The sequence below is a fragment of the Mesorhizobium sp. BH1-1-4 genome (genome assembly GCF_020165665.1).
In the GTDB taxonomy this organism is placed as follows: Bacteria; Pseudomonadota; Alphaproteobacteria; order Rhizobiales; family Rhizobiaceae; genus Mesorhizobium.
Genome location: NZ_JAIUIN010000025.1, coordinates 1 through 56,944, shown reverse-complemented (window position 1 = coordinate 56,944; position 56,944 = coordinate 1). Strand labels below are relative to the sequence as shown.

Here is a 56,944-nt window from a genome sequence, read left to right as displayed (position 1 = left end):
GCGGAGCGGACCTGGCCGGAAAACAGCACCAGCTTGGGGTCCTCGTAAGTCAGGCCCTGCGACTTGAAGATGCCGGTCCAGGTGTCTTCGGTCTCGGCCAAGACGGTCGCCACGAACTGCTTCATCTCGTCATTGGCGGGTGTACCCGCGCCGCTATCCTGGCCGCCGCCGCTGTTGTCGGTAATCTGGCCACCGCCGCCCGGCAGCAGGCCGCCGTCGCCACCACCCAGGATCGCCGAGGGATCGAAGCCGAAATACCAGCCGGCCAGCACCACCAGGATGACGAGGAAGATGCTGCCGCCGCCACCGGTACGGCCGCCGATGGGGAGCCGGAACTGGCCGCCACCGCCGCCTATCCCGCCGCCGCCGTCGCTGCGGTCGTCCTCGATATTGTCACTCTGACGACGACCTCTCCAGAGCATGGCAACTCCTCGCGCTCCAAACTTCCCCATTGCTCCGGCCAGGCCGGCTCAATCCAACAAACAATTATCGTAATGGTTGCGCCAAGTCACAGCATTTTTCGACGGGGGCGGCAGTGCTGGCAGCGCGTTCACCGCACTGGCCGGCAACGCGCAAGGCCTGTAGCATCGCGGCAATGGAGGGGGGCGAGGCTTGAGGACGATTGCGGGTTTCCTGTCGCTGCTGGCCGCATTGCCGTGGCTTGGGCTGGCAAACGCCGGTGCGGTGACGCTCGATTCCAGCGTCGCCGTCACCGATACCGCCACCTTGCAGGCGCTGGAGCGCGGCGGCCTGTCGATCAGCCGCCTGCTCGGCCCCGCCCTTGGCCTCACACGCGACGTCGACAATCGCGGCCTGTTTTCGGTGCCGGCGCTGGCCAGCGTGCGCGACACAGTCAAGCGAGAGATATCGGACGAGCCGAAGACCAGCCCCGACCCCTATGTCGCGGCCATGGCCAGATCGAACGACACCAGCCAGAAATTCAATCCGAAATACATCGACGACGACGGCTCGACGCTGGACCTGACAGGCGTCGTCAACCGCATGGATCGCGGCTATCTCGGCCATACTCAATGCGGCGAAATCCGGCTGATCTACCGCTTCCACTATTCGGTCGAGGAGATGCCGGCCAAGGGCAAGCCAGTCGGAGGGAAGACTGCGCAGCGCATTTCCTCGCGCCTGCCGCTGACCATGAGCCTGGTGTTCAACGCCAGGCCCGGCAAGGCCGAGGCGCGCGGCTCGAAAGACCTGCCCAGCGCCACCGACGCCTCATGCGCCGAAATCGCCCGGCGCTGGCTGGCCGCCGGCAGAAAAGACCTGCCGCCCGAGCAATTGGCCGCCTGGCTGCGTTCCGACGAAGGCCCACTGTCCGGCGCCATGCTCAATGCCTCGCAGATCATGCGGCTCGAACTCAACATGCAGGTGCTCAGGCTGTCGGCCTCGACGCGGCGCGATTTCGGCGGCCATGCCGAATATCTCCTGAAGATCTTCAAATGGGACCCGGCCACTTCGAGCTTTTATGAAGCCAGGATGGAAAACCAGATCGATCGGCCAACGGTGCTGGCCGACGTCAAGGCCTTCGCCAGATGGTTGCTCACGGACCGCAACATCTACGATCTCGACCACGGCCGGCTGGTGATCGACGAGAAATTCCTGGCCAAGAGCGCCGTCTCCGTCGCGCCCGGTGGGCTCAGCCGTTCGCAAAACAACATCGCCTACGGGCTGGTCGACGACACCGACATCGACCAGGCGTTGAAGGACTATGTCGCCAGGGGCAACACGCTCGCCACCATAAAATCCGTCGCCGGCTTCAATCTGCGCCTCAACGAGATGAGCTGTACCGGCTGCCACCAGACGCATGGCATTGCCGGCTTCCACTACACCGGCGCCGACCCGGCGAGCGAGCCGCGCCGCAACGCCGTCTTCGTGCCGGGCTCGGCGGTGTTCTTCGCCGACCTGCCGCGCCGCCGCGCCATCGTCGAGGAGTTCGCGGCCGGCGGCCATCCCGATTTCACCAGGGGCTTCGCCGCCCGTCCGGACCAGAAATACGCCGAGGCACTGAAAGGCACCGATCTCTACAATGGCTGGGGCTCGATCTGCTATCGCGGAACGGATGAGAGCTTCAAGGACTGGACCTGCGGCGCCGGCCTGCGCTGCGCCGGCGTGCATGAAAGCGCCATCCATCCCGGCTTCGGCACCTGCGTCAGCGAAAAAGGCACAGCCGTGGGCGACCCCGTCGAGTTCGGCGAGATCAGGATGTCGGCTTGGGGCAACGACAAATATTGCCGACTGTCACCCGCCACCGCCAAGGATTGCGCCATCGATCCGGCGCGCGACAAGAAACCGGTGGTCAAGCTCGCCGGCTATGGTGCCGCGCGCCAGCGCTACGACAATCCCGAGCAGAAGACCGGCGGCTTTCCCGGCGGCATGCTGCGCAAGGCGAGCTGCGACAAGCTTCCCGACGAAGCGAGCTGCGGCCGCCTCGCCAAGACCGGTTTCAACGACTGCGTCGCGTCGGGCAAGGACCACAAATTCTGCACCCGGGAATTCACCAAGACCGCCGGCCTGCGCGCCTGCGACAAGGCGCATCCCTGCCGCGAGGACTATATCTGCACCGCCGGCTATGACGACCTGCCTCAGGCCAAGCCAGGCGAAGGCACCTGCATCCCGCCCTATTTCATCTTCCAGTTCCGCGTCGACGGCCACCCCAGAAGCTGGGTGCAGGATGTCCGTGAGTGAGCCATCCAGGGTTTGCAGAACGGCCCTCGAAGTAAACCTTCATTAACCATGTCAGGAATAAAAGCGTAGGCGATTCAAGGGGATCTTCTGCCATGGCTTTTGTGTCCGGGCGCCGTCTGGCGCAGCTGCTGGGTATTGTCGCCTTGGGCGCTTTGGCTGCCGGCTGCACGACGACGAAACCCGCGACCGACGCCAAGGGTGGCAAACTCGCCTATGCGGCCGAGCCGAAGGAGGCCGGTACCAGTGGCTTCTTCTCCTCGCATTCCTTCAGCGGCCTTGCCGGCCGCAGCGTTACCGTCAACAGCATCGCCGATCTCAGACTGCGCAACCACGAAGTGGTGCTGACCTTCGATGACGGCCCGATGCCCGGCCGCACCCAAAACATCCTGAAAGTGCTCGACAATGCCGGCGTCAAGGCGACCTTCATGATGGTCGGCCAGATGGCTCGCTCCTACCCTGCCCTGGTGCGCGAGGTCGCCGCGCACGGCCACACGATCGGCACCCATACGCAGAACCACGCCAATCTCACGCATATGAGCGCCGCGGGCGCGCAGGCGCAGATCGAAGGCGGCATCAAAAGCGTCTCGGCCGCGCTGGTGCCGTCCATGCACGGCGTCGCGCCGTTCTTCCGCTTCCCCTATCTCGCATCGACGGCGACGTTGCGCCGACAACTCGCCGCGCGCGGCATCGTCGTCATCGACGCCGACATCGATTCCAAGGATTACTTCCCGTCGAGCCCGGACCAGGTGCGCAAGCGCACCATGGCCCGCATCGAGCAGCGCGGCTCCGGCATCATCCTGATGCACGACATCCACCCGCGCACCGCCCAAATGCTGCCGCAACTCTTGGCCAACCTGAAGGCCAAGGGCTACAAGGTGGTGCGGCTGGTGCCAGGCCACCGCAGCCGCGAATTGCTGGTGTCATCCCTGACGACAGGCACGGCGACGACTGTCCAGCAGACGGCCCTGGCCTATAGCCGCTAGGCGACTGCTACTCTTTCTGCTTGGCGCCGGCGCTCTTGCCGTCGGAACTTTTCGAGCGTTCCTCGAAACGGTCGGCGCCCTTCTTCAGGGGATGGCCATTTCGGCCTCGGTCTTGCGTTCATCCGTGGCGGCCGCCTGCTTCAGTCCTGTGGCTGCCTGCTTGCCTTTCGCGGTCGGTGCCTGGTCGACGCCCATTGCTTCTCTCCCTGGCGCGCAACAAGCGCGCGATGAGAGGCAACGCGCATAAGCGGTGGCGGTTCCAGCGGCTAATACGGTTCGCGACCCCCACAAGCCGCCGCTCAACGCGCCGTCATCGCCTTGCGGAACGCGTCCAGCGTCTCGGCGCTGACATGGTGCTCGATGCCTTCGGCGTCGATGCGCGCCGTCTCGGCGCTGACGCCGAGCGAGCGCAGGAAGGCTTCCACCGTCTGGTGGCGAATGCGGCTTTCCTCGGCGACCTTGCGCCCGGCTTCGGTCAGGAACACGCCGCGATAGGGTTTTCGCGACACCAGCCCGTCGGCGCACAGACGCGTCAGCATCTTGGCCACGGTCGGCTGTGCGACGCCGAGTCGCGCGGCGATGTCGACCTGGCGCGCCTCGTTGCCGTCCTCGATCAAATCGGCGATCAGCTCGACATAATCCTCGACCAGCGCGCTGCGGCGCGCCTGGCGCTGCTGCCGGAACCCTTCCGAATGGACATCGGCATCGAGCAACGGTTCACGCGGGACCGGTCTGTTCTTCAGCGCCAATGCGCGCTCCTCCTCGGGAGTTTGGCCGTCGCTGCTTTTATAGCACGGGCTCTGATTCTTCAGGCCGTTTATTTGCATTCCGCGAGAGGCGCAACCGGCGTCTCCGGTTGCAAGCTTCCGGTGCCGGTGAAAAGCACCGACAATGAAATATAGCCTATTGCATAATGTTGAGCCATGGCATAGCTTATGGATATCTCGCGAAGTCCCGGAAAGCCTTTCCATGTCAGAAGCCGAAGCCACAGCCCCTCGATCCTCATGGCGGTTCGCCAGGAAGGAAGAGGACGACCAGCCCAGCCTGCGCGAGGTCAATTCCACCATCGCGGTGCCGAGTTCGGGCGTCTGGTTCCGGCGCCTGTTCGCCTTCATGGGCCCCGGCTACATGGTCTCGGTCGGCTATATGGACCCGGGCAATTGGGCCACCGACCTCGCTGGCGGCGCCCAGTTCGGCTACACGCTTTTATTCATCATCATGCTGTCCAACCTGATGGCGATCCTGCTGCAGGCGCTGGCCGCCCGCCTTGGCATCGCCACCGGCCGCGATCTCGCCCAGGCCTGCCGCGCCTATTATCCGCGTCCGGTCAATTTCGTGCTGTGGATCGCCTGCGAACTCGCCATCATCGCCTGTGACCTCGCCGAGGTGATCGGCACCGCGATCGCGCTGCAGCTCCTGTTCGGCATTCCGCTCATCGGCGGCGCCATGCTGACCGCGCTCGACGCTTTCCTCGTGCTGCTGTTGATGAACAAGGGGTTCCGCTACCTCGAAGCCTTCGTCATCGCGCTTTTGATCATCATCTTCAGCTGCTTTGCCATCCAGATCTTCGTCGCCGCTCCGCCGGCCGGCACGATCCTGCATGCGATGTTCGTGCCGTCCTCCGAAATCGTCACCAATCCGGCGATGCTCTACATCGCCATCGGCATCATCGGCGCCACGGTCATGCCGCATAATCTCTACCTGCATTCCTCGATCGTGCAGACCCGCGCCTATGAACGCACCGAGGCGGGAAAACGCGATGCCATCAAATGGGCGACGACCGACTCGACCATCGCCCTGATGCTGGCGCTGTTCGTCAACGCCGCCATCCTGATCGTCGCGGCCGTCGCTTTCCACGAAACCGGCCACCAGGATGTCGCCGAGATCGACCAGGCCTTCAAGCTCCTGTCGCCGCTGCTGGGTCTCGGCATCGCCTCGATCCTGTTCGCCGTGGCGCTGCTCGCCTCCGGCCTCAACTCGACGGTGACGGCAACGCTTGCCGGCCAGATCATCATGGAAGGTTTTCTGCGCCTGCGCATCCCCAACTGGGCACGGCGCCTGCTGACGCGCGGCCTCGCCATCATCCCGGTGGTGGTCGTCACCGCCCTCTATGGCGAGAAGGGCACCGGCCAACTGCTGGTCTTCAGCCAGGTGGTGCTGTCCATGCAGCTGCCTTTCGCCGTCATCCCGCTGGTGCAGTTCGTCTCCGACAAGAAGAAGATGGGCAATCTCGCCATCCCGCGCGGCGTGGCGGCATTGGCCTGGGTGGTGGCGGCCATCATCCTGGTGCTCAACTTCAAGCTGCTCTACGACACCATGTTCGGGGTTGGTTGAAGTTCGGCTCAATCCCGGGACAAATCGCCAGATCGCGCTATCTTTGCCGATGCCATGAACAACATCGAAGATATCAGGACATTCTACGCGCGGCTGATGGCGGCCAACGCCGACTCGTTGGACCCGCGCCTGGAAGAGGTGTTCGCCAGCGTGCCGCGCGAAGCCTTCCTCGGTCCCGGGCCATGGACGGTCATCGCCGGCAACGTCAGGCTTATGACACCAAGCGCCGATCCGGCCCATATCTACCAGAATGTGCTGGTGGCGCTCGATGCCGACAAGGGCATCAACAATGGCGAGCCCTTCCTGCATGCCATGTGGATCGGCAAGCTGGCACCCAAGCCGGGTGAAACCGTTACTCATATCGGCGCCGGCACCGGTTACTACACCGCTTTGCTCTCCAGGCTCGTCTCGCCGGGCGGCAGCGTCACCGCTTTCGAGCTGGACAAGAACCTTGCCGATCTGGCGCGCGAAAATCTCGAAGCCTATCGCAATACGACCGTCGTCCATGGCGATGCCGTGACCACGTCCCTGCCGCCATCCGACATCGTCTATGTCAACGCCGGCGTCGTGGCGCCTCCCGCGGGCTGGCTGAAAGCATTGCGGCCCGGTGGCCGCATGATCTTCCCTTGGCGCCCAGCCGAGCGCGTCCCGCTGGCGATGCTGGTGACCCGCACCGAAAAGGGCTTTGCCTGCGATCCGTTTATGCGTGCCTGGTTCATCCCATGCTTCGGCGCCTCGCTTGCAGATCTTGCAGCGAAGATCCCGACGCGCGAGGAAGCCACGCGCAGCCGCTCGATCTGGCTGACGAGCGACAAGGCGCCGGACCGCACCGCCACCGCGATCTTCGGCGATGTGTGGTTTTCGTCGAAAAACCTTGGCACCAAACCCGGCATCTGACGCGCGATAGCAGGGCTCACTCAAATTTTGCGGGCCCTGTCGGGATCGTCGCGGGACGGCCGTCCTTGGACCATGATCCAGCCGCGATGGCATGGACGGTGCAAAGGGAGAGTAGAATGAGAAAGATCATCGCCGCGACCTTCGTCAGCCTCGATGGCGTCATGCAGGCGCCGGGCGGGCCGGAAGAAGATCCGGTCGGCGGCTTCGAATTCGGCGGCTGGACCTTCCACTACTTTGAAGAAGTGGGAGGCGCGGCAATGGAAGAACTATTCTCCAAACCGTTCGCCTTGCTGCTCGGACGTAGAACCTACGACATCTTCGCCGCGTACTGGCCTTATCAGAAAGATCCGATCTCCGATGCGTTCAACCCCGCGACCAAATATGTGGCGACGCATCGGCCTGACACGCTCACCTGGCAGAACACGCACTCGCTTGGGCCTGATATCGTCGCGGCCTTGCATCGCCTCAAGCAGGAGGACGGACCCGACCTGCTCATCCAGGGATCTGGCAATCTGATCCAGACCTTGCTCGCCAACGGGCTGATCGACGAGATCCGGCTGATGATCTTTCCGCTGTTGCTGGGCAAGGGCAAGCGGCTGTTCGACGATGCCGCGATGCCGGCTGCCTTCAAGCTTGTCAAGTCGCAGACATCCAGCACCGGCGTCATCATGGCGACCTATGAGCGCGCGGGCGAAATCGAGGTCGGCTCCTTTGTCACGGGCGAGCCATCCGAGGCCGAACTCGAGCGGCGTAGGAACTGGAAATAGCGGACCCGGTCTTGGCACCTTTCCTCTCCCTCCGGAGGGGGGAGAGGTGGCGCTGCGAAGCAGCGACGGAGTGGGGGAAGCCATTCGCCAAACGCACCGCCGTAAGACAGGCAGAAAAGGCGGCAAGAAGACTGAGACCAGCGATAATCTGGCGGGAAAAAGATCGACCCCCACTCCGTCGAGCTTCGCTCGACACCTCTCCCCCGATCGACGGGGGAGAGGAAACCAAGTTCTGCTTGGTCTCAGGCCGCCTGCGCCCGCCTTGCCAGCCCCTCACGGATATGCCGCGCGAACTCCTGCGCCGCCGTACTCACGCCATGCCTCGGCAGATGCAGGTTGATGGCGAAATTCGGCAGCGGCGGCAGGCCAACATCGGGTGGCAAGATGTCGAGATCCGAGGGCACGGTGGAAGCGAGCCATGTGGTGACGGCGAGATCCGAGCGCACTGTCGCCGTCGTGGCATCGATGTTGCCGTTCTCGAACACGCTGCGCCATTCCAGCCCATGCGCGTTGAGCGCGGCCAACACCACCGGCCGGAAGGCGCAGGTGTCGGCGACGATCGAGACCGGCAATGGCCGCTTGGCCCGGGCCGCCCCGCCCCTTGCGCCGACCCAGACCAGCCGGTCGATGGCAAGGCACTCGCCCGATGTCGGACCGACACGCTCCTCGATCACCGCGAGGTCGATGGTTCCCGCCGCCAGTGCCGCCGCCAATTCCGGCGAGGAGGCGCAGAGCAGCGATATCTCGACCCGCGGATAGGCTTCAGCATAGGCTTTCAGGACGGGCGCCAGCAAGGTGCCGACAAGGTCATAGGGCACGCCGAGCCGCACCTGTCCGGCCACCGCGTTTCCCGCCATCTCGGTCCAGATCTCGTCATTGAGGCTGAGCATGCGCCTTGCCTTGTCCAACAGACGCTCACCGGAACGCGTCAGGCGCAGACCGCGCCGGTCGCGCTCGAACAGGCTGCAGCCGAGCGTCTCCTCCAGCCGCTTGACCTGCTGGCTGACCGCGCCCTGGGTCAGGTGCAGCGCGTTGGCGGCCGCCGTCATACTAGCCTTGTCGGCGACGGTGACGAAAGTACGAACCAGCGCCGTATCGAGATTGCGGATCATATCAGCATTATATCTGCTAATGCAGACCATCGCAAACATTGCGTTTACTGATGCAAGCTGGCGTCTACCATGGAGCCTCAAAGGACGCCCCATGATCGAACCCATCCTTCCGCTGATCCTGTTTGCCTTCGTGGCCACCGCCACGCCGGGCGTCGCCACCACCCTGTCCACCGCGTCGGGCGCTCGGTTCGGCTTCCGAAGATCGCTGCCGCTGATGATCGGCAGCGCCGCAGGTCTCGCGACCGTGACAGGGGCGGCCGCCGCCGGGCTCGCGGGTCTCTTGCTTGCCATGCCGTCGCTGCAGCTTGCCATGAAGATCGCCGGCTCGCTCTATCTCGTCTGGCTGGCGATCAAGATCGGCCGCGCCGGGCCGCCCAATCTCGATGTGACGATGGCCAGGCCGAACAGCTTCTTCGGCGGCGCCGGCATCCAGTGGATGAACCCGAAAGGCTGGGCGATGGGCCTTGGCGCGGCGGCTTCCTTCGCCGCCCTCGCCGACGGCCCTGGACAACTCGCCTTGCTTCTCGGCTCGACCTTCGGCCTCGCCGCCGCCATCTCATTGTCCATCTGGTGCGTGGCCGGCATGGTGCTGGCACGGCTGCTCAAGACCGAATGGCAATGGCGCGTGCTCAACGTGGTGTTGGCACTGGTGCTCGCCGCCTCGATCATTCCGATGTGGCGGACGCATTAGAAGCGCAGCCTTGCAAGACTTGGGTTCCTCGCCCCTGCTACGGCACGCACACATTTTCCAGGCGACTGTTCCTTGGCGATAGTGTGCATAACGCCTTGGCGCATGCATTGTCCTGTGCTGCGCTGATCGACCCCCACTCCGTCTCGGCTTCGCCGAGCCACCTTGCCGAGGCCAGCCACGGGTCTCGCCCGTCCTTCGGAGCCCCCGATCTACGGGGGAGAGGAAAGGCGCCAAGCTTCTTGCCGTCAACGCTCGCCCAGCAAAGCTCCTTCCTTTCCCTCCGGAGGGGGGAAAGGTGGCGCTGCGAAGCAGCGACGGATTGGGGGAACCACCTGGCAATCAAGCCTGAGGCCGATCAGCCACGCCGGTCACGGAAGATGTGCGCGTAGCATAGCGCCAGAGCGGCGCCAGAGGTGGTCTCAGGCCGCGTAGCGCGCCGCCGGCTTGTCGGCGTGCAGGCTGCCATAGAAGGCCTGCCGGGCGCCGAGGAACGTGTCCAGCTTTCCCGTGTCGGCAAGCGCCGGCACGGTGACGGCTTCGCCTCGCGCCAGGCCGACAAGAGCGGCATCGACCATATCGTCGGCGGTCATGATGATCTCCTTCGGAAGTGTATCGATATCGCCGCCGGAAAGCTCCCAGAAGTCGGTCCGGGTCGCGCCGGGCAGCACCACCTGCACCTTCACCCCGGTGCCCGCGACCTCGCGATGCAGCGCTTCGGTGAAGTTGACGACATAGGCCTTGGTGCCGCTGTAGATGCCGCCGAACGAGGTGTCGAAAGCCAGTACCGAGGCGATGTTGACGATCCCGCCATGGTTGCGCGCCAGCAATCCCGGCAGCACGGCACGCGTCAGCCGCGTCAGCGCCACGACATTGACCTTGATCATGCGCTCGGCGGCATCCGCGTCGGCCGTTGCCACCACCACCTGTCCGCCAAGGCCGGCATTGTTGACCAGCAGCGTCACGCTCTCGTCGGCCGATATCGCCTTTTCGACGCGGCGCACATCGTCGTCGTCTGACAGGTCGGCCGCGATCACGCTGACCTTGCGGCTGTAGGCATGGCGCAATTTCTCGGCCAATTCCTCGAGCCGGTCGGCGCGCCGCGCCACCAGCACCAGATCATAGCCCTGCCCCGCCAGCCGGTCCGCATAGACGGCGCCGATGCCCGAGGAGGCGCCGGTGACGACTGCCGTGCCCTTGTTGTCATTTCTGCTCATTGTCACGTTCCTTGTGTTCGTTGTCTTCGGCTCCGGCGGACACGCTGGCAGCGGAAGTTGTCATTCAATTAGTGGCATATGCCACTTTCGGCGAAATAGGTATATGCCACTATCTTGTCAACGGCAGCGGCGAAAACTATTTCTGCGGCAGGCTGGCGCATTCTTCGCCGGCGAGGAGTTGACATGACCGACCTTCAGCAGCCTGGATTCAGCCAGTGCAACAATGCCACCTTGCGGCGCACCGCGCGTCGGCTCGGCCGCTTCTACGACGAAGCGCTGGCGCCTTCCGGGCTGAAGGGCACGCAATTTGGCCTGCTTTTCCAGATCAGTGTCGGCAGCGAGCCGGCCATGGGGGCCATTGCCGAGGCGCTGATCATGGATCTCTCGGCGCTCGGCCACACGCTGAAGCCGCTGGTCCGCGACGGCTATGTCGAAACCTTCCCCGACAAGGACGACCGCCGCGTCAAGCGCGTGCGGCTGACGCCATCAGGCCAGGCCAAGCTCGACGAGGCGATCAAGCTGTGGAGCGTCGCCCAGCGGCAATTCGAGGCCATGATCGGCGCGGAGCAAGCCGCGAAGCTGCGCGCCGCGCTCGATGAAGTGGCTGCGTTGAACCTGGAACTGCCCGCGGCCGCTTCTTCCGGTTGAAGAAGCGGCCGCGTAAACAAACAGGATGTAAGCCTCGGGGCCGGTCTTACTCAGCCGGCATCGCTACCGGTTTGGCAAACATCCGCCCCGCCAGAACGATGCCGAGCCCGATGACCGGGAAGGCCGCTGCAATCAGGCCGAGATCGGCCGGCGCGCCGTAGCGCAGCACCGCGCCGCCGACCACCGCGCCCAGCGCCACGCCGAGATAGAGCGCCGAGGCGTTGAGCGACAGCACGATCGGGGCCGCGTCCGGCGCGAGCTTGATGATGCGGCTCGCCTGCGCCGGCGGGAAAGCCCAGCCGACGATGCCCCACGGCACCATCATGCCCATCAGCGCCGGTCCGGCGAGATGATGCGGCAGGAAGGTCGGGATCAGCGAGAAGGTGACGAGCATGGCGGCGGAGAGCGCCAGCGACCATCCGACGGTGCGCGTCGCGCCGAAACGATCGGCGGCCTGGCCGCCGGCAATGTTGCCGATGACGGCGCCGGCGCCGAAGGCGAGCAGCATGCCCGGCAGCGCGATCGGCGACAGCCCGGCGCCTTCGATAGCCAGCGGCGCGATGAAGCTGAACACGGTGAACGCGCCGATCAGGGCAACCGCCGTCGTCACCAGGATCGGCATCACGCCGGGGCGCATGGCCGCCGCCAGCCGGCGCTTCAAGGGCAGCTTCGTGCCGATGATGCCGCGCGGCAGCCGGTACCACAGGATGGCGCCGGACAGCGCGCCAAGGCCGGCAATGGCATAGAAGGTGCCGCGCCAGCCGGCGATGGCCGCGACAAGCGCGCCAAGCGGCGCCCCGACCGCGACGGCCACCGTGGTGCCGCCGACGACGACGGCGATGGCGCGAGCCCGGTGATGGTCATCGACCAGCGCCACCGCCGTGCCTTGCGCGGTGGCGGCGAACAGGCCCGACGACAGCGCCATGATGATGCGCGCGGCGAGCAGCACCTCGAAGGAGGAACTTAGGGCCGCGACGACATTGCCGATGACGAAGAACACCAGCGTCCACAGGATGACGCGGCGCCGGTCCCATTCGCCGGTCAGCGTCGCCAGGATGGGCGTGCCGATCGCATAGGCGAGCGCGAAGGCGGTGATCAGCGAACCGGCGAGCGGCACGGAGATGCCCGCATCCCTGGCGATGTCGGGCAGAAGGCTGGAGATGACGAAGCCTTCGGTCGAGATCGCGAACGATCCGAGCGCCAGCCAGAAGATTCTCTTGTCCATGGGAATGCGTCCTTAGTTCAAAAGTTATTGAACAATTGGACATAACAGGCCATGATGTCAATGAAGACAGGGCAAAATAGCTGAACCATGCTGACAGCCCTGTGTCAGGACGGTCACGAGAAGGAGAAACGATGTGTATGGCCGAGCAGGATCGGCGCGTTGAAATCGGCCTGAACTGTGCTTAGGTTCCTGCCATGACGCTCCCTCACCCCAATATGGACCAGATCAGCCTGCCCATCGTGCTCGGCGTGCTCGGCGACCCGACGCGGCTCGCCATCGTGCGCTATCTCGCCAGCAAGGAAGGCGTGCCGCTGAACTGCAGCCGCTTCCTCGACCTCGGCTCCAAGACCAACCTCAGCTATCACCTCGCCAAACTGCGCGAGGCCGGCGTCACCCGCGCCGAAGTGGTCGGCACCAACCGCATGATCACGCTGCGCCGCGCCGACCTCGACGCCCGCTTCCCCGGCCTGCTCGACAGCGTCATCGCCGCCGCGGTGGACGATCCCGCATTGCCGGCCGTCGGCGGCCACGATCTGGAAGTGCCTGCCTGACGCAATTTCCGGCCTCGGCGCCTTGGCGGCGCCGAAGGCACCTTGTTCCGTCACACAACGCCCTTATGCTGCCCAAATCCGGGAAAACAATTCGCCAGGGTTTGGGAATTGCGGAATGACGTGGCGGCTTTCCGATCGATCTTGGCTTCATCCGTGTCTCGCGGCCTTCCTGGCCTGCGGCTTCTGGCTTGCCGTGGCCTCGGCCGCCGACGCTGCCGCAAAGCTGCGCGGCGTGGCGCTGGTCATCGGCAACAGCGCCTATGAGCATCTTGCGCGATTGCCCAATCCGCAAAACGATGCCCGCTCCGTCGAGACGATGCTCGACAGCCTCGGCTTCGATACAGAGATCAGCACCGACCGCGATGCGAGGCGCCTTGCCCGCGACCTCGACCGCTTCGCCGAGGACGCCAGGGATGCCGATGTCGCCATCCTCTATTATTCCGGCCATGGCATTGAAGCCGGCGGTGAGAATTATCTGGTGCCGGTCGATGCCGACTTTTCAGCACTCGACGCGGCCCGCGAACGTCTGGTACCGGTGTCGGCGCTCATCGCCAAATTGCAGGCGAGCGTGCCGCTGACCATCGTCATGCTGGATGCCTGCCGCGACAGCCCGTTTCCGCCCGGTTCGCTCGTCCGCGCTGCGCCTGGCGTTCAGCCCGCTCCGATCGGCCCCGCCGGATTGAGCGAGGCCCGTGGCGCGACGCCTCTCAAGCCGCCGTCGGATGCCGCCGCGGCTCCGAGCGTCGGCACGGTGATTGCCTTCGCCGCCGAGCCCGGTCACGCCGCGCTCGATGGAAGCCCCGGCGGCGACAGCCCCTATGCGGCGGCCCTGACCAAGCATCTTTCGGCCATGAGCGGCGAGGAATTCGGCACCGTCATGCGCATGGTGGCCCAAGAGGTCTATCTCAAGACCAATGGCCGCCAGCGGCCATGGATCAACGAAAGCCTGCGCCGCCTGCTCTATTTCGGCAAGGCGCCGACTGAGCCGACCGGCGACGACGGCGACATCCTCAAGGAGCGCCGCCAGCTTCTGCTCACCATCGCCGCCCTGCCCGATGCCGACCGCAAGCAGGTGGAAACGACGGCCGCCGATCGTGGCGTGCCGATGGACGCGCTCTACGGCATGCTGAAGACGCTGGGCGCCGGCACGCCGAAGGATCCGGCCGAACTCGACAAGCTGCTGCGCGACCAGGCCGACCGGCTGAAGAGCATCATGGCGGAGCGCGCGGCGCTGCGGAGCGCCGATCCGGAGATCGTGCGGCTGTCCGGCCTGTCGCAGGCCGCCATCGGCGAGGGCGCGCTGTCCACGGCCATTTCGCTCAACGAACGTGCCAAATCCCGGCTGAAGATGCTGGTCTCGACCCTCGATGAAACAGAAGCCAATCTCAAGCAGCGGCGTATGGAAGCCGCCGACGTGTATGCCAGAAGCGCCCAGGCCTATGGCCTCAACTCCGACTATCTCGAGGCCGCCAGCGACTATGAACAGGCATTCGGTCAGGTCGAGCGCTGGGACGACACGCTGGCCCTGCAGTACAAGGGCGGCGAGGTGCTCTCGCTCACGGATCATGGCCGGTACAAGGGCGACAACGATGCGCTTCTCGGTGCGATTTCCGCCGGCAAGGATCTCGTCGGCATCGCAAGCCGTCTCAAGGACCAGGGCAGCCTGGCCAAGGCGCGGCTCAATCTCGGCAATGCTTACCAGACGTTGGGCAAGCGAAAAGGCGATGCGGGGCAATTGCGGCTAGCCGTCGCCGCCTACCGGACGGCGCTGGAGGGACTTCCACGCGAACAGAGTTCCCAGGACTGGGCTCTTGCCCAGAACAATCTTGGCGCGACACTGTCGAATCTGGGCGAACTCGAAACCGGCACCGCGACCTTGCAGGAGGCGGTCACGGCTTTCCGCGCCGCGCTGGAAGTGCGGACACGCCAGACTGCCCCGCTTGACTGGGCCATGACGCAGACCAATCTTGGCAATGCGCTTGCGGAATTCGGCGAGCGCGAAGCGGGCACGGACCACCTGGAGCAGGCCGCCGCCGCTTTTCGGGCGGCCGGCGAAGAGCTGACCCGCGATCGGGCGCCGCTTTATTGGGCGCAGGTGCAAACCAACCTTGGCATCACGCTCTACGCACTCGGTGAGCGCGAGACCGGGACAGCGCACCTGGAAGAATCGGCCGCCGTCCTGCTCGCGGCGCTTGAAGAGCGCACCCGCGACCGCGTGCCGCTCGAATGGGCCAAGACGCAGATGAGTCTCGCCCTCGCCTGGACGGAACTGGGGCACCGCAAACGCGATGCGAACCAACTGCGGGCGGCCGTCGCGGCCTACCGCGCCGCACTCGAGGAATACAGCGCCGATCGGGCGCCGATCGATTGGGCGACCACGCAGGCCGGTCTTGGAAACGCCTTCCGCTACCTCGGTCAGGAACAACCGAACGCCGCGGCGGCCGGCACGGCGATGCTGGAACAGGCCCTGACGGCCTATCGTGCCGCCCTCGGCACGTTGACCCGCGAACATACGCCGCTCGATTGGGCGACGGTCGAGATCAATCTCGCCGTCGTGCTGTCGGATATCGGCAAACGCCGCGGCGACGCCGACCAGATCAAGGAAGCCATTGCCACCTTCCGCGCGGCGCTGGAGGAAGCCACCCGCGAACGCATGCCGCTGCTTTGGGCCGGCGCGCAGGGCAATCTGGGGCATGCGCTGGCATGGCTGGGAGAACGCCAGGGCGATACGGCATTGCTTGGGCAAGCCGTCGCCGCCTACAACGCGGCACTCGAGGAAACGACCCGCGCACGGGCGCCGCTCGACTGGGCAGCGATCCAGATCGACATTGGCACGGCGTCGAGAATCCTGGGGACGGCGTTGCCGCGAACCGGCCAATTCGACGAAGGCGCCCGGCAATTGGAGGCCGCCGAATCGGCCTTCCAATCCGCGCTGCTCGAATATGACAGTCAGCGCACGCCGAACGAATGGGCCGCCGCGCAAAGCAATCTGGGGGCGGTCCTGATCACCATCGGGCTTTCCCGGGGCGAACCGGGGCGGCTGCAGGATGCTGTCGCTGCTTTCAATGCGGCGCTTACGCAATACACCCGCGAAAAGGCGCCGCTCGACTGGGCCGCCACGCAAAACAACCTTGGCACCGCGCTGCGCTATCTCGGCCAGCAGCAAGGCGATTCGGCAAAGCTTGAGGCCGCCATTGCCGCCTATCGCGCGGCGCTCGAAGTCCGCACCAGATTGAACGGTCCGCTCGACTGGGCGCAGACGCAGGCCAATCTGGGCAACACGCTGGTGATCCTGGGCGACGTGCTGGCGTCCGCCGGCCAGCCGAATCTGGGGTTGGGGCGGTTGCAGGACGCCGTCACTACCCTTCGCCTGGCGCTGCAGGAATACATTCGCGAAAGGGCGCCGACCCTAGGGGCAGCGACGCAGGTCGACCTTGCGCGAGCCGAGACCAAGCTGGGATTGGCAATGGCCGGTTTCGGCGCTGTCGACAATGGCGTGGCATGGATGCAGGACGCGGTCGCCATCTACCGGCAAGCGCTGCTGCAATACACGCGCGAGACGGCGCCCACCGACTGGTCCGACACCCAGAACGAACTGGGCTCCACGCTAATCAAGCTTGCGGGCACAACCATGGACCCGCAATTCGCCAGGGACGCCATCGTCGCCTACCGCGCCGCGCTCGAGATCCGTACCCGCGAACAATACCCGCAATATTGGGCGCAGACCCAAACCAATCTGGGACTGGCGCTTGTCGGCCTGGGCTCCCTCACCCGGTCGCGCGAGGCGATCCTGCTCGGCAAGGATGCAATCAAGTCCGTATGGGACATGTACCGGGCGGCCGGCTCCAGCCAGTACGACAATTATTACGCCTCCGCCCTCAATGATGCCGACAATGAACTCGCCAGGCTGAACTGATCGCGGCGAAGCCGAAGCGGACCTTGACGCTCGCCAGTCGTTCAAGGAAGTTGCAGCGTTTTCCGACGCTTCTCGCCGAGACCTTGCGGCTTCGCGAGGCAAGGAAACGCTGCCTCACTGCTGGAGCTTCCCAAAAATGCGCATAGCCGTCCTCGCCGATATCCACGGCAACGTCCTCGCTTTCGAGGCCGTGCTCGACGATCTGGCGCGGCGCGGCGGTATCGATCTTACCGTCAATCTCGGCGACAGCGTTTCGGGGCCGCTCTGGCCGCGCGAAACCATGGAACGGCTGGAAGCGCTCAACCTGCCGACGGTGCGCGGCAACCATGACCGCCGCGTCGCCGTCGATCCCCCTGACGAGACCATGTGGGCGTCCGACGTTTATGCGCAGGAGCGGCTGACGCAGGCGCAGCGCGACGTGCTGTTCGGGCAGCCGCTGACCCTGGAGATCGCGCCCGGCATCATTGCCTTCCATGCCCGGCCCGACCATGACGAGAAATATCTGCTCGACGCGGTCGTCGAGGGTCGGCTGGTGCGCGCCTCGCTGGCCACGATCCGGCGCCGGCTGGGCGGGTTCGACCCGAAATACCGCATTGCGCTCTGCGGCCACAGCCACCGCGCGGAGTTGATCCGCATTCCCGACGGCCCCGTCATCTTCAATCCGGGCAGCATCGGCTGCCCCGCCTATGACGACGACACGCCGCCGGCGCATGTCTCCGAACAGGGCTCGCCCCACGCCCGCTACGGTATCGTCACCCTGGGCGGCGCCGGGCAGCCGGACCGCTTCGAGATGATCGCGGTCGCTTACGACCATGAGGCGGCGGCGCGTCAGGCCGAACAGGCGGGACGCCCGGAATGGGCGCACGGGCTAAGGACGGGGTTCATGCCAGGCTAAAGCCTAGGCTTCATGCCAGGCTGAACCCCTTGGTCGTGCCGGGCTGAAGCGTTGGCTTCATGCCCAGGCTGAACCGCTTGGGTCATGCCCGGGCTGAACGCCATCACATGGTCGGAAGGTCCGACCATCTCGGTTGTAGACACGGCGCCGCACCCTCGCTTATAAAACCGGCTTCGCGCGCGGCAGCGTTTTTTGGGTCTGGCGGTGCCTTTGGTAATGCAATCTATCGCCCACGGCCAAGTGATGAGGCGCCGAATTCCGTTCCGCAAAGCGCTCTACGCACTCATTGCCGCGCCGTCGCTGCTGACGGCGCTGGCGGCGCATGCCGAGGAGGCACCCTTCATCTCCGTCGTCACCGGGCTTGCCCCCGACGACCTGCTCAATGTCCGCGCCAAGCCATCGCCGATCGGCAAGACCGAGGCGCGCCTGGCCGCCGGTGCGAGCGTCAGGAACCTCGGCTGCAACGACATTGACGGCCGCCCCTGGTGCAAGGTCGAGTCGGACAATCCCAAGGCAACCGGCTGGGCCCCGGCGCGCTATCTCGTTCCCGTCAATCCCGCGACGATACCCGACCAGGCCGCCGATGCGCCCGCTGCCATTGCCGCAGCGCCTCCCGTCGAGGGAGCGGCGCCGGCCGCCCAGCCCGCGCAGCCTGTCGAGGCGGCCGCGACGCCTCAGTCACCTCCAACCGAGGCACCGCCAGCCGATGCACCCCCGCCCGACCTGACCGCGCGGCTGGGCGGCATCGTCCATCCGGTCACTCCCGAGGCGCCTGTCAAATCCGCCGCCGCCACGGCCATGCAGGATGCCTATGGCCTGGCGCTGGCTGCCACGGAAACGCCGACGACCGCGGAGAGCACGCCACCCACCGCCACGGTGGAGCCACAGGACGACGCCAAGGCATCGCCAGACGCCGCTGCCCCTCAAGGCGATGCCGGCACGGCGGCGGCCGGGGACAATGCCTCGGCGGGGTCGATCCCGGTGCCCACGCCGCGCCCTGGACCGGCAGGTGCCGGCCCGGGACCGGCAGGAGCCGTGCCGCCCGCCGTCGACACGCAGACCGTCGCGGAACTGCCGCCGCCGCCCACGGCCCTCGCCACCGGCGACTCCGTCGAAATCCCCTGCGCCCGCTATGTCGGTCAGCCGATGACGCGCTGCGCGGCGACCATCGTGCACAAGGGCACGGACAAGGCCGACATCACCGTGACCTGGCCCGATGGCGGCACGCGTATCATCTCCTTCCAGGCCGGCATGCCCGCCGGCTCCAACGCCCGTGGCGATTTCCGCTTCACTAGGGAAGGCAGCCTCAACATGATCCGGGTTGGCGTATCGGAGCGCTTCGAGATCACCGATACGGTGGCGTTCGGGGATTAGGGGAATAAGGCGGTAGCAGTAAGGCAGTAAGTGAGGCCGGGACGCGCTCCCCTACTCCCTACTCCCTACTCCCCTATCCCTTCATTTTCGGGGTTACATCCGCCAAAACTCTTCCCTATAAGGCCCTCCTAGCCTGATACCAGAATCGCGAGCACAACCGGCCGGGTCTTCCCGTCCCGGTTTTTTGTGCAAGCCGCCCGCCGAACGGAATTGTCGCCATGCCAAGACGCACTGACATCAAGTCGATCCTGATCATCGGGGCCGGCCCCATCGTCATCGGCCAGGCCTGCGAGTTCGACTATTCCGGCACCCAGGCCTGCAAGGCGCTGAAGGAGGAAGGCTTCCGCGTCATCCTCGTCAATTCCAACCCGGCCACCATCATGACCGACCCGGAACTGGCCGACGCCACCTATATCGAGCCGATCACCCCCGAAGTCGTGGCCAAGATCATCGCCAAGGAGCGGCCCGACGCGCTGCTGCCGACCATGGGCGGCCAGACGGCGCTCAATACCGCTCTGTCGCTGCGCCGCATGGGCGTGCTCGAACGTTACAATGTCGAGATGATCGGCGCCGACGCGCAGGCCATCGACAAGGCCGAGGACCGGGCACTGTTTCGCGAGGCGATGAAGACGATCGGGCTGGAAACCCCGAAGTCGATGCTGGCCAACGCCACCGACGTCAAGAACGCCGACCGCAAGACGCATGAGGCCGAGCGCGCCGCGCTGAAGGCCGAGAAGCCCGACAATCTCGACGCCGCGCTCGATGCGCTGGAAACCCGCTGGAACCTCGGCGAAGGCGACCGCAAGCAGCGCTACATCAGCCATGGCATGGCGATCGCCGCGCAGGCGCTCGACCATGTCGGCCTGCCCGCCATCATCCGCCCGTCCTTCACCATGGGCGGCACCGGCGGCGGCATCGCCTACAACAGGGCCGAATTCTACGACATCGTCCAGTCCGGCCTCGACGCCTCGCCGACCACCGAAGTGCTGATCGAGGAAAGCGTGCTCGGCTGGAAGGAGTATGAGATGGAGGTCGTCCGCGACAGAGCGGACAATTGCATCATCGTCTGCTCGATCGAGAACATCGACCCGATGGGCGTGCACACGGGCGATTCCATCACCGTCGCCCCGGCGCTGACCTTGACCGACAAGGAATACCAGATGATGCGCAACGCCTCGATCGCGGTGCTGCGCGAGATCGGCGTCGAGACCGGCGGCTCCAACGTGCAGTTCGCCGTCAACCCGGCCGATGGCCGCCTCGTCGTCATCGAGATGAACCCGCGCGTCTCGCGCTCCTCGGCGCTGGCCTCCAAGGCGACCGGTTTCCCGATCGCCAAGATCGCCGCCAAGCTCGCCGTCGGCTACACGCTGGACGAGCTGGAGAACGACATCACCGGCGGCGCCACGCCCGCCTCGTTCGAGCCGTCGATCGATTATGTGGTGACGAAGATCCCGCGCTTTGCCTTCGAAAAGTTTCCCGGCGCCGAGCCGGTGCTGACGACAGCCATGAAGTCGGTCGGCGAAGTCATGGCCATCGGCCGCACTTTTCAGGAATCGCTGCAGAAGGCTTTGCGCGGGCTCGAAACCGGCCTCACCGGCCTCGACGAGATCGAAATCCCCGGCCTCGGCGCCACAAACAGCGCCGACGACCGCAACGCCATCCGCGCCGCGCTCGGCACCCCGACGCCCGACCGGCTGCGCATGGTGGCGCAGGCGATCCGCATGGGCACCTCGCTGGAAGACGTGCACGCCATGTGCAAGATCGACCCGTGGTTCCTCGAACAGATCGCGGGCATTCTGGCCATGGAAGCCCGCATCCGCGAGCACGGCATTCCCCAGGACGCCGTCAACCTGCGCATGCTCAAGGCCATGGGCTTCTCCGACGCCCGCCTCGCGTCGCTGACGAAGACCGACGCCGAAGTGATTCAAAGGATTCGCGAAAAGCTCGACGTTCATCCGGTTTACAAGCGCATCGACACCTGCGCCGCCGAGTTCGCCTCGCCGACAGCCTACATGTACTCGACCTACGAAGTGCCCTTCGCCGGCGCGCTCGCCAACGAGGCACAGGTTTCGTCGCGCAAGAAGGTCGTCATCCTCGGCGGCGGCCCGAACCGCATCGGCCAGGGCATCGAGTTCGACTATTGCTGCTGCCACGCGGCGTTTGCGCTGCGCGACGCCGGTTATGAAGCGATCATGATCAACTGCAACCCGGAGACGGTTTCGACCGACTACGACACTTCGGACCGGCTCTATTTCGAGCCCCTGACGGCGGAGGACGTGCTGGAGATCCTGCGCGCCGAGCAGGCCTCGGGCGAACTGGTCGGCGTCATCGTCCAGTTCGGCGGCCAGACGCCGCTGAAGCTGGCCGACGCGCTGGAGAAGGCCGGCATACCGATCCTCGGCACCTCGCCCGACATGATCGACCTCGCCGAAGACCGCGACCGCTTCCAGAAGCTGCTGCACAAGCTCAACCTCAGCCAGCCGAAGAACGGCATCGCCTATTCGGTCGAGCAGGCCCGCCTCGTCGCCGGCGAACTCGGTTTCCCCCTGGTGGTGCGCCCGTCCTATGTGCTCGGCGGCCGCGCCATGCAGATCATCCATGACGAGGGCATGCTGCAGAGCTATCTGCTCGACACCGTGCCCGGCCTGGTGCCGGAGGACATCAAGCAGAAATACCCCAACGACAAGACCGGCCAGATCAACACGCTGCTCGGCAAGAACCCGCTGCTGTTCGACACCTATCTGTCCGGCGCCATCGAGGTCGATGTCGATTGCCTCTGCGACGGCAAGGCGACCTTCGTCTCCGGCATTCTGGAACATATCGAGGAAGCCGGCATCCATTCGGGGGACTCGGCCTGCTCGCTGCCAGTACACTCGCTGCCTTCGGAACTGGTCGACGAGCTGGAGCGCCAGACGGCGGCGCTGGCCCGCGCACTCAATGTCGGCGGGCTGATGAACGTGCAATATGCGATCAAGGACGGCACGGTCTATGTGCTGGAGGTCAACCCGCGCGCGTCCCGCACCGTGCCCTTCGTCGCCAAGACCATCGGGCGTCCCATCGCCAAAATCGCCGCCCGCATCATGGCCGGCGAGACGCTGGAAGACGCCTTCGCCCATTACGGCGCCATGCCCGACCCCAGAAATCCCGGCCACATCGCGGTCAAGGAAGCCGTCTTCCCCTTCGCCCGCTTCCCCGGCGTCGACATCCTGCTCGGCCCGGAAATGCGCTCGACCGGCGAGGTCATGGGCCTCGACCGCGATTTCGCGCTGGCCTTCGCCAAGAGCCAGCTCGGCGCCGGCGTCGACCTGCCCCGCTCCGGCACGCTGTTCGTCTCGGTGCGCGACGAAGACAAGAAAGGCATATTGCCGGCAGTCAAGCGCCTCGCCGGCCTCGGCTTCAAGGTGCTGGCCACCTCGGGCACGCAACGCTTCCTCGCCGAAAACGGCGTGGTGGCCGAGAAAATCAACAAGGTCCTGGAAGGACGCCCCCACATCGAAGACGCGATCCGCAACCGCCAGGTCCAGATCGTGTTCAACACCACGGACGGCCAGAAGGCGGTGTCGGACTCGAAGTCGCTGCGGCGGGCCACGCTGATGCAGAAGGTGCCGTATTATACGACGCTGTCGGGGGCGGCTGCGGTGGCCGAAGCGATCGCGGCGCTGAAGGCGGGGAGTTTGGAGGTTCGGCCGTTGCAGGAGTATTTTGGGTGAAACCCGTAACTTGCCAGTCAGAGACTTTACTCCCGAACGGGAGCAATCTGTAGGGCTCACGACCGACTGAAAAGTGCGGAACCTCCATTTACAAAAGCAGTGCCAAGGTCATAACTAAGGTGGGGTTGAATTTGAAGCAACAATTCTAAGGGTGGGAAAAATCGTGTCGGATGCATTTGGTGAAGGGGTGAATGACGGAGTATCTAAATCAATAGCACAATTGGTTGAGAAGACCTTCTTAGGGATAATGCAGAACTCAAAGGAAGGTGTTAGCTTTCTTTCAGCTAGATACTCGGTGGGATTTGAAAAATATATAGCAACAAAACTTCATATATGCTCAAACGTAAAGACTCTGATTTCAACAAATCATCCAGTTTCACTGGAAAAAGCCTACGAGCCGACTAACTTAGTCGGGCAAAATAATATAATAGTTGGCATTGACAAATATATCTCCGACTTTGGAAAAAGATCCAAACATTCTGTTATTACAGCCACCTTAGGGGCTGGAAAATCGTTTACGATGAAACATATATATAGCACCTGGGCGAAGGACTCATCGCTAAAGAAGGTGCCGATATTCATAGAGCTTAGATATATAAACTTTCAAGAACAAAATATAGTTTCGTATATAACTCAGCAATTAATTCCGTTCAACCACTTTGTAACAGAACGCTCGGTGCAGGCCGCCCTAAAAAGTGGCGCCTTTGCGCTGGTGATGGACGGATTCGATGAAATCGCCACGCGGAACCGGGCGACGGCAGAGAAACAAATATTACGAATAGCGCAGGACTACCCCGAAACCTTTATCGTTTTGTCTTCCAGGCCAGACATAAATCGCTTCCTCGGTTGGAATACATTTTCAGAATACAGCGTCTCTCCTCTCTCTATAGATCAAGTAGAAAGTATGATAGAGAGAATAGACTACGATGTGCAGGACAAGGCATCTTTTCTGAAGATGATAAAAGGTGGGCTTTACAAATCCCATGAGAAACTTTTGTCCAATCCTCTTCTGGCATCGATGATGCTTCTGACGTTTCGTGAGTTTCAGGACATCCCATCTAAGATGCACGTGTTTTACGGCACAGCCTTCGATGTGCTTTTCCGAAAGCATGACACCACAAAAGCGGAGTATCATAGAGAATTTGCTACCGGGCTTGACCTTGATGACTTCAAACGAATTTTCATGACGTTTTGTTTCACGAGCTACGTTGACAAAAAATACAGCTTTGATGAGTCATCCCTAAGGAGGTATTCGGAAAAGGCCATCCAATACGAGGATTCAAATCTAAAATACTTGGATTTTCAGCATGATATCCTAAAGAATATATGCATAATGCACCAGGAAGGGGAAACAATTTCATTCATACATCGATCGTTCCAGGAATATTTTACTGCTCTTTTCTTGTCAAAAAGAAGCATTCCAGAATCATACGAATTTATCGATTTTATTGTGAAAGAGTCTTCTGATGTTAACGAATGTATACAAATGTTCATTGACATCGATAGTGAGGAATTTGAACGGAAGTACCTTATTCAACGTCTGAGCGCCCTTGATGAAGCGATCGATGGCGCCAAGAGTATAAAGGCCATGGCAGAGATACTGGCGCCGTATTATGTTGTAGGCAAGATTGCAGATAGCGACGGCGACGGCGAACAAGAAGAGCCCTACGTCATAGTCCCATGGGCTAGATTTTCGAAGCAGGCACCGGTGATTGAATGCAACTATAAGCTTATTCAACAATTGACTCAGCACTACCAAGTCGATCTATTTAACGTTTATATCCACGGGGATGCAGAATGGTGGAAAACTCTTCCGAAGAGTATAATTGACGAATCACGGATTTCGTTGTTAGAATCTACAAAAATATCAGCTTCTCTTGCAAAGAAAGCTGGGATTGTTGGGTACGTGAATAACTTGGCAAAAGTTATAAAGAGACTTATCAAAGAATTGAATGATAAGCACGAGAGAAAGAGGAAGCTACTTTCTAATTCTCTAAAGAAGTAAGAAGAGATTCTTGCCTGTTTCTCCGGAGTTATTTCGCGAGACCATCGCCATAGGCGATGGTCTCGCATGGCAAGCTGGCGCTTGGCGTTGCCGAGATGCACTAGATCATCGACAGGGACGGCAAGACCCGGCTCTATTGAAGCGAGTGGTCACCCCACCGCCACACACTCAATCTCGATATCAAACTCCATAGGCCAGGACGCAACCGGCACGAAACTGCGCGCCGGCGGGTTTACGTTGAAATACCGGGCATACACCCTGTTTATCGCGTTGTAGAAGCCGGAATTGACGGCGTAGATGCGCACCATCACCACGTTTTCCAGCGAGGTGCCGGCCGCTTCCAGGCAGTGTTTCAGCGCCTTCAGCGACGCGTCTGTCTGCGTTTCGATGTCGCCGCGCACCATCTCGCCGGTCACCATGTCGACCGGCGGCGTCGCCGAGATGAACACGAAGCCGTTGGCCCTCACCGCCGTCGAACAGGGCAGGCCGAGTGAGCGCACCTTGTCCGACATGACAGGTACTTCGATGACTTGTTTTTTCATGAGTGTGCTCCCTGGGGTTGGCAAGATTAGCGCCAGGCCCCCTCACCCAGCCTCCGCTTCGCTCGGCTGACCGTTCGGGGCGAGCCGCGTGTCTCGCCCGTCCTTCGGACCCCCGAGGGGAGAGGAGATTACGAGCGCCAACGCCAAGCTCTTCTCCCCAGCGGGGAGAAGGTGGACGCGAAGCGGCCGGATGAGGGGGCTGGCGCCAACCTCTAATTGCCGGGAGCTTATCCCGACGCTGGCGAAACACCAGCGCCGAACCATGATCCAGCCCTCACCCCTGCCCCGGATACGGCGTGCCGTCCTTGTGCAAAAACCGCCCGTCGGAGTTCGGGCTCATCATGTCGATGTCGGAGCAAGTGATGACATCGTCCATGTTGCGCGAGCCGACCTCGAGGTAGAGCGCCGTCACCGATGACCGGTTGATCATGTGATGGCCGTTGCCGCTGTTCTTGGCGAAGGCAGCACTATCGCCAGCCTTGAGCAGCGTCTCGCCGCCATCCTCGACCAGCACCAGTTCGCCTTCCAGCACATGGACGAGTTCGTCCTCATGGCTATGCCAGTGGCGCTGGCTCGACCAGCCGCCTGGCGGCAGCGTCATCAGGTTGACGCCGAAATCGCTGAGCCCGCCGGCATCGCCGAGACGCCGGCGCGTACGGGTGGCGCACGGGGCGTCGAAGGGCGCGGGGTAGCCGGAGCCCTGGCGGACGGGCACGGCGGAGAGGTCGATCTTGGGCATGGGGTGCTCCATGGGTGATGGGGGCAGTGTAGGTGATGGCGGGTGGAGGCACAGGGCCAGGTTGGGTGTGGGGGTTGCCATGGGGCGAGAGATATCGGACGTAGCGCTCTACGGCGCCCCCCTCTGTCCTGCCGGACATCTCCCCCTCTTGGGGGGAGATCGGCTGTCATCGCGGCCTTCGCCAGTTTTCAACGCTGCAGGAAAGGAGCCGGCGCCCAGGCTGCCAATCTCCCCACTTGAGGGGGAGATGTCCGGCAGGACAGAGGGGGGCGCCGTAGAGCGCTATCCTTGATCCGTCCTGACCGTCGAATCCCTAATGCACCGCCGCCACGTCCCTCAGATGCATCTCGTGCATCTTCAGCGTCTCCAGCGTCTTCTTGGCGAACTCCTTCAGCGCCGGGTCGTCGCCGGAGCGGGCGTAGGTGGAAAACATCGCCACCGCCTGCTTGTGCGCCTGCGTCTGCAAGGTGATGTATTTGGCCTGGAAGGCTTCGCCGTCCAGCGCCTCGAGCTGGTCGAGCATCGCCTGGTCCTTCGGCAGCAGCGGCGGGCCTTCGGGCTTGATGGATGCCGTGGTCTGGCTCTTTTCCAGCGCCGCCTTGAAATCCTGGCCGGCCTTGGTGTGGTCCTTGACCATCAGTTCGGCGAAATCCCCAACATCGGCGGCGACGCCCTTCTTCAGCGCCAGCTTGCTGCTTTCGATCTCGAAGCGGTTGGCGCTGACCAGCGTCTTGGTGAAGGTGTCGGTGTCGACCTTGTTCTCCGACACCGCCGGCAAGGTGCTGGCCGCCTGCTGGGCAAAGGCTGAAGGCGTTCCGGCCAGAAGGGCCAGCATGGCAATGGCGAGATGCGGTTTCATCGAAACGCTCCGTGAAGGTGGTCCTCGCAGACCCAACGCGGCAGATGCGGTGAGGTTGCCAGCCGCGTCCCTTCTCCTCTCCCTACGGGCGACGAGGCCCCAGCAGAAAGGCTGTCATCACTGCGCTGACGCACGCCACCGCCAACAACGCCACGGAGCCCGAAGAGCTGGGTCTTTGGCGGATTGGAACGAGGTTTTCCGGCGCCGGAGCATTTTGAACCAACCCGTCCAGGTCGGATCGGCTCCCCCGTCTAACGGAATAGGCGCGGGTCAGCTCCGCACCGAGCAGAAAGATTTCCGATGAATAATAGACCCAGAGCAGTATGACGAGCAGCCCCCCGGCCGCGCCGTAGGATGACGCGATCGCGCTGGTGCCGATATACCAACCGATAAGCGATTTCCCCAATGTGAACAGGGCGGCGGTCACGACGGCGCCAATCCCGACATCCCGCCATTGCAAGGCACGGTCCGGCAGCACCTTGTAGATCGCGGCGAACATCACCGAGATCAGGCAAAAGGAAATCAGGGTGTTGATCGCGCTCAGAACGAATGCGCCGAACGGCAGATGAGCGCTGATCACGGTGCCCAAAGCAGAGATCGCCGCGCTCGCCACCAGGGATACCAGCAGCATAAAGCCGAGGGCGGCGACCAGGCCGAGACTGGCCGCACGCGCGCGCAAGAGACGTGACAGCGAACTTCCCTTGGCTTCAACCTTCCATATCGCATTCAGGGCCTGCTGCATTTCGCCAAACACCGCGGAGGCGGTGACGAGCAAAGTGGCGACGCCGATGAGCGCCGCCAGGGTCCCCGATGATCTGCTGGACGCCCCTTGGAGCGCTGTCTGAAGGAGCGCAGCGCTTTCCGAACCCATCAACCCCGATATCTGGGCGGACAAAGCCAACTGCGCCGCGTCGTGACCAAATGCGATGCCGGCGATCGCCACGACGATGATCAGAACCGGGGCCAGCGACGTGGCGGCATAGAACGCCATTGCCGCGCCATGACTGAGGGCATTGTCGTTGACAAAGCCAACCACGCTTTCTCGCACCAGGTCCCATACGTCTTTAAGTGTGGGTCGCACTTCGATTCCGTGAAAGGTGGCGAATCTGTGAAAGGGGCCGCAAACCGGTCTCCTATCAATGCGGCGGATCATCCGATGTTCCGGCCGGCTTGAGCGAGAGTTTCAGCAAGAGCGCGCCTGCCTCAATGACAGCAGGCCTCGCCATATTGCAGCTGCTCGCGCCAGTCCGGCCGGCCCTGCGGCGTGAAATCCATCAGGTTCCACAGGATCTCGCAGGTGCCGATGGCGCGCGGGTCCTGGCCGGGATCGCTCGGCGCGAAGCCGAGCTCCGACGACCAGAAATGCCTGATGCCGTCGCTATCCCTGTGAAACACCGACAGCAGCGGGATCTGCGCGCCGTCGGCCGACTCGGCATTGTAGTCGCGCTTGAAGCTGTTGTTGGCCGACGACACCAGCCGCATGTTGCGCCAGCCCTTGTCGCGGCCGAGCGTGACCAGGTTTTCCAGCGCCGTCTTGGCCACGACGGCGAAGTTGAAGCCGGCGGCTTCGAGGTGGCCGACCGCGCCGTCGAACTGGTCGAGCAGCGCCGTGCAGGACGGGCATGGCTGGTCGGGCCGCGCGAGCTTCGCCGTGCCGCCGCTGGTCGCCACGTCGCGCGTCTCCTGCGGGTGGCGCGGAAACATCATGTTGTAGAGGATCAGCGTGTCCTTGCCGGGCGCGAACAGCTCCGACAGTTTTATCCTCGCGGTCTTGCCCGCGATATCCAGCCCCTCGAACACGTAATCCTTCGGCACCAGCCCGCCCGGCGGCAGCGCCCGGCGCGCCTCGGCAACGGCTTCCATGGCGCGGCGCAGCTCGATTTCCTTCTTCAAGAGCTTTTCGCGCTGGGTGCGGTATTTGGCGGATTCGTTGGGAAAGGTGATCATGATCGGCTCCTTCAAGTCGTTGCCGGCGTCCCGGCAGGGTGCTCTACTCCCCAAGGACGCGACACGCCGGCCGGTTCCTACATTCGCGCATCGGAACCGTCCCGGCTTTGCGGCATTCCCTTCATCGGCTACAGCTTCCGGCACAGGGGGACGACATGAACGAGATCGACGAGATCGACCTGCGCTGCCCGCGAGCGGTGGCCGACAACGCCGCCAAGGGTTTGCGTCTGCGTAAACAATTCGGCCGTGGCGGCACCGAGATCGGCGTCGCGCGGGCGACCGAACTGAAGAACCGCGAGAAGCTGGCGCCGTCCACCATCCGCCGCATGGTCAGCTACTTTGCCCGCCACGAGGTCGACAAGCGCGGAAAGAACTACGGCAATGAGGACAATCCCTCGGCCGGATACATCGCCTGGCTCTTATGGGGCGGCGACGAGGGCCGCGCCTGGGCGCTGGAACTCAAGCAGAAGATCGGCAACGCGCCCGATATCTGAGCGCCCCCTTAGCCCTTTACCCCGCCGGCGGTGAGGCCGGAGACGATCTTGCGCTGGAAGATCAGCACCAGCACCACCAGCGGCACCGTGACGATCACCGAGGCGGCCATGATGTTGCCCCAGGGGATTTCGAACTGCGAATTGCCGGAGAGCAGCGCGATCGCCACCGGCACGGTCCGCCGCGCGTCGTTGGAGGTAAAGGTCAGCGCGAACAGGAACTCGTTCCAGGCGCCGATGAAGGCCAGCAGTCCCGTGGTCGCCAGCGCCGGCCACATCAGCGGCAGGAAGATGCGCGTGATGATGATCCACGGCGTCGCGCCGTCGAGGATCGCCGCCTCCTCGACCTCGACCGGCAGGTCGCGGACAAAGGCGGTGAGCACCCAGACGGTGAACGGCAAGGTGAAGATCATGTAGGAGAAGATCAGCGCGACGAGCGAATTGTAGAGGCCGAACAGCCGCACCAGTTCGAACAACCCGGCCAGCACCGCCACCTGCGGGAACATCGAGACCGACAGGATGGCGAACAGCAATGCCGAGCGGCCGCGAAAACGGATACGCGCCAGTGCGTAGGCGGCAGTGACGCCGAGGAACAGCGAGAGCGCCACCACCGCGCCCGAGACGATCAGCGAGTTCAGGAGGTTGCGCAGGAAAGCGCCCTCGGCCAGCACATTGCGATAATTGTCGAGGCTTGGCGCTTTCGGCCATGGACCGGCTTGGAACAGCTCGGTCCCCGATTTCAGGCTGGTGACGATGGCATAGTAGAACGGGAACACCGCGATGAGCACGATCGCCCCGACCAGAAGATAGAACGCCGTGCGCTTCAGGAGCCACATCTCAGCGGCCTCCTTCCAGGCTTATCCGGCCGATGCGGATGGTTAGGATGGTGAGCAGAGCAAGGATGAGGAAGAGCAGCGTCGAGGCGGCCGAGCCATAGGCGAACTTGTCGAACTCGAACAGGTTCTCGCGGGCGAACACCGACATCGACTTGGTGTGCGCATTGTTGGGCGTCAGCACATAGATCAGGTCGAAGATACGCAGCGCGTCGAGCGCCCGGAAGATCACCGCCACCATCACCGCCGGGCGGATCAGCGGCAAGGTCACCCGCCAGAAGATCTGCCAGGGATTGGCGCCGTCCAGCCTGGCGACCTCGATGATTTCGCGCGGCAGCATCTGCAGCGCGGCCAGGATGAGCAGCGCCATGAAGGGCGTCGTCTTCCAGATGTCGACGATCAGCACCGCCGTCATCGCCGTGTCGGCGCTGGCGGTCCAGGCGATCTTGGTGTCGATCAGCCCCAGATTGATCAGCACGACATTGATGATGCCGAACTGGTCGTTGAGCATCCACTGCCACATCTTCGCCGAGACGATGGTCGGGATCGCCCAGGGGATGAGGATCGCCGCCCTGACGATGCCGCGGCCGGGGAATTCGGCGTTGAGCACTAGGGCGACGACCATGCCGAGGATCGTCTCGCAGGTCACCGAAACCACCGCGAAGCGCAGCGTGTTCCACACGGCGCCCCACCAGGCCGGGTCGAGAAGCAGCCCGTCGTAAATGACCCTGCCGCTTGGCATGCGCAGAACCGAGACATAATTGGCGAGGCCGACCCATTGGCGGGCGTCGAGATCGGACAGCGAGGCGTCGGTGAAGCTGAAATAGACCGTGCGCGCAAGCGGCCAGCCGGCAGCCGCGGCGAGCACCAGAAGCATCGGTGCCAGGAACAGCCATGCCGAGCGCACACGCTGGCGCGTCAGCCGCGAGCCTTGGCGCCGGTCGGCGGCACCGGCCGGTTGCGCGCTCACCAGCCCTTGCCCTTCAACCGGGTCAGCGTCGCCTCGAGGTCAGCCAGATTGTCGGCGGCGCTGCCTTCGCCGGACAAGGTCTTGTGGACGGCGTTCCAGAACTGGCTCGACGCCTCATTGTACTTGTTCCTGGTCACCGCCGAGGGCCGCGGCCCGGCATTGAGGAACACCGCTTTCCAATGTGGAATGATCGGCTGCTGGCTGGCGATATCGGCATCGTCATAGAGCGCGGGGATGGTCGGCAGGTTGGCGGTCTTCAGCGTGCGGTATTTCTGCATTGCCGGCGAGGCGATGAACTTGACCAGTTCGATCGCCGCCTCCATGTGCCTGGAATATTTCGAGACCGCGAGGTTCCAGCCGCCCAGCGTCGCCGCCGGCCGGGCGCCCTTGCCCGTGCCCGCCGGCAGCGGCGCGACGTCGAACTTGCCCTTGATCGGCGACCCCTGGCTGTTGCCCAGCGCATAGGCATAGGGCCAGTTGCGCATGAACACCGCATTGCCGGTCTGCCAGACGCCGCGCGCCTCCTCTTCCTGATAGGCGAGCACGCCCGGCGGCGCGATGGTACCGATCCAGCCCCTGGCCATGTCGAGCGCCGCCGCCGCCCGGGCGTTGTTGATGGAAATCGCGCCGTCCGGCTCGACGATCTGGCCGCCGCCATTCGACACCACCCATTCGAACGCGTCGCAGGTCAGCCCCTCATAGGCATTGCCCTGGAAGACGAAGCCCCAGATACCCCGGTTGCCCGAGGCCCGCTCCTTGTCCATCACCAGCCTGGCGGTGTCGCCCAGCTCCTTCCAGCTGGCCGGCACCTTGGCGCCGTATTTGTCGAGCAGATCCTTGCGGTAATAGAGCGCCGGCGCATCGGTGAAGATCGGCAACGCCACCAGCCTGCCGTCGACGGTCTGCGACTGGATGATCGACGCGAAATGCTGGCCCACGACATCCCTGGTCGCTTCGGTCAGGTCGACGAACTGGCGGGCCAGCTGCGGCGCCCAGATGACATCGGTCTGGTAGACGTCGACGTCGCTGTTGCCCGCCGCGAGCCACAGCCTGTACTGGCCGAACTGGTCGGTTCCCGACGATGGCATGGCGACGATGGTGACCTTGTCGCCGCTCTCCTTCTCGTAGCGGTCGAGGATCTCGCGCAGCACCTTGAGGCCGTTGCCGGTGTCGCCCGACACGATCGACAGCTCGACCGCCCGCGCCGGACCCGCCGCGAGGACGGCAGCGACGCTCAACGCCAGCAATGCGTGGAAAAGCCTCATCGCGGTGGATCTCCCTTGGCGGCCGGCGGCGCAGAGCACCGGCAGCCGGTCGGACCCCACCGTTCATTGAATGCAAAGCAGCGCTTTGGGTTCCCCAACCGGCCGTCGCCGGTGACGGCCAGGATCAACGCCGCCCGTCAGCCTTCCCAGGCGACGGGCCGCATGCCCAGCCGCTCGTAGAGCCGCACGGCGGCGGCGTTCTCGAGCGTATTGGTCTTGAGGTCGACATGGGCGGCACCCCGGTCGCGAAAAATGGCGAAGGCGTGCCACATCAGCGCTTCGCCGACCCCCTTGCCCCGCGCCTCGGGATGGACGGCGAGGTCCTTGACGAAGGCCGAGCTCCAGCACAGTGCGGCCGCCGCCAGCCGGCCCTTGGCATCGATGACCAGGAAACACAGCTCCGGATCGAATTCGGGATCTTCTGAAATGCGCGGCCACCATTCGTCGAAGGGGCCGTCGGTGCCATCGTCGAACACTTCGCCCAGCAGCGCATGCAAAGGCACCGCGTCACCACGCTCGAAACCGCGCATGACAAAGCCGTCAGGCCAGTGCGGCGCAACCAGCGTCTCGTCGAGGATCTTGCGCAGCCGGATGTCGTTTGGAGCCGGCGGGCGCGGTTGCGGCATCGCGCTCAGGCGTCGGGCTGCAGGCGGTGCCGTTTGCGGTCGACACCGAGCCCGGTCGCCTCGAGCAGGCCCTTGCGCTTGGCGTCGAAATAATAACCGGTCTGGTAGAGCCAGTCGGCCTTCTTGGCGTTGCCGTCGGACACCAGCCAGGCGCCGCGCAGATATTTGACCGCGTATTTCAAATTGGTCTCGGCGTCGAACAGGCCCTTGGCTGGTCCGTCATAACCCATGCCGCGCGCGGTTGCGTGCTTGATCTGCATCAAGCCCCAATGGCCGTTGTTATAGGCCTTGGGATTGTAGGTGCTTTCGCGGTTGACGACATGGCGCACCAGATCCACCGGCACCTGATAGAGGGCGGCGTATTTGACGATCAGCCGGTCCACGTCGCCGCGCATGCCGGTGTGCTCTTCTCGCGCCGGGGCGGCCGGATCAACCGGCACGGACGGGAACTGCACCAGCGCGGCCGGGTTCTGCGGCACGACATAGGCCACTTGCTGCACGCCGGGCATTTTCTGGCCGCCGGCTGTCGCCGGCACGATGAGCCCGGCTGTCGTGTAGGTCTCGGCGGACTTGATCACTGGCAAGCCTGCCTTGATCACTGGCAAGCCTGCCTTGGCCGGCTGGCCGGCCTTGGCGGGCGCCGGCGCCTGCCAGGCGTTGGTGCCGACGACCATGATGGCGGGCACGGCCGGAGCCGCGGGCGTCGCGCCGGCAAAGGCCGCGGTCGCGGCGGCCGGCTGCGTGGCGGGCTCACCCTCGGAAATGACGGTCGGGCCGGGCGTCACTTCGGCGGTCTGGACCGGCGCAATGCCGGAGGATTGCGGCAGCACCGAAACCGTTTCCGGCAGCGGGATCGTGAAGCCCGCATCGCTGCCGGCAACGGTCGCTGTTTCGGTCAGGGACGGCGCGGCTTTCATCTGCGAGGTCGACGTGCAGCCGCTCATGCTGGCCGCCGCCACGATCACGCCAATCGCGATAAGGGTTTGTTTTGCTGGCAAGCCGCGCTCGAAGTCCGGTTTGTCGGGTCGTTAAGATTTCCCTTACACCAGCGATTCCTGGGTAGCAATCGGGGCCATCCGGTGGTTTTCGGGTGGCGGGAGGCAGGCAGCGATGCCATATTGTTCCTGATATGTACCGACGGAATGCCGGATTTCGCCGCTTTGCGGAAAGGAGCGCATCATGGAAACGACCACTTCGATCACAGCTGGCCACGCAGTGTTAGAAACAGTGATCGGCTTCATGGGCATCGCCTGGAGCGAAAAGGGCCTGATCCGGCTCTGCCTGCCCGAACGCAGCCGCGAAGCGGTGGAGCGGCGGCTGATGCGCCATGCCGGCGTTTCCGCCTCCACGGCACAGCCGCCATGGGTGGTCGAGCTGGTCGCCTCGATCAAGGCTTACGCCGCCGGCGAGGACGTCGATTTCACCGGCTTTCCCGTCGACCTCGACGGCGTCGACGATTTCCGCCTCGCCATCTACGACGCGGCCCGAAAACTCGGCTATGGCGAAACCACGACCTATGGCGAACTCGCCAAGCGTGCCGGCCATGCCGGCCTGCCGCGCGAAACGGGTGCCGCGCTGGGCGCCAATCCGGTGCCGCTGGTCATCCCGTGCCATCGCATCATGGCGGCAGGCGGCAAGATCGGCGGCTTCTCCGCGCCGGGCGGCTCGGTCACCAAGGAAAAGATGCTGGCCATGGAAGGCGTGCGCGTCGGCCCGCCGCCGCCAGCACAGGTTTCGTTCGGATTTTGATGTCAGCCGCGCTAACGGCGGTGGATGAAGCGATGCCTGAAATGCTCGTTGTCCGGCCGCTTGCAGTTGTAAACCGGACAGGACTTGGTGTCGGCGCTCGGCACATAGGCGCGCGTCCTCACCTCGCCCATGGTGCAGAATTGCTGGCTGTGCACATAGCGGTCGTAGAGCGGCAGCCCCGGCACCCGTTTCGACTGATAGCGCAGGATGACCGCACCTTGGCGCGCGATCGTCGACTGCACCTTGCCGCAGCTCATACCCGTCGGGTCGTAGCGCGAGATCGCCTGCGCCTGGGCGGCCACCAGCGTCAGGCAGGTGGCAAGAAGGATGGTTTTCATGGTCCTCTCCCCTCGACCCGCCGCCCACGGACGGCGCGATCTTGCGTCACGGTTTCACCAGATTGGGGCGGCCGTTGGGCGGCCTCGGATCACGACGTTTTCACGCAGTCTTGTTTTTTGTGCGAAAGCAGCCTATATCAGCCCCATTGATATTTCGGCCGATCGATCCGGGCCTCGCGATCTTCGCGTTTGCTGACGTCTATCTCCAAAATCTCGATGCACACCGGCTGGACTTCGGTCCGGTCATACCAAAGCAAATGTGAAGGACTATTTTTATGGCAACTGGAACGGTCAAGTGGTTCAACGCCACCAAGGGTTTCGGCTTCATCCAGCCTGACAGCGGCGGCGCGGACGTTTTCGTCCACATCTCGGCTGTCGAGCGCGCTGGCCTGTCGACCCTGGTCGAAGGCCAGAAGATCAACTTCGAGATCGAGCAGGACCGCCGCACTGGCAAGTCGTCCGCTGGTTCTCTGAGCAAGGCAGCCTGATTTTGAAATGGCGCGCGCCGGACGAGAGTTCGGGGCGCGCGGCAAGTCACGGATGTACTGACGGTCGCGCGAGAAGCGCGCCGGAGCGGAAAGACCCGACAAGCTGGAACAGCAGATAGCTGCCGGCCCGGACCGGACGCTCCCAATCAGGCTACCGAAATGGGAAGGCGGGATTTATCCCGCCTTTTTATTTGTCTGGAGTTTGGGCGCCGCAGCCGGCGATATAGCCCCACTTATGGTGCTTTTGGTCCAATAGTGGTACCATTTCGTCATGACAAAGCTTGAGCAAATTGAAAAATCCATCACCGAACTGAGCCCCGAAGAACTAAAGGCGTTTGCCGCCTGGTTTGAGGCGCTCCGGGCCGATCAATGGGACAAGCAGATTGAAGCCGACGCCAATGCAGGTCGGCTGGACAAGCTGGCCGCACAAGGTTTGGCCGATCATCGCGCCGGCCGGACCCGACCTCTGTGAACCACGTCCTCAATCATCGACAATTTGGCGAAGGCGACGAAGCTGCATCCTTCTCCCGTTTCTATACGGGGAGAAGTGCCCGGCAGGGCGATGAGGGGCAGCGCTGACGATTCGAAATTCCCTCCTTTTTGAACTTACCCGGAAAGGCTGGCGCCGCCCCTCATCTGGCTGCCGCCATCTTCTCCCCGTAGAACGGGGAGAAGGACGCAGTGTGGCCGGCGCCGCCTACCCCACCCACCCGATCGGCACGTGCCCCGGATCCGCTTCCACGCGGCCGAGCCAGGCGACCACCGCCGGATAGGCGTCAAGCTGGAAGCCGCCCTTTTCCGCCGTGTGCGTGTAGGCATAGAGCGCGATGTCGGCGACGCTGTAGGCGCCACCGCTGAAGAAGGTATGGGTTTCGAGATGCCGGTTCATCACACCAAGCGCTTTGTTGCCGCGCTCCAGCGTCACTGCCAGCCGCTCCGGCGTGGCATCCCTGGCGCGCTCGGGAACGGTCAGCAGTACCTTGCGCACGGCAATGTAGGGTTCGTGGCTGTACTGTTCGAAGAACAGCCACTGATAGGCCAACCCCCGCTCGTATCTGTCCGTCGGCAGAAAGCGCGTGCCTTCGGCGAGATAGAGCAGGATGGCGTTGGATTCGGCTAGCCGGCGGCCGTCGTCGAGTTCCAGCAGCGGCACCATGGCGTTCGGGTTCTTGGCGACGAAATCGGCTTTGCGCGTATCGCCGGCATGCGAACTCATCTCGACAGTGGTGAAGGAAAGGCCGAGCTTGGCCATCAGCAGGCGCGGCTTGTAGCAATTGCCGCTGTCGATCATGCTGTAAAGTATCATCGTCTGGTCCCCGAGCGCTGCTTCTAAGGGCGGGATTATCGCAGCGGCGGCATCCTCAACCAATGATTTGTTTTGGCGCGACCATCAACGCCGCTTATGCAACGGCACCACCTTGTTGTCGAAGCCAAGCAGCGCCTCGATGGCAAGCGGCTTCTCATCGAAGAGGGTGCCGGCCAGCGCCGGACGCCCGAGCAGAAAACCCTGCAGCAGGTCGACGCCGCCTTCGATCGCTACTCGCAGGTGGACGGGCTGTTCGATCCCCTCGACCAGCACCTTGGCGCCACGGTCATGCAGGCTAGACACCAGCGGACGAAAGAAGCGTTCCGCGGCGGCATGACGGCAGAATTCCGCGAACCAGCCGCCATCGATCTTGACGATGTCGGGCTGGAGCAGGCTCACCCGCTCCTCGGTCGAGTGGCCGGTGCCGAAATCGTCGATGGCGATGCGGATGCCGCCGCGCCGCATCTCGCGCACCAGCCTGGCCAGCAGCGCATCGTCCGCTGCCTGTTCGGTGATTTCACAGACCAGCATGGCGGGCGCCAGGCCGAGTTCGTCGAGATGCCGGCTCATCAGCCGGATCTCGGCCAGCGCCCGTCCAGCATGGTCGTTGACCAGCGGGTTGTAGTTGAAGAACAGGTCGAGCCCATCGACGCCGATATTGTGGAAATTCCTGAGATGCAGCACCCGGCACATGGTTTCGACGAACAGCCGGTCCGCGGCCGCGAGGCTGTCGAAGAACATCCTCGGCGACCCTGGCCGGCCGGCGCGGTGCGGCTCGATCAGGCCTTCGACGGCCGCCGGATATAAGCTGTCGCCGCGCGGGGCGTAGATCGGCTGGTAGGCGCTGCGCAGGCGGAAGTCGCCATGGACGCCATATTCGATGCCGATCTCGTCGACGAAGATCGCGTCGCCGAGTATGCGCCGCCGCTCGGCCCTCATGGCACGACCCTGCGCCCGAAAGCCTTTGCCGGCCGCCCCGCGCGCGGCACAGTGGGAGCGGGAGCAGGCGCGTGGCTTGCGGCGGGGACAGGTTCGGGACTGCTCCTGGCGAAAACACGGAAACTCGTCGGCGCCAGTTCGGGACGGGCCAGCACGTAACCCTGGACCATCGAGGCGCCCGATCGCTCGGCCAGTTCCAGTTGCCAGCCTTCCTCGATACCCTCGAACACGGTGCGGATGCCCTGGTCCTCGAAGCTCCTCACCATGGAGGTCAGCAGCGCGAAACCAGCGCCCGATTCCATCAGTTGCGTGATCCACTGCGCATCGAACTTGACGATGTCGGGCTTCAACTCCTTGATGCGGTTGATGTCGGAATCGTCAGCGCCATAGTCGTCGACGGCGATGCGGAAGCCGTTGGCTCTGAGCGCCGCCACGAAGCCGTGCAGGGTTTCCTGCGACGCCGATCTCTGCTCCGTCACCTCGCACACGACGCGGCCCGGATCGATGCCGGCCTCGTGCAGCACCAGCCGCATGTCGCGCAAGGCACTGTCGGCGACAGCGCGCTCGGTGAACACCGACGGGTCGAAATTGACGAAGATCGACGCCTCGTGCGGCAGGCAGGCGCCCGCATTGAGCAGATGCAATGTCCTGGTCAGCGCTTCGACGTGCAGGCGGTCGGCGGCCGGGCATGTCGAGAAGAAGCTCATCGGCGATTGCGGCTCGCCATCGCGAAACGGACGGATCAGCCCTTCGAAAGCGGCAACCGAGAGCTTGCCCTCGTTAAAGGCGAAGATCGGCTGGAAAGCACTCTGCAGCGTGTAGATGCCCCAGACACCTGACGAGGTGCCGTCATCATGACGGATGATATGGGCAAGCCCAATGCTGCGTGACAAGGGTTCCTCGCTCCGCGACCTGGCGGAATTGGATTTACGATCCTGCCATGCAAGCCTCTACCGTGCGTTAATGAACTTTCTATTGATCACGCCTTATTGGCCGCACCGCCATACCTGGCCCAGCCGACAATGCTTGCACTTGCCGGCGTCATGCGACATGAGAGGCGCCGCGGCCGCTTCTGGCCGCGCCGATCCTTTGGAGAGACAAAAGGTCATGGCCTTTCTTGCCGACACCCTTTCCCGCGTTAAGCCTTCCGCCACCATCGCGGTGACGCAGAAAGCCCGCGAGCTGAAAAATGCCGGCCGGGACATCATTGGCCTTGGCGCCGGCGAGCCGGACTTCGATACGCCCGACAACATCAAGAACGCGGCGATCGAGGCCATCCGCCGTGGCGAAACCAAGTACCCGCCGGTTTCGGGCATCGTCCCGCTGCGCGAGGCGATCGCCAGGAAGTTCAAGCGCGAGAACAATCTCGACTACAAGCCCGAGCAGACCATCGTCGGCACCGGCGGCAAGCAGATCCTGTTCAACGCCTTCATGGCGACGTTGAACCCCGGCGACGAGGTCGTCATCCCCCGCCCTTACTGGGTCAGCTACCCCGAAATGGTGGCGATCTGCGGCGGCACTTCGGTGTTTGCCGACACCTCGATCGACAATGGCTTCAAGCTGACCCCAGCGGTGCTGGAGAAGGCGATCACGCCGAAGACCAAATGGCTGCTGATGAACTCGCCATCGAACCCGTCGGGTGCCGCCTATACGGAGGCCGAGCTGCGGGCGCTCGCCGACGTCCTCTTGAAGCATCCGCATGTCTGGACGCTGACCGACGACATGTACGAGCACCTGACCTATGGCGACTTCGTCTTCAAGACCATCGCCGAGGTCGAGCCGAAGCTCTACGAGCGCACGCTGACCATGAACGGCGTCTCGAAAGCCTATGCCATGACCGGCTGGCGCATCGGCTACGCGGCCGGTCCGGTCCAGCTGATCAAGGCGATGGACATGATCCAGGGCCAGCAGACCTCGGGCGCCTGCACCATCGCGCAATGGGCCTCGGTCGAGGCGTTGAATGGCCCGCAGGACTTCATCGCCAGGAACAAGGCGATATTTCAAGGCAGGCGCGACCTCGTCGTCTCGATGCTCAACCAGGCGCGCGGCATCTCTTGCCCGTCGCCCGAAGGCGCCTTCTATGTCTATCCGTCCTGCGGCCAGCTCATCGGCAAGAAGACCAAGTCCGGCAAGGTGATCGACACCGACGAGGCCTTCTGCTCGGAACTGCTCGAGGCCGAGGGCGTCGCGGTGGTGTTCGGCTCGGCCTTCGGCCTCGGCCCCAACTTCCGCATTTCCTACGCCACGTCGGACGCGTTGCTTGAGGAAGCCTGCACCCGCATCCAGCGCTTCACGGCGTCGCTGACCTGATCTGGTAAGTCCAAAACAAAACCCGGCGTCAACGCTCAGGCGTCACCGCCGGGTTTCGTCAATCCAGGCTCAGCACTCAGCCGCCATATTGCGCCGGCGTCACCGCTTCCAGCCAGTCGGCATGGATGCCGTCGAGCGCCTCCTGCATGGCGATGTGCGTCATCGCCGATTTCAGCGCCGCGCCATGCCAATGCTTCTCGCCGGGCGCGAAGGAGATGACGTCACCGGCCCTGATCTCCCGGATTGGCCCGTCCCACGTCTGGGCCAGGCCGGCGCCCGCGGTGACATAAAGCGTCTGGCCAAGCGGATGCGTGTGCCAGTGGGTGCGCGCGCCGGGTTCGAAACTGACCAGCGTGGCCCTGAGCCGCGCCGGCGCCTCGGTCTCGATGATCGGCGTCTGCAGAACCCGACCGCTGAAGTATTTGTCCGGCGCGATGACGGTCGGCACGCTGCCGCAAGCAATTATTTTCATGGTCTGTCCCTGGTGGAAGCCGGCGAAACATCGGCCCCTTTCGAAGTGAAACGCATTCTCGGCCCGAATTGGCCCTGATGCAATCGGCCGTGTGGCGGGATTGGACGGAGGCCTGATTTTCTCTTAACCATGAACCTTGCCCGCTTGGGATCGCCGAGCGAAATGCCGGCGAATTCAATGTCTTCTTAACGGCTGCCCACTAGCCGTGAGCCTGCATTGCGGGGGCTGGCCGATGAGCATACTGGCGACGATCAAGGACCATAGCGGCCGGATCTACCGCGGTATCCAGTCGCTGCTTGTGATCAGCATCGCCGTAGCGGCACTTGGCGCTTTCGACATCTTGCAAGACCTACCGGCCGGCAGTGCCTTCGCCATCTCGATACTGGCCACGAGCCTGGCCTTGCTGGCACTAATGTATATGCGCAGCAGCGTCGTCCATCGGCTCCAGTCGGCCGCCGCCGCCGAGGCCGAGAAACATCATTTCCTCACCAGGGACGCGATGACCGGCGCGATGACGAGACGCTATTTCCTCGAAGCGCTGCGCGACAGCCTGGGCACCATGCGCGACAGGCGCGAGGCGACCTTGCTCTTGATCGACCTCGACCATTTCAAGCAGTTGAACGACACGTTCGGTCACCAGTTCGGCGACCTCACCCTGATGCATCTGGTCAAGACCTCGGAGCGCATCTTTGCCGGTGCCATGGTCGGACGCCTCGGCGGCGACGAATTCGGCGTCATCATTCCGCATGGCGACCTCGCCGCCATCAACAAGGATGTCAGGCAATTGCTGGATGCCATGCGCGCCGGCAAATCGCATGAAGGCAAGACCATTCCGCTCTCCATTTCGGTTGGCGTGGCCCTGGCGCCAGCCCATGCCTCGAACACGACGGAACTGATGCTGGTTGCCGATCTGGCGCTCTATGAAAGCAAGGCGGCCGGCCGTGGCCGCGTCACCGTCTTCGACGAGGAGATGCTGTCCGACAAGCGCTACCGGCGCCTGGTCGAACGGGAATTGCGCGCCGCGGTCTATCTCGGCGAACTCGAACTGCATTACCAGCCGATCGTCAACCCGGACGGGTCCACCCAGGCGCTCGAAGGGCTCATCCGCTGGCGTCACCCGGTGCGCGGGCTGATCGCGCCGGCCGAGTTCATCGCCATCGCCGAACGCTCGACGCTGATCGACATGCTCGGCGAATGGGTGTTCAAGCGGGCCTGCGCCGACATCGGCCAGTTCCCCGGCCGCCGCATCTCCATCAACGTCTCCGGCGAGCAGCTCAAGCGCGACGAGATCGTCACCATGTGCGCCCGCGTGCTGAAGGAAACCGGCCGGTCGGCGTCACAGTTCATCATCGAGATCACCGAGACGGTGGCGACCGCCGCCACATCGGAGATCCTGCGCCGCCTCGAGGCATTGCGCGGCCTCGGCTTTCACATCGCCCTCGACGATTTCGGCACCGGCCATTGCGGCTTCAACTATCTCAAGACCTTGCCCGTCGATATCATCAAGATCGATCGCTCCTACATCCGTTCCCTCGCCCATGACCAGGTGGCGCAGATCTTCGTCTCGGCGCTGGCGCAGATCGCGCGCATCCAGCAGGTCACCATCGTGGCGGAAGGCGTCGAGACCGCGGAAGAATTCGCTCTCGCCAAGGCCGCCGGCTGCAACCGTTTCCAGGGTTATTTCTTTGGCAGGCCGGCGCTACGCGACAAGCTCGCGCTGCCTGACGGACGCTCGGCCGAACCGCTGGCGCTCAGCGCCTGAGCCGGCCATCCGCACCGGCTTCCTATTTTCCTTGCCCTCCCGGCAAACAAGTGGGACGATAATCGCGGGCAGGCCGAAACAGGCCGCTCGCGACGGTCGAACAGGCCGGCCGCCGCTCAGGACCGATTGACCTTGGCCTGAACCATGAATGCCAGTCGGTCCCCAGGAAAACGCCTGAGTGGAGGTCAGTCATGGGTAATCGCGCCGGAGGACGACGCACGGGACCGAAATGCATTGCCATAGTCGGTCCCTTCGCAAGCGGTAAGACGACACTTCTCGAAGCCATATTGGCCCGTACGGGCGCCATTCCCCGCCAGAACCCGGTTTCCTCGGGCAACACCGTTTCAGACCATTCGCCCGAGGCGCGCGCCCATGCCATGAGCGTCGAGGCGTCGATCGCCACCACCGAATTCATGGGCGAGCAGTTCACCTTCATCGACTGCCCCGGATCGATCGAATTCTCCTTCGAGGCCGAACCGGTGCTGGCCGCCTGCGATGTCGCGGTGGTCGTGGCCGAGGCCGACGAAAAGAAAATCCCCGCCTTGCAGCTCATCATGCGCAAGCTCGACGATCTCGGCGTGCCGCGCATCCTGTTCCTCAACAAGGTCGACAAGGCGATCGCGGGCGTGCGCGACACGCTGAAGATGCTGCAGCCGACGAGTTCGGCGCCGCTGCTTCTGCGCCAGATTCCGCTGCGCAAGGACGGCGTCGTCATCGGCTCGATCGATCTGGCGCTGGAGCGCGCCTACATCTACCGCGAATATGCCGAGAGCGAGGTGGCCGAGATACCCGGCGACGACAAGGCGCGCGAGCTGGAGGCGCGCTTCTCGATGCTGGAGACGTTGGCCGACCATGACGACCAGTTGATGGAGCAGTTGCTCGAGGAGATCGAGCCGCCCAAGGACGCGGTCTTCGACGACCTCGCCGCCGATCTGCGCGACGGCGCGGTGACGCCGGTGCTGATCGGCACCGCCGAGAAGGGCAATGGTGTGCTGCGCCTCTTGAAGACGATCCGCCACGATGCGCCCGACATCGAGGCGACCCGCAAGCGGCTCGGTGCCCCGGACGGCAACGCGACGGTGGTCCAGGTGATGAAGACCATCCACACGCCGCATGGCGGCAAGCTGTCGGTGTCGCGCATCCTGTCCGGCCAGCTTGCCGACGGCTCGGAACTGTGGCTGCCCGGCGGCGACACCGCCAAGGTTTCCGGTATCTACAAGATGCTGGGCAAGGACCAGGTCAAACTGACATCCGCCAGGGTCGGCGACACCGTGGCGCTCGGCAAGCTGGACGAGGTCAAGACAGGCCAGACGCTGAGTTCGGCCAAGGGCGGCATCAAGCCGCTGTTCAACTTCGAGCCGCCGCAGCCGGTCTTTGCCTTCGCGCTGCGCCCCAAGGAGCGCAAGGACGAGGTCAAGATGTCGGCCGCCATCCAGCGCCTGGCCGAGGAAGATCCCTCGCTCAGCCTGCGCCACAACCAGGACTCGGCCGAGACCGTGCTTTCGGGCCACGGAGAGATGCATCTGCGCGTGGTGCGCGAGCGGCTGGAGGGCAAGAACCAGATCCCGGTCGAAGGCCATGCGCCGGCCGTGCCCTATCGCGAGACGATCCGCAAATCGGTGCAGCAGCGCGGCCGCCACAAGAAGCAGTCCGGCGGCCACGGCCAGTTCGGCGATGTGGTGATCGAGATCAAGCCGCTGCCGCGCGGCTCCGGCTTCCAGTTCACCGACACCATCACCGGCGGCGTCGTGCCCAAGACCTATATCCAGTCGGTCGAGACCGGCATTCGCGACTACCTCAAGTCGGGCCCGCTCGGCTTTCCCGTGGTCGACGTCGCGGTCAACCTGTCGGATGGGTCCTACCATGCGGTCGATTCCTCCGACATGGCCTTCCAGATGGCGGCCAAGCTCGCCATGAAGGAAGGCATGGCCGCCTGCTCGCCGGTGCTCCTGGAGCCGGTGATGAAGGTCGAGATCGTCACGCCTTCGGACGCGACATCGAAGATCATCGCCCTGATCCCGCAGCGGCGCGGCCAGATCCTGGGTTATGACGCGCGGCCCGACTGGCCGGGTTGGGATGTCGTCGAGGCGACCATGCCGCAGGCCGAGATCGGTGATCTGATCATCGAGCTGCGCTCGGCCACCTCGGGCGTCGCCAGCTACCGCGCCGCTTTCGACCATATGGCCGAACTCACCGGCCGTCTCGCCGACGAGGCGATGAACGCCAACGGCAAGGCGGCCTGATTTTGGCCGCCCGTTTCTCTGGCCGCCCGTTTCTCTGGCCGATGCGCATGAAGCCCCCTCGAATGATCGAGGGGGCAAAACCAAAAACGACGCCCGGGGGGCCGGACGCCGTTTTGTTCGCGGACCGTTTTCTTGGGAGGAGAAACGGCAGGTCCGCCGCGTGTAAGTCGCCTAACTCCGGCGGGAAAAGGTTCGGACGCGGTAGCCGCCTGAGCCCGGGCCGTACGAGTGATGCCCCCATCTCCCGTCCGAACCACACCGCGTCCTATCCTTCACTTAGCAGATGAAGGGCGTGCTTGTCATGTTACCAGAGGTTACATGACACTGTTACGCGGCAATTCCGGTGAAATTTTCATCTGCACTGCAGGATGCGGGCAACAAAGCCAGGGTGCGGGCAACAAAAAAGCCGGATCAACGAAGATCCGGCTGAGTTTGATTGGAAGTGCCTGTTAAGGCTAACCTCCAGAGGGGAACACTCGAGGGCGCTAATGGGAGGAGAACGCGCCCAGGAGATGATCTACATATCTGCTCATCATGCCCAAGAAACAAGCATCTATTTTGCAACACACGCATGCAAAAAGATGCAGGCTGTGGTCTAACCCATTCCGAGAGCCAGTAGGACCAGCAGAATCGGCGAAAATGGGCGCCCGATGAAGCGATTGCCGTGACCCAATCGTCAATCACGCTCGGCTTTCGTTCCAAAATCGCAAAAATGCATAGTGACGTGCGAACGGGCAGCAGGCGTTTATTCCTGAGGCATGTCGCCCAAAACCGCGGAGGCAAAATATGCGGACCCTTTCGGCGATCGCCGGTAGTGCCGCCTTTTTCATCGCCGCGCCTTGCGTCGTCGCAGGGCTGGCGCCGTGGCTGCTGAGCGACCGCTGGAGGCTGCCACGGTCGAGCCTGCCGGGCATGGTGCCGCTGGGCTGGGTCCTGACCGCGGTCGGAGTGGCGGCATTGCTGCACGCCTTCGGCCGCTTCGCGCTGGAAGGCCTCGGCACGCCCGCCCCGGTCGCGCCGACCGAGAAACTGGTGGTCGGCGGCATCTATCGCCATGTTCGCAATCCGATGTATGTCGCCGTACTGGCGATCATTCTCGGCCAGGTGCTGATGTTTTCGAGCTGGACGCTTGCCGCCTATGGCGTCGTCGCGGCAATCGCCATGGCCACCTTCGTCAAGCTCTACGAGGAGCCGACGCTCGCCGGCCGCTACGGTGCCGAGTACGATGCCTACCGCCGCAACGTACCGGGCTGGCTGCCGCGGCTGACGCCCTGGAAAGGACAGGTTCGCGGAACTGACCTTGGATCAGAATGACCAGCTTCTGGCCTTGGCGATGATGAAGTCGCGGAACACGTGCAGCTTGGCCTGGTTCTTCATCGCGTCGGGATAGGCGAAATAGGTGTCGAAGGACGGCACCTCTGTCTCCGGCAAAAGCTGCACCAGGCCGGAATCCTTGCTGATCACATAATCCGGCAGCATGGCGATGCCGGCGCCACCCTGCACGGCGCGCTTGATCGACAGGATGTCGTTGATCTGCAGTGTCGGCACGCGCCGGCCGCTCTCGAAATCACCGACCGTCTCCAGCCAGTTCAACTCCGACAGATGCGACGGCACAGGCAGGCCAAAGGTGACGATGCGATGGCTTCTCAACTCTGCGATCGAGCCCGGCTTGCCATATTTGGCGACGTAGGATGGGGCGGCGTAGAGATGGAAATGCACGGTGAACAGACGGCGCTGGATCAGGTCCGGCTGTTGCGGCTGGCGCAGCCGGATGGCGCAATCGGCCTGGCGCATGGTGAGGTCGAGCTCCTCATTGGCGAGGATCAGCTGCAGGCTGATTTCGGGGTAGAGCTCGATGAACTCCTGCACCCGCTCGGTCAGCCAGCCGGCGCCAAGGCCAACGGTCGTCGTCACCCTGAGCACGCCGGACGGCCGGTCCTTGGTCTCGGTCAACCGCGACTTGATGGTTTCCAGCTTCATCAGCACGTCATGCGCCGTGCGGAACAGCATCTCGCCCTGTTCGGTCAGCACCAGGCCGCGTGCATGGCGGTTGAACAGCGGCACGCCGACATCATGTTCGAGCGCGCTGACCTGCCTCGATATCGCCGATTGCGACAGATGCAGCGTCTCGGCCGCATGCGTAAACGACCCCGCTTCCGCCGCAGCGTGAAACACGCGTAGCTTATCCCAGTCCAACGCCATGACTTCCCCTCGTTCCGGTTGGCGTTTGAATGAAAAATCAGGCTTTTACACGGCGTTTCTAAGCCGTTTTTTTAACAGTTTGCAGCGGCCCCTATTCCGCTGCTTCGCGATGCACCTCGATGCCGGCCAGATACTTTTCCGCTTCGAGCGCGGCCATGCAGCCGAGCCCGGCCGCCGTCACCGCCTGGCGGTAGATATCGTCCGTCACGTCGCCGGCGGCGAACACGCCAGGCACGTCGGTACGCGTCGAGTCCGGCGCCGTCCACAGATAGCCGTTCGGCTTCTGCTTCAGCTTGCCGGCGAACAACTCGACCGCGGGCGCATGGCCGATGGCCACGAAGACGCCGTCGATCTTGAGGTGGCTCTCGGCACCGGTCACGGCATGCCTGAGCTTCAGCCCTTCGACCGAAGGCGGCAGCGGTGCCTTGCCCGGCCGCCCGGTGATCTCGTCGACGATCGTGTCCCAGATGACGCGGACATTGTCCTTCTTCAACAGGCGCTCACGTAGGATGCGCTCGGCACGGAAGTCCGAGCGCCTGTGGATGACGGTGACACTCTTGGCGAGGTTGGACAGATAGAGCGCCTCTTCCACCGCCGAATTGCCGCCGCCGACCACCGCGACATCCTTGCCGCGATAGAAGAAGCCGTCGCAGGTGGCGCAGGCCGAAACGCCGAAGCCCATGAAGTCCTGCTCGGTCGGAATGCCCAGCCACTTGGCTTGCGCGCCGGTGGCGATGATCAGTGCATCGGCCGTGTAGGTCGTGCCGGAATCGCCCTTGGCACGGAATGGCCGCACGTTGAGATCGACCTCGGTGATGATGTCGTTGATGATGTCGGTGCCGACATGCTCGGCCTGCTTGAGCATCTGCTCCATCAGCCACGGCCCCTGGATCGGATCGGCGAAGCCGGGATAGTTCTCGACATCGGTGGTGATCATCAACTGGCCGCCTTGCTGCAGGCCGGCGACGAGCATCGGCTTCAGCATGGCGCGCGCGGCATAGACCGCCGCCGTGTAGCCGGCCGGGCCGGAACCGATAATGAGAACAGGCGCGTGCTTGGTGGTCATTTAGAGCCTCTGCGGGGCAGACAAACGGGTGTGCCTTGGAAAAAAGACGTGGAATGTCGTGCTTAATGTAAGGGTTGCCAATCACGCCAGCAAGACGAACGGGCCGTCGTCCCCGGAAAGCTTCGGCCCCATGTGGATATTCGCGCGACGGCCGCTTTCGTTACCGTTCCAGAATCGCGTTGACGAGGGCTGGCATCGACACAAAAGTCGTTTAATTACAAAATCGCGAAAGATTCTTGCGCAACCTGATCATCGAGAACCCTCATGCCACTCAAGGCCGACCTCGACGCCATCGACTGGAAGATCCTGCGCGAGCTCCAGTCGGACGGGCGCATGACCAATGTCGAGCTGTCGAACCGCGTCGGCATTTCGGCCCCGCCCTGCCTGCGCCGGGTCAAGCGGCTGGAGGAAGCCGGCATCATTCGCGGCTATCGCGCGCTGCTCAACGCCCCGGCGCTGGGCCTGGACGTGGTCGCCTTTTGCCTGGTCGGGCTGCATCACCAGGCCGATGCCGAACTGCGTATCTTCGCAGAGCGCACGCGCGGCTGGCCGATCGTGCGCGATGCCTGGATGGTGTCGGGCGAGTCCGACTTCCTGTTGCATTGCGTGGCCAGCGACCTCGGTGCCTTCCAGACCTTCGTCATCGAGGAACTGACCTCGACGCCGAATGTCGACACGGTCCGCACCGCGCTCACCATCCGCCGCGTCAAGGATGAAGGGCTGGTCTCGTTCGAGCGGCCCTGAGGCCGGGCGAACGCCCGTGCGCTGGCGAGTTCCAGAGGTTCGCCACACCGGTGCCGCGTTGGTATTCGAAAGACGCTGATGTACAAGGCTCTGCCGAACTTCACTGCTTGGCCAGGCGCTTGACTGGCTTCTCAAGCAGTTCCAGGAAAAATATGTAACGGTTTTCCGCCCGGAATTGCTTGAGAACAAATGGCGCGAGCAGCATGAATTCCGGGAGGATCCGCCATGGGAAGGGGACCATGACTCGATTTGCAAGCCCGATTTCGGCGCTTATCATCTGCATGAACGAGGCTGGCATGATCGGCCCATGCCTCGACAGCGTCGACTTCTGTGCCGAGATCATCGTCGTCGATTCTGGTTCCACGGACGGCACCCTGGACATCGTCCGGGAATTTATCACCAAGGGCTATCCGATAAGGTTGATTCACAATGACTGGCCGGGCTTTCCGCGTCAGCGGCAATTCGCGCTCGATCATGCCACGCAGCTATGGTGCCTTGCGATCGAGGCCGACGAGGCCGTCGACGATGAGCTGCGGCAATCGATCATCGCCGCGATAGGGCCCGGGAACGACGCCGTGGATGGATGGTACATAAGACGCCGCGACAAGCTGAAGGGCTACGGCTATGCGCACCGCTGGGTGTTGCACAACCGGCTGATGCGCCTCTTCCGCCGCGATAAGGCCACCATGGATCTGAGCCTTCGGGTGCATGAATCGTTCGAGGTCCCGGGCGAGACCCGCACGATCGACAACGGTGTGATCCTGCATCGCCGCGAAGTGACCGTCGAGGAGGACCTGGCAAGGGCCAACACCTACTCCAGCCTCAAGGTTGCCACGCTGGTCGAAAGGGGCAAGAAGCCCGGCCTGGTGCGGCTGGTGCTGTCGCCGCTCGGCAACTTCCTGAAATTCTACCTGGCCAAGCGCTACTTCCTGTGCGGCCGGCATGGCTTCGTCTACTCGATGTCGGTGATGATCTATTCCTTCGCCACCGAGGCCAAGCTCTACGAAGCCTCGCGGCGCGACGACCAGCTGTAGACCCTCAATCCCCGCGATCCCCAACGAGCGTCTCGATGGCGGCGGTGAGGCCGCCGAGATCGTGGTCGTCATGCAGGCGCCTGATGGCGAAGCCAGGCTGGAAGGCCGCCTCGCCGTCGACCAGCCAGCCTCGTGCCAGGCCGGCGCGCCGGGCCGCCTGCATATCCGCCAGCTTGTCGCCGACCATCAGGGAACCCCGGAGATCGAGATCAAGGCGCCTGCCCGCCTCGATCAGCATGCCTGGATTGGGCTTGCGCATCGGGTGGTCCGCGATGGCGAGCGGCCCGACACCGGCCTCGTGATAGGCGCAGGCCAGCACCATGTCGACGAACACACCTTCCCCATGCAGCAGTTCGAGCACGCGGCCGTTCACTTTGGCGAAGACGTCCCAGCCGAAATAGCCGCGCGCGATGCCGGACTGGTTGGTGACGATGACCACCGGGATCCCGCACCGGTTGGCGGCGGCGATCGCCGGCAGCATCCCTGGCCTGAGCTCGATTTCGGCCGGATCGCTGGGATAGTCGGTATCGACATTGATGGTGCCGTCGCGGTCGAGGAACAGCGCCGGCGAGCGTGCCGGGAAAATCCTGTCGCCGATCCGCTCCACCCACAGGCCGGGTTCGGTCAGCGGGTGCGGCGTTCCGCTCCTGTCAGCCATTCGACAGGCGCGCTTCGACAACCTCGCACAGATAGTGATAGAGGCACAGATGGCCTTGCTGGATGATAGGCGTCGAGGTCGAGGGGACGTTGAGCAGGATGTCGGTGAGCGGCTTCAGCTTGCCGCCAGTGTCGCCGGTCAGGCTGATCACCGTCATGTCCATCATACGCGCCTGTTCGGCCGCGGCGAGGATGCTCGGCGAATTGCCGCTGGTCGAGATCGCCAGAAGCACGCCGCCGGCCGCGCCATGCGCCTCGACCTGGCGCGAAAACACCGTGTCGAAGCCGTAATCATTGCCCCAGGCGGTCAGCATCCCGGCGTTGGCGGGCAGCGCGATGACATTGTAGGCCTTGCGCTCCTTGAGGAAGCGGCCGACCAGTTCGGTGGCGATATGGATGGCGTCGCTGGCCGAGCCGCCATTGCCGCAGACCAGCAAGGCCTTTCCCTGGGTAAGCGCCGTCACCACGGCGCTCGCCGCCCGCTCCATCTCGCCGGTCAGATCGCGCTCGACCGTGGCAGTGATGGCGGCCGCCGAGCGGACCAGATAGTCGTTCAGTTCAGACATGAGATCCCTCAGTTGGTGGCGCCACCGGCGCGCAATTTGCCGATGGTGCCGGTGGTGCTCTTGCCGGCGACGAGATCGACCAGCACGACGCGCCCGCCGGCCTTTTGCACCACATCGGCACCGACCACGGTGTCGACCGTGTAGTCGGCGCCCTTGACCAGTATGTCGGGCAGAAGCGCCTCGATCAGCGCCAGCGGCGTATCCTCCTCGAAGACAATGACGGCATCGACCGAGGCGAGCGCTGCCAGCACGCAGGCGCGGTCATGCTGGTCGTTGACGGGGCGGCCCGGTCCTTTCAGCCGCCGCACGGAGGCATCGCTGTTGAGCCCGAGCACCAGCCGGTCGCACTGGCTGCGCGCCGCGTGCAGCAGGCTGACATGGCCGGCATGGAGGATGTCGAAGCAGCCATTGGTGAAGCCGACGCTCAGGCCCTCCGCCTTCCACGCCGCCGCCATGCGCGCGGCCGAGGCGGCGTCGAGGATGGCGTCCTTGTGCGCGGTCGGACCATGCGAGCGAAACAGCGCGCCGGTAAGTTCCTCGACGCTGAGCCGCGCCGTGCCGCGTTTTCCCACCACGACGCCGCCGGCGGCGTTGGCGATGGCGGCGGCGGCGACAGGATCGGCGCCGGCGGCAAGCGCCAGCGCGAAGGTCGCGATCACCGTATCGCCGGCGCCAGAGACGTCGAACACCTCGCGCGCCTGGGTGGCGATGTGGCTTGCCTCGTCGGGGCCGACCACGCTCATGCCCTTTTCGCTGCGTGTGGCGACGACGAACTCGAAGCCATGCGCCGAAATCAGTTCGCGTGCCGCCGCCACGATCTCCTCATCGCCGAACACCGCGCGGCCAACGGCCTCGCCTAGTTCCTTGCGGTTGGGCGTGACGGCGGTCGCTCCGGCATAGCGCGCATAGTCGCGGCCCTTCGGATCGACCAGTACCGGCTTTCCCGCCTCGCGGCAGATGGCGATCAGCTCGGCGGCGACGCCGTCCAGCAAGATGCCCTTGCCATAGTCGGACAGGACGACGATGTCCGCCTGTTTCAGCGCATCCCGGAAACGGCGGATCAGCTCCGCCCGTTCCGCCGCGCCGAGCGGCTTGATCTCTTCCTCGTCGAAACGCAGCACCTGCTGGTTGAGCGCGCTGAAGCGGCTCTTCGACGAGGTCATGCGGCCGCGCTGCTGCGCAAGACCCGTCGTATCGGCGCCAAGCTCGCCCAGCATCCGCACCAGGCTGTCGCCGGCGGGATCCGTGCCGATCACCGACACCGGAATGGCGCGCGCGCCAAGCGAGACGATGTTGGCCACGACATTGCCGGCGCCACCCATGGCCGAGCTTTCGCCGCGTCCATGCAGCACCGGGATCGGCGCTTCGGGCGAGATCCGCTCGATGACGCCATTGACGAAGCGGTCGAGGATGATGTCGCCGACCACCAGCACGGCAACGTCGCCAAAGCGCGCGATGGCGCGGTGCAGGGGCTCGGGAGAAGGCGGATTGTGCTTGATCATGTCATCTGCCACGCGCGGGAAACGCCGATCTCAGATAGGTCGAAACACCAGATTTGCGAGGCCGGTCGGTCATGCCTGCCGATATACCGCAATTCGGCACAGCGCAACGCCGGGGCGGAGGCAAACCCGGAGAGGTCAGCTTTTCTGCAAGGCGACGTGCACGCCAAGCCCGACCAGCACCGCGCCGCCGGCCCGCTGCATCAGCCGCTGTGCCCGGCTCGAACGCCGCAGCCGGCCGATCACGAGGCCGGCCAGGAACACGCAGACGACATCGGCCGAGGAGAACATCAGGTTGACGATGGTGCCCAGCACGACGAATTGCAGCCACACCGGGAACGCCGCCGAGGCATCGATGAACTGCGGCAGGAACGCCATGAAGAAGATCGCGGTCTTGGGATTGAGCACCTCGACGGTGATGCTCTCGAAGAACGCGCGCCGCGCCGACTTGCGCTCGATCGCGGGCAACGCCACGTCGCCCTCCACGCGCTTGCGAAACAGCGAGACCCCCAGCCAGATCAGGTACAGCGCGCCGACCAGCTTGACCGCCATGTAGAGCGGCGGCACGGCGTGGAACAGCACCGACAGGCCGGCGGCGGCGGCAAAGACATGCACATAGCCGCCCAGATGGATGCCGAGTGCCGCCGTCAGCCCCGACCAGCGCCCGCGCGCCATCGTCTGCGCGGCGGCATAGAGCATCGCCGGGCCCGGGATATAGGCGAAGATCGCCGTGGTGGCAAAAAACGCGATCAGCAGTTCGGTCGACGGCATTTCTTGTCCCTTGATAATTGCGTCTCGGACAGGCTGCGCCTTGCTTCATATTGGCGTTAGCACAGATGTGGGTATCTTCGAATTCGTCATCCTAACCTTTTTCAGGCGTCGGCGCTGCCCCTCACCTGCCTGCCGGCATCCTCTCCCCGTATAGAGACGGGGAGAGGGACGCTGTCATCGATGATTTCGCCAATTTTCAACGTTGCAAGAGAAGGCGGCGAGGTTGCGTCCAGTCCCTTCTCCCCGTCACTATACGGGAGAAGGTGCCGGCAGGCGGATGAGGGGCGGCGCTGGCCTGATGTGATTGTCAGCAAGCAGCCTATGGCCACTCCCTAGACAGCAGCTTTGGGCTTAATCACGGATCCTGCTTTGTCGACAGCCCGGCCAGCCTCCCTTATAAGGACCGGAATCGTACGCAACCAGAGGCCTTCATGATCATCGTCACGGGCGGCGCCGGCATGATCGGCTCCAACATCGTCGCCGCGCTCAATGCGGAAGGCCATGACGACATGCTGGTCGTCGACGACCTAACCGATGGCCACAAGATCGCCAACCTCGCCGATCTCAGAATATCGGACTATCTCGACAAGGATGATTTCCTGGGCCTCATGGAGGCTGGCTCGCTCGGCCGCATCGAGGCCGTGTTCCACCAGGGCGCCTGCTCGACCACCACCGAGTGGAACGGCAAGTTCATGATGGAGGTGAATTACGCCTATTCGAAACGGCTGCTGCATGCCTGCCAGGCGCTGCGCGTGCCCTTCCTCTACGCCTCCTCGGCCTCAGTCTATGGCGGCGGATCCGAGTTTCGCGAGGAGCCGGCGCTGGAGCGGCCGCTCAACGTCTATGCCTATTCCAAGAAGCTGTTCGACGACTATGTCAGGCGCACCGTCTTCGACAGCGATCATTCGCAGGTCGCCGGCCTGCGCTACTTCAACGTCTATGGCCCGCGCGAGGCGCACAAGGGCGCCATGGCCTCGGTCGCCTTCCACCTGTTCAACCAGGTCGAGCGCGGTGAAAATCCGAAGCTGTTCGGCGCCTATGACGGTTTTGGTCCCGGCGAACAGAGCCGAGACTTCATCCATGTCGGCGATGTCGCCGACGTCAATCTGTGGCTGTGGAAGCGTGGCGCGAGCGGCATCTTCAACTGCGGCACCGGCCGCGCCCAGCCGTTCCGCGCCATCGCCGAAACGGTCATCGACACGCTGGGCAAGGGCGAGATCGAGTTCATCCCCTTCCCCGACCACCTCAAGGGCAGCTACCAGAGTTTTACCCAGGCCGATATGTCCCGCTTGCGCGGGGCCGGTTATAACGGTCAATTCCGGAGCGTCGAAACTGGCGTCAGAGACTATGTCGAATGGCTGAAAGCCCAACGATCCTCGTGATCGGCCCACGCTGGGTGGGCGATATGGTGATGGCGCAGTGCCTGTTCTCGGCGCTGAGGGAGCTCCATCCCAATGCCGCGATCGATGTGCTGGCGCCGGCCTGGGCGGCACCTCTGGTCAAGCGCATGCCTGAAATCCGCCAGCAGATCGACTTTCCGCTGAAGCCCGGCGCGCTCGAATTCAGCCATCGCCGCCGTTTCGGCCGCCTGCTGCGCGGCCGCTACGACATGGCCTATGTCCTGCCGGGCAGCTGGAAGTCGGCGCTGATTCCGTTCTTTGCCCGCATTCCGCGCCGTTTCGGCAATTTGCGTGAAATGCGCTATGGCTTGCTCACCGACATCGTGCCCTTGCCCGACGCCGTGAAACGGCGCACCGCGCAAGCCTATTTCGGCCTCGCCCAGGGCGGCAACTTCCGCGCGCCCCGGCTGACCGTGGATCCGAAGAACCAGGCCAGCTTGCTTGAGCGTTTCGGACTGGCGCCGCAGGAATTCGTGGCGCTGATGCCCGGTGCCGAGTTCGGCCCGGCCAAGCGCTGGCCAAGCGAACACTATGCCGGACTTGCCCGCGACTTCATGGGCAAGGGCTTGAAGGTCGCCCTGTTCGGCTCGAAGAACGACCGCGACGTGACGGCCGAGATCGCGGCGCTTGCCCCCGGTGTCTTCGACCTCGCAGGCCAGACGCGGCTGGAGGACGCCATCGACCTGATCGCCGCGGCGCGGCTCGCGGTCTCCAACGACAGCGGGCTGATGCATGTCGCGGCCGCCGTCGGCACTCCGATCGTCGCCGTCTACGGCTCGACTTCGCCTGAAAACACGCCGCCGCTGGCGGAGCGGCGCGAACTGGTCTGGCTCGGCCTGTCCTGCTCGCCTTGCCACCAGAAGATCTGTCCGCTCGGCCACCTCAATTGCCTCAGAACAATGGAAGTCGGCCAGGTCGCCGCCGCGGCGGACCGGCTGCTGGAAGTTCCGGCCGCGGCATGAAGGTGCTGATCGTCAAGACCTCGTCGATGGGCGATGTCATCCACACCTTTCCGGCCGTCGAGGATGCCTCCCGCGCCCGGCCCGATATCGCTTTCGACTGGTGCGTGGAGGAGGCGTTTGCCGGCATCGTCGCGCTGCATCCGGCGATCGGCACCATCCACACGGTGGCGATAAGGCGCTGGCGGAAGGCCCTTTTCGACGCCAACACCTGGCACGAGGCGGCTGAACTGCGCCGTGCCTTGCGCGCCTGCCGCTACGATCTCGTCATCGATGCGCAAGGCCTGCTGAAGTCGGCCCTGGTGGCACGCCAGGCGCGTGCACCGATCGCCGGTTTCGATCGGTCGAGCGCGCGCGAACCCTCGGCGACGCTGTTCTACGACATCACCTACGCCGTGCCACGCGACCTGCACGCCATCGAACGAACGCGCCGGCTGTTCGGGCTGGCGCTCGGCTATCGGCCCGATCTTTCGACGCTCGATTCCGGCATTGTCGCGCCGGTGGGCGCGGTCGCGCCCATCGATGGCAAGATCGCCTTCCTGCTGCACGGCACCAGCCGCGAGGACAAGAAATGGCCTGCCGAGGACTGGATCGGAACAGCCCGCCTGCTGGTCGAGCGCGGCATGACACCGGTAACCACCTGGTCCAACGAACGGGAAAAGGCGGTGGCCGAAGCGATCGCCAAGGCCGTGCCATCCACGGTCGTGGTGCCCAAATCGCCGCTGGCCGACATCGCCGCCATTCTGGGCCGCTCGACGCTGGTCATCGGCGCCGACACTGGGCTGACCCACCTCGCCAGCGGCTTCGGCCTGCCGACGGTGGCGGTATTTTTGGCGACCGAGCCGGGTCTGACCGGGCCGCGCGGGCCGTACGCATCGACGCTCCTGGCAGCGCCCGGGGACCATGTGATGCCTGAACAGGTAGTCGCGGAAGCGGAACGACTTTTAGAGCTTAGCCGGACAACCGCTGGAAAAGGCTGACTTTTCGACCGAACGATTGGAAAGGTCAGCGCTGCCCCTCATCTGCCTGCCGGCATCTTCTCCCCGTATAGAGACGGGGAGAAGGGGCTGATGTCCGAACCGGATAGATAGGTAACAGAATGGACTGATTGCATGGGTGACAGTTTTCTTGTCCGCCGGGAGGACCGG

The 56,944-nt window shown here is 63.9% G+C and carries 52 protein-coding genes and 1 pseudogene (1 of these 53 cut by a window edge); 26 read left to right on the top strand and 27 right to left on the bottom strand.

The window, feature by feature from the left end; genetic code table 11:
• Positions 1-422, bottom strand: the start of a protein-coding gene (locus tag LB569_RS27600; RefSeq protein ID WP_140709912.1) for a neutral zinc metallopeptidase. It extends 505 nt beyond the left edge of the window; the window shows 422 of its 927 coding nt (coding positions 1-422); it begins with the start codon at positions 420-422; its stop codon lies off the left edge, out of view.
• Positions 423-612: 190 nt separating this feature from the next.
• On the opposite strand from LB569_RS27600, the gene LB569_RS27595 reads away from it, so the two are divergent.
• Positions 613-2,697 (top strand): hypothetical protein, encoded by a 2,085-nt coding sequence (locus LB569_RS27595; RefSeq protein WP_224694851.1) that lies wholly within the window; start codon positions 613-615, stop codon positions 2,695-2,697.
• Between the two features lie 92 nt (positions 2,698-2,789).
• Complete coding sequence (locus LB569_RS27590; protein ID WP_140709907.1) at positions 2,790-3,680, top strand: polysaccharide deacetylase family protein; 891 nt, start codon at positions 2,790-2,792, stop codon at positions 3,678-3,680.
• A 7-nt stretch (positions 3,681-3,687) separates the two neighbouring features.
• Here LB569_RS27590 and LB569_RS27585 read toward each other — a convergent pair.
• Both LB569_RS27585 and mntR read right to left on the bottom strand, forming a co-directional pair.
• Positions 3,688-3,875: pseudogene (locus LB569_RS27585) on the bottom strand (hypothetical protein).
• A 104-nt stretch (positions 3,876-3,979) separates the two neighbouring features.
• On the bottom strand, positions 3,980-4,429 hold the full coding sequence (mntR, locus tag LB569_RS27580) for a manganese-binding transcriptional regulator MntR (protein WP_140709903.1): 450 nt from the start codon (positions 4,427-4,429) through the stop codon (positions 3,980-3,982).
• A 220-nt stretch (positions 4,430-4,649) separates the two neighbouring features.
• Between mntR and LB569_RS27575 the strand changes: the two genes are divergently transcribed.
• The 3 genes from LB569_RS27575 (at position 4,650) to LB569_RS27565 (ending at position 7,678) form a co-directional block, all read left to right on the top strand.
• The gene (locus LB569_RS27575; protein WP_224542630.1) at positions 4,650-6,014 is read left to right on the top strand and encodes an Nramp family divalent metal transporter; all 1,365 of its coding nucleotides are present in this window, start codon (positions 4,650-4,652) and stop codon (positions 6,012-6,014) included.
• A 54-nt stretch (positions 6,015-6,068) separates the two neighbouring features.
• The gene (locus LB569_RS27570; RefSeq protein WP_224694850.1) at positions 6,069-6,911 is read left to right on the top strand and encodes a protein-L-isoaspartate O-methyltransferase family protein; all 843 of its coding nucleotides are present in this window, start codon (positions 6,069-6,071) and stop codon (positions 6,909-6,911) included.
• A gap of 116 nt (positions 6,912-7,027) precedes the next feature.
• The gene (locus LB569_RS27565) at positions 7,028-7,678 is read left to right on the top strand and encodes a dihydrofolate reductase family protein (protein WP_224694849.1); all 651 of its coding nucleotides are present in this window, start codon (positions 7,028-7,030) and stop codon (positions 7,676-7,678) included.
• A gap of 242 nt (positions 7,679-7,920) precedes the next feature.
• Here LB569_RS27565 and LB569_RS27560 read toward each other — a convergent pair whose 3' ends face one another.
• Positions 7,921-8,790 (bottom strand): LysR substrate-binding domain-containing protein, encoded by an 870-nt coding sequence (locus LB569_RS27560; protein ID WP_224694848.1) that lies wholly within the window; start codon positions 8,788-8,790, stop codon positions 7,921-7,923.
• Positions 8,791-8,881: 91 nt separating this feature from the next.
• Here LB569_RS27560 and LB569_RS27555 point away from each other — a divergent pair, with 91 nt between their 5' ends.
• Positions 8,882-9,481 carry a LysE family translocator gene (locus LB569_RS27555; RefSeq protein ID WP_224694847.1) on the top strand — a complete coding sequence of 200 codons (600 nt, stop codon included), beginning with the start codon at positions 8,882-8,884 and terminating at the stop codon, positions 9,479-9,481.
• A 419-nt stretch (positions 9,482-9,900) separates the two neighbouring features.
• On the opposite strand, the gene LB569_RS27550 is transcribed toward LB569_RS27555, so the two are convergent.
• Complete coding sequence (locus LB569_RS27550; RefSeq protein ID WP_224694846.1) at positions 9,901-10,695, bottom strand: SDR family NAD(P)-dependent oxidoreductase; 795 nt, start codon at positions 10,693-10,695, stop codon at positions 9,901-9,903.
• Between the two features lie 183 nt (positions 10,696-10,878).
• Between LB569_RS27550 and LB569_RS27545 the strand changes: the two genes are divergently transcribed.
• The gene (locus LB569_RS27545) at positions 10,879-11,343 is read left to right on the top strand and encodes a MarR family winged helix-turn-helix transcriptional regulator (protein ID WP_224694845.1); all 465 of its coding nucleotides are present in this window, start codon (positions 10,879-10,881) and stop codon (positions 11,341-11,343) included.
• 46 nt (positions 11,344-11,389) lie between these two features.
• On the opposite strand, the gene LB569_RS27540 is transcribed toward LB569_RS27545, so the two are convergent.
• Complete coding sequence (locus tag LB569_RS27540) at positions 11,390-12,568, bottom strand: MFS transporter (protein ID WP_140709887.1); 1,179 nt, start codon at positions 12,566-12,568, stop codon at positions 11,390-11,392.
• 194 nt (positions 12,569-12,762) lie between these two features.
• On the opposite strand from LB569_RS27540, the gene LB569_RS27535 reads away from it, so the two are divergent.
• The 6 genes from LB569_RS27535 (at position 12,763) to LB569_RS27510 (ending at position 25,019) form a co-directional block, all read left to right on the top strand.
• The gene (locus tag LB569_RS27535; protein WP_140709885.1) at positions 12,763-13,119 is read left to right on the top strand and encodes an ArsR/SmtB family transcription factor; all 357 of its coding nucleotides are present in this window, start codon (positions 12,763-12,765) and stop codon (positions 13,117-13,119) included.
• Between the two features lie 115 nt (positions 13,120-13,234).
• A complete protein-coding gene (locus LB569_RS27530; RefSeq protein WP_224694844.1) occupies positions 13,235-17,035 on the top strand; it encodes a caspase domain-containing protein in 3,801 nt (1,266 codons plus the stop codon).
• A 136-nt stretch (positions 17,036-17,171) separates the two neighbouring features.
• Positions 17,172-17,930, top strand: coding sequence for a metallophosphoesterase family protein (locus LB569_RS27525; protein ID WP_224694843.1), 759 nt, complete (start codon positions 17,172-17,174; stop codon positions 17,928-17,930).
• 243 nt (positions 17,931-18,173) lie between these two features.
• Positions 18,174-19,304, top strand: coding sequence for an SH3 domain-containing protein (locus tag LB569_RS27520; protein ID WP_224694842.1), 1,131 nt, complete (start codon positions 18,174-18,176; stop codon positions 19,302-19,304).
• A gap of 218 nt (positions 19,305-19,522) precedes the next feature.
• Complete coding sequence (gene carB, locus LB569_RS27515) at positions 19,523-23,014, top strand: carbamoyl-phosphate synthase large subunit (protein ID WP_224694841.1); 3,492 nt, start codon at positions 19,523-19,525, stop codon at positions 23,012-23,014.
• Positions 23,015-23,177: 163 nt separating this feature from the next.
• On the top strand, positions 23,178-25,019 hold the full coding sequence (locus tag LB569_RS27510; protein WP_224694840.1) for an NACHT domain-containing protein: 1,842 nt from the start codon (positions 23,178-23,180) through the stop codon (positions 25,017-25,019).
• A gap of 149 nt (positions 25,020-25,168) precedes the next feature.
• On the opposite strand, the gene LB569_RS27505 is transcribed toward LB569_RS27510, so the two are convergent.
• The 5 genes from LB569_RS27505 to LB569_RS27485 all read right to left on the bottom strand — a co-directional run bounded on the left by LB569_RS27505 (position 25,169) and on the right by LB569_RS27485 (position 29,106).
• Positions 25,169-25,561, bottom strand: coding sequence for a RidA family protein (locus LB569_RS27505; RefSeq protein ID WP_224694839.1), 393 nt, complete (start codon positions 25,559-25,561; stop codon positions 25,169-25,171).
• A gap of 274 nt (positions 25,562-25,835) precedes the next feature.
• Positions 25,836-26,300: a cupin domain-containing protein gene (locus LB569_RS27500; RefSeq protein WP_224694838.1), complete on the bottom strand. Its 465-nt coding sequence runs from the start codon at positions 26,298-26,300 to the stop codon at positions 25,836-25,838.
• A gap of 313 nt (positions 26,301-26,613) precedes the next feature.
• Positions 26,614-27,159 carry a DUF4142 domain-containing protein gene (locus LB569_RS27495; RefSeq protein WP_224542645.1) on the bottom strand — a complete coding sequence of 182 codons (546 nt, stop codon included), beginning with the start codon at positions 27,157-27,159 and terminating at the stop codon, positions 26,614-26,616.
• 82 nt (positions 27,160-27,241) lie between these two features.
• Entirely contained in the window at positions 27,242-28,312 is a 1,071-nt protein-coding gene (locus LB569_RS27490; RefSeq protein ID WP_263579812.1) for a YihY/virulence factor BrkB family protein, read from the bottom strand.
• A 50-nt stretch (positions 28,313-28,362) separates the two neighbouring features.
• Positions 28,363-29,106 (bottom strand): DUF899 family protein, encoded by a 744-nt coding sequence (locus LB569_RS27485; protein ID WP_224694837.1) that lies wholly within the window; start codon positions 29,104-29,106, stop codon positions 28,363-28,365.
• Positions 29,107-29,261: 155 nt separating this feature from the next.
• Between LB569_RS27485 and LB569_RS27480 the strand changes: the two genes are divergently transcribed.
• Positions 29,262-29,600, top strand: coding sequence for a hypothetical protein (locus LB569_RS27480; protein WP_224694836.1), 339 nt, complete (start codon positions 29,262-29,264; stop codon positions 29,598-29,600).
• Between the two features lie 8 nt (positions 29,601-29,608).
• Here LB569_RS27480 and LB569_RS27475 read toward each other — a convergent pair whose 3' ends face one another.
• From LB569_RS27475 to LB569_RS27455, 5 genes are all read right to left on the bottom strand, one after another.
• Positions 29,609-30,433, bottom strand: coding sequence for a carbohydrate ABC transporter permease (locus tag LB569_RS27475; RefSeq protein ID WP_224694835.1), 825 nt, complete (start codon positions 30,431-30,433; stop codon positions 29,609-29,611).
• Between the two features lies 1 nt (position 30,434).
• Entirely contained in the window at positions 30,435-31,400 is a 966-nt protein-coding gene (locus tag LB569_RS27470; RefSeq protein WP_411970258.1) for a carbohydrate ABC transporter permease, read from the bottom strand.
• Positions 31,397-32,665 (bottom strand): ABC transporter substrate-binding protein, encoded by a 1,269-nt coding sequence (locus LB569_RS27465; RefSeq protein WP_224694834.1) that lies wholly within the window; start codon positions 32,663-32,665, stop codon positions 31,397-31,399. Before LB569_RS27465 ends, LB569_RS27470 begins: the two co-directional genes overlap by 4 nt.
• A 137-nt stretch (positions 32,666-32,802) precedes the next feature.
• A complete protein-coding gene (locus tag LB569_RS27460; protein WP_224694833.1) occupies positions 32,803-33,291 on the bottom strand; it encodes a GNAT family N-acetyltransferase in 489 nt (162 codons plus the stop codon).
• A gap of 5 nt (positions 33,292-33,296) precedes the next feature.
• Positions 33,297-34,289: a lytic transglycosylase domain-containing protein gene (locus LB569_RS27455; RefSeq protein ID WP_224694832.1), complete on the bottom strand. Its 993-nt coding sequence runs from the start codon at positions 34,287-34,289 to the stop codon at positions 33,297-33,299.
• Between the two features lie 181 nt (positions 34,290-34,470).
• On the opposite strand from LB569_RS27455, the gene LB569_RS27450 reads away from it, so the two are divergent.
• On the top strand, positions 34,471-35,040 hold the full coding sequence (locus tag LB569_RS27450; RefSeq protein ID WP_224694831.1) for a methylated-DNA--[protein]-cysteine S-methyltransferase: 570 nt from the start codon (positions 34,471-34,473) through the stop codon (positions 35,038-35,040).
• Between the two features lie 11 nt (positions 35,041-35,051).
• Here the strand turns inward: LB569_RS27450 and LB569_RS27445 are convergent, their stop codons facing one another.
• A complete protein-coding gene (locus LB569_RS27445; protein WP_224694830.1) occupies positions 35,052-35,378 on the bottom strand; it encodes a hypothetical protein in 327 nt (108 codons plus the stop codon).
• A gap of 275 nt (positions 35,379-35,653) precedes the next feature.
• Between LB569_RS27445 and LB569_RS27440 the strand changes: the two genes are divergently transcribed.
• Complete coding sequence (locus LB569_RS27440; protein WP_015316174.1) at positions 35,654-35,866, top strand: cold-shock protein; 213 nt, start codon at positions 35,654-35,656, stop codon at positions 35,864-35,866.
• A 271-nt stretch (positions 35,867-36,137) separates the two neighbouring features.
• Positions 36,138-36,338 (top strand): hypothetical protein, encoded by a 201-nt coding sequence (locus LB569_RS27435; RefSeq protein WP_224694829.1) that lies wholly within the window; start codon positions 36,138-36,140, stop codon positions 36,336-36,338.
• Positions 36,339-36,563: 225 nt separating this feature from the next.
• Here the strand turns inward: LB569_RS27435 and LB569_RS27430 are convergent, their stop codons facing one another.
• From LB569_RS27430 to LB569_RS27420, 3 genes are all read right to left on the bottom strand, one after another.
• Positions 36,564-37,172 (bottom strand): glutathione S-transferase family protein, encoded by a 609-nt coding sequence (locus tag LB569_RS27430; RefSeq protein ID WP_224694828.1) that lies wholly within the window; start codon positions 37,170-37,172, stop codon positions 36,564-36,566.
• A gap of 84 nt (positions 37,173-37,256) precedes the next feature.
• Positions 37,257-38,111, bottom strand: coding sequence for an EAL domain-containing protein (locus tag LB569_RS27425; protein WP_224694827.1), 855 nt, complete (start codon positions 38,109-38,111; stop codon positions 37,257-37,259).
• Positions 38,108-39,004, bottom strand: a complete 897-nt coding sequence (locus LB569_RS27420; protein WP_224694826.1) for an EAL domain-containing protein — start codon at positions 39,002-39,004, stop codon at positions 38,108-38,110. The genes LB569_RS27425 and LB569_RS27420 overlap by 4 nt, the downstream gene beginning before the upstream one ends.
• A 214-nt stretch (positions 39,005-39,218) precedes the next feature.
• Here LB569_RS27420 and LB569_RS27415 point away from each other — a divergent pair, with 214 nt between their 5' ends.
• A complete protein-coding gene (locus LB569_RS27415) occupies positions 39,219-40,421 on the top strand; it encodes a pyridoxal phosphate-dependent aminotransferase (protein ID WP_224694825.1) in 1,203 nt (400 codons plus the stop codon).
• A gap of 76 nt (positions 40,422-40,497) precedes the next feature.
• Here LB569_RS27415 and LB569_RS27410 read toward each other — a convergent pair whose 3' ends face one another.
• On the bottom strand, positions 40,498-40,893 hold the full coding sequence (locus tag LB569_RS27410) for a cupin domain-containing protein (RefSeq protein ID WP_224694824.1): 396 nt from the start codon (positions 40,891-40,893) through the stop codon (positions 40,498-40,500).
• Positions 40,894-41,125: 232 nt separating this feature from the next.
• Between LB569_RS27410 and LB569_RS27405 the strand changes: the two genes are divergently transcribed.
• The 3 genes from LB569_RS27405 to LB569_RS27395 all read left to right on the top strand — a co-directional run bounded on the left by LB569_RS27405 (position 41,126) and on the right by LB569_RS27395 (position 46,212).
• Positions 41,126-42,655 carry a putative bifunctional diguanylate cyclase/phosphodiesterase gene (locus LB569_RS27405; RefSeq protein WP_224694823.1) on the top strand — a complete coding sequence of 510 codons (1,530 nt, stop codon included), beginning with the start codon at positions 41,126-41,128 and terminating at the stop codon, positions 42,653-42,655.
• 191 nt (positions 42,656-42,846) lie between these two features.
• A complete protein-coding gene (locus LB569_RS27400; RefSeq protein ID WP_224694822.1) occupies positions 42,847-44,898 on the top strand; it encodes an elongation factor G in 2,052 nt (683 codons plus the stop codon).
• A gap of 786 nt (positions 44,899-45,684) precedes the next feature.
• On the top strand, positions 45,685-46,212 hold the full coding sequence (locus tag LB569_RS27395) for a methyltransferase family protein (protein WP_224694821.1): 528 nt from the start codon (positions 45,685-45,687) through the stop codon (positions 46,210-46,212).
• Here LB569_RS27395 and LB569_RS27390 read toward each other — a convergent pair.
• Together LB569_RS27390 and trxB are read right to left on the bottom strand one after the other, a co-directional pair.
• The gene (locus tag LB569_RS27390) at positions 46,204-47,100 is read right to left on the bottom strand and encodes a LysR family transcriptional regulator (protein ID WP_127873461.1); all 897 of its coding nucleotides are present in this window, start codon (positions 47,098-47,100) and stop codon (positions 46,204-46,206) included. The genes LB569_RS27395 and LB569_RS27390 overlap by 9 nt on opposite strands.
• A gap of 91 nt (positions 47,101-47,191) precedes the next feature.
• Positions 47,192-48,166: a thioredoxin-disulfide reductase gene (gene trxB / locus LB569_RS27385; protein ID WP_127873462.1), complete on the bottom strand. Its 975-nt coding sequence runs from the start codon at positions 48,164-48,166 to the stop codon at positions 47,192-47,194.
• A gap of 264 nt (positions 48,167-48,430) precedes the next feature.
• On the opposite strand from trxB, the gene LB569_RS27380 reads away from it, so the two are divergent.
• Positions 48,431-48,910 carry an Lrp/AsnC family transcriptional regulator gene (locus tag LB569_RS27380; protein WP_140704957.1) on the top strand — a complete coding sequence of 160 codons (480 nt, stop codon included), beginning with the start codon at positions 48,431-48,433 and terminating at the stop codon, positions 48,908-48,910.
• A 239-nt stretch (positions 48,911-49,149) separates the two neighbouring features.
• The gene (locus LB569_RS27375; RefSeq protein ID WP_224694820.1) at positions 49,150-49,944 is read left to right on the top strand and encodes a glycosyltransferase family 2 protein; all 795 of its coding nucleotides are present in this window, start codon (positions 49,150-49,152) and stop codon (positions 49,942-49,944) included.
• A gap of 4 nt (positions 49,945-49,948) precedes the next feature.
• Here LB569_RS27375 and gmhB read toward each other — a convergent pair whose 3' ends face one another.
• The 4 genes from gmhB to LB569_RS27355 all read right to left on the bottom strand — a co-directional run bounded on the left by gmhB (position 49,949) and on the right by LB569_RS27355 (position 53,437).
• Entirely contained in the window at positions 49,949-50,602 is a 654-nt protein-coding gene (gene gmhB / locus LB569_RS27370; protein ID WP_224694819.1) for a D-glycero-beta-D-manno-heptose 1,7-bisphosphate 7-phosphatase, read from the bottom strand.
• The gene (locus LB569_RS27365) at positions 50,595-51,167 is read right to left on the bottom strand and encodes an SIS domain-containing protein (RefSeq protein ID WP_224694818.1); all 573 of its coding nucleotides are present in this window, start codon (positions 51,165-51,167) and stop codon (positions 50,595-50,597) included. The genes gmhB and LB569_RS27365 overlap by 8 nt, the downstream gene beginning before the upstream one ends.
• Positions 51,168-51,175: 8 nt before the next feature.
• Positions 51,176-52,669 (bottom strand): D-glycero-beta-D-manno-heptose-7-phosphate kinase, encoded by a 1,494-nt coding sequence (rfaE1, locus tag LB569_RS27360; RefSeq protein WP_224694817.1) that lies wholly within the window; start codon positions 52,667-52,669, stop codon positions 51,176-51,178.
• 135 nt (positions 52,670-52,804) lie between these two features.
• On the bottom strand, positions 52,805-53,437 hold the full coding sequence (locus tag LB569_RS27355) for a LysE family translocator (protein ID WP_140704947.1): 633 nt from the start codon (positions 53,435-53,437) through the stop codon (positions 52,805-52,807).
• Positions 53,438-53,868: 431 nt separating this feature from the next.
• Between LB569_RS27355 and rfaD the strand changes: the two genes are divergently transcribed.
• From rfaD to waaC, 3 genes are read left to right on the top strand one after another with little or no spacing between them, the layout of a single operon-like run.
• Complete coding sequence (gene rfaD / locus LB569_RS27350; RefSeq protein WP_224694816.1) at positions 53,869-54,819, top strand: ADP-glyceromanno-heptose 6-epimerase; 951 nt, start codon at positions 53,869-53,871, stop codon at positions 54,817-54,819.
• Positions 54,792-55,799: a lipopolysaccharide heptosyltransferase II gene (gene waaF, locus LB569_RS27345; RefSeq protein ID WP_224694815.1), complete on the top strand. Its 1,008-nt coding sequence runs from the start codon at positions 54,792-54,794 to the stop codon at positions 55,797-55,799. Before rfaD ends, waaF begins: the two co-directional genes overlap by 28 nt.
• Positions 55,796-56,776, top strand: a complete 981-nt coding sequence (gene waaC, locus LB569_RS27340; RefSeq protein WP_224694814.1) for a lipopolysaccharide heptosyltransferase I — start codon at positions 55,796-55,798, stop codon at positions 56,774-56,776. The genes waaF and waaC overlap by 4 nt, the downstream gene beginning before the upstream one ends.
• Positions 56,777-56,944 lie beyond the last annotated feature (168 nt).

Bases quoted from the DNA above. Each gene is read 5' to 3' on its own strand.
- gmhB (WP_224694819.1), bottom strand. From the start codon at position 50,602: ATGGCTGACAGGAGCGGAACGCCGCACCCGCTGACCGAACCCGGCCTG.
- carB (WP_224694841.1), top strand. From the start codon at position 19,523: ATGCCAAGACGCACTGACATCAAGTCGATCCTGATCATCGGGGCCGGC.
- LB569_RS27555 (WP_224694847.1), top strand. From the start codon at position 8,882: ATGATCGAACCCATCCTTCCGCTGATCCTGTTTGCCTTCGTGGCCACC.
- LB569_RS27445 (WP_224694830.1), bottom strand. From the start codon at position 35,378: ATGAAAACCATCCTTCTTGCCACCTGCCTGACGCTGGTGGCCGCCCAG.
- LB569_RS27535 (WP_140709885.1), top strand. From the start codon at position 12,763: ATGACGCTCCCTCACCCCAATATGGACCAGATCAGCCTGCCCATCGTG.
- LB569_RS27475 (WP_224694835.1), bottom strand. From the start codon at position 30,433: ATGTGGCTCCTGAAGCGCACGGCGTTCTATCTTCTGGTCGGGGCGATC.
- waaC (WP_224694814.1), top strand. From the start codon at position 55,796: ATGAAGGTGCTGATCGTCAAGACCTCGTCGATGGGCGATGTCATCCAC.
- LB569_RS27400 (WP_224694822.1), top strand. From the start codon at position 42,847: ATGGGTAATCGCGCCGGAGGACGACGCACGGGACCGAAATGCATTGCC.
- LB569_RS27460 (WP_224694833.1), bottom strand. From the start codon at position 33,291: ATGCCGCAACCGCGCCCGCCGGCTCCAAACGACATCCGGCTGCGCAAG.
- LB569_RS27435 (WP_224694829.1), top strand. From the start codon at position 36,138: ATGACAAAGCTTGAGCAAATTGAAAAATCCATCACCGAACTGAGCCCC.
- LB569_RS27355 (WP_140704947.1), bottom strand. From the start codon at position 53,437: ATGCCGTCGACCGAACTGCTGATCGCGTTTTTTGCCACCACGGCGATC.
- LB569_RS27405 (WP_224694823.1), top strand. From the start codon at position 41,126: ATGAGCATACTGGCGACGATCAAGGACCATAGCGGCCGGATCTACCGC.
- LB569_RS27570 (WP_224694850.1), top strand. From the start codon at position 6,069: ATGAACAACATCGAAGATATCAGGACATTCTACGCGCGGCTGATGGCG.
- LB569_RS27590 (WP_140709907.1), top strand. From the start codon at position 2,790: ATGGCTTTTGTGTCCGGGCGCCGTCTGGCGCAGCTGCTGGGTATTGTC.
- LB569_RS27415 (WP_224694825.1), top strand. From the start codon at position 39,219: ATGGCCTTTCTTGCCGACACCCTTTCCCGCGTTAAGCCTTCCGCCACC.
- LB569_RS27550 (WP_224694846.1), bottom strand. From the start codon at position 10,695: ATGAGCAGAAATGACAACAAGGGCACGGCAGTCGTCACCGGCGCCTCC.
- rfaD (WP_224694816.1), top strand. From the start codon at position 53,869: ATGATCATCGTCACGGGCGGCGCCGGCATGATCGGCTCCAACATCGTC.
- LB569_RS27440 (WP_015316174.1), top strand. From the start codon at position 35,654: ATGGCAACTGGAACGGTCAAGTGGTTCAACGCCACCAAGGGTTTCGGC.
- LB569_RS27505 (WP_224694839.1), bottom strand. From the start codon at position 25,561: ATGAAAAAACAAGTCATCGAAGTACCTGTCATGTCGGACAAGGTGCGC.
- LB569_RS27430 (WP_224694828.1), bottom strand. From the start codon at position 37,172: ATGATACTTTACAGCATGATCGACAGCGGCAATTGCTACAAGCCGCGC.
- LB569_RS27540 (WP_140709887.1), bottom strand. From the start codon at position 12,568: ATGGACAAGAGAATCTTCTGGCTGGCGCTCGGATCGTTCGCGATCTCG.
- LB569_RS27560 (WP_224694848.1), bottom strand. From the start codon at position 8,790: ATGATCCGCAATCTCGATACGGCGCTGGTTCGTACTTTCGTCACCGTC.
- LB569_RS27495 (WP_224542645.1), bottom strand. From the start codon at position 27,159: ATGAAACCGCATCTCGCCATTGCCATGCTGGCCCTTCTGGCCGGAACG.
- trxB (WP_127873462.1), bottom strand. From the start codon at position 48,166: ATGACCACCAAGCACGCGCCTGTTCTCATTATCGGTTCCGGCCCGGCC.
- LB569_RS27545 (WP_224694845.1), top strand. From the start codon at position 10,879: ATGACCGACCTTCAGCAGCCTGGATTCAGCCAGTGCAACAATGCCACC.
- LB569_RS27365 (WP_224694818.1), bottom strand. From the start codon at position 51,167: ATGTCTGAACTGAACGACTATCTGGTCCGCTCGGCGGCCGCCATCACT.
- LB569_RS27465 (WP_224694834.1), bottom strand. From the start codon at position 32,665: ATGAGGCTTTTCCACGCATTGCTGGCGTTGAGCGTCGCTGCCGTCCTC.
- LB569_RS27490 (WP_263579812.1), bottom strand. From the start codon at position 28,312: ATGATCCGCCGCATTGATAGGAGACCGGTTTGCGGCCCCTTTCACAGA.
- LB569_RS27485 (WP_224694837.1), bottom strand. From the start codon at position 29,106: ATGATCACCTTTCCCAACGAATCCGCCAAATACCGCACCCAGCGCGAA.
- LB569_RS27410 (WP_224694824.1), bottom strand. From the start codon at position 40,893: ATGAAAATAATTGCTTGCGGCAGCGTGCCGACCGTCATCGCGCCGGAC.
- LB569_RS27565 (WP_224694849.1), top strand. From the start codon at position 7,028: ATGAGAAAGATCATCGCCGCGACCTTCGTCAGCCTCGATGGCGTCATG.
- waaF (WP_224694815.1), top strand. From the start codon at position 54,792: ATGGCTGAAAGCCCAACGATCCTCGTGATCGGCCCACGCTGGGTGGGC.
- LB569_RS27480 (WP_224694836.1), top strand. From the start codon at position 29,262: ATGAACGAGATCGACGAGATCGACCTGCGCTGCCCGCGAGCGGTGGCC.
- rfaE1 (WP_224694817.1), bottom strand. From the start codon at position 52,669: ATGATCAAGCACAATCCGCCTTCTCCCGAGCCCCTGCACCGCGCCATC.
- LB569_RS27380 (WP_140704957.1), top strand. From the start codon at position 48,431: ATGCCACTCAAGGCCGACCTCGACGCCATCGACTGGAAGATCCTGCGC.
- LB569_RS27375 (WP_224694820.1), top strand. From the start codon at position 49,150: ATGACTCGATTTGCAAGCCCGATTTCGGCGCTTATCATCTGCATGAAC.
- LB569_RS27525 (WP_224694843.1), top strand. From the start codon at position 17,172: ATGCGCATAGCCGTCCTCGCCGATATCCACGGCAACGTCCTCGCTTTC.
- LB569_RS27575 (WP_224542630.1), top strand. From the start codon at position 4,650: ATGTCAGAAGCCGAAGCCACAGCCCCTCGATCCTCATGGCGGTTCGCC.
- LB569_RS27395 (WP_224694821.1), top strand. From the start codon at position 45,685: ATGCGGACCCTTTCGGCGATCGCCGGTAGTGCCGCCTTTTTCATCGCC.
- LB569_RS27425 (WP_224694827.1), bottom strand. From the start codon at position 38,111: ATGAGGGCCGAGCGGCGGCGCATACTCGGCGACGCGATCTTCGTCGAC.
- LB569_RS27520 (WP_224694842.1), top strand. From the start codon at position 18,174: ATGAGGCGCCGAATTCCGTTCCGCAAAGCGCTCTACGCACTCATTGCC.
- LB569_RS27390 (WP_127873461.1), bottom strand. From the start codon at position 47,100: ATGGCGTTGGACTGGGATAAGCTACGCGTGTTTCACGCTGCGGCGGAA.
- LB569_RS27530 (WP_224694844.1), top strand. From the start codon at position 13,235: ATGACGTGGCGGCTTTCCGATCGATCTTGGCTTCATCCGTGTCTCGCG.
- LB569_RS27450 (WP_224694831.1), top strand. From the start codon at position 34,471: ATGGAAACGACCACTTCGATCACAGCTGGCCACGCAGTGTTAGAAACA.
- LB569_RS27500 (WP_224694838.1), bottom strand. From the start codon at position 26,300: ATGCCCAAGATCGACCTCTCCGCCGTGCCCGTCCGCCAGGGCTCCGGC.